Origin of the sequence: Paenibacillus sp. 1_12, assembly GCF_900114475.1 — a bacterium.
Lineage (GTDB): Bacteria > Bacillota > Bacilli > Paenibacillales > NBRC-103111 > Paenibacillus_S.
The window spans coordinates 1-57,671 of sequence record NZ_FOTE01000007.1 but is presented as its reverse complement, the minus strand read 5'-3'; the positions used below and the strand labels follow the sequence as shown (position 1 = coordinate 57,671).

The following is a 57,671-nucleotide window of genomic DNA, read 5'->3' as shown; positions in this document are numbered from 1 at the left end:
CACAAGTTCCTCCCCCTTCCATCATGTTATTTTCGATGAAAATGCATTTTTATAATTGGATTAAGCCAAACAAATCGTAGTACTACAGCCTTCGAAGGTTGCCGCTTTTTGCTCCATAATATTGTAATTTTTATTTTTTTAATTTTCTTTGCAGCTTTTGAGGTTCTTATTAATTTGGTCTTAATTATCCATTTTTTTCTTCGAGATGTTGTTGTACGATTAGTTTTACGATTAGTTTTACGATTAGTTTTACGATTCCTTTTAATAAGCTTGGATTTACGAGAACGACGAGTTCCTTTTTTATGGACAGTTTGTTCAACAAACGGATGATGATACATTTCCTCAGAATAGTTGGAGACTGGAAGTTTCATGCCCAAGATATCTTGGCTAGAACCTACCACTACTTGCTCTGAAGTAGTATCCAGACTTGGATGGTCCACAAATAATGGCAGGGCTACTGTTCGTTCATCACCTACAACAGAATCAAGATCTTGATCCTGAAGCACTCTCGTCTGTTCTTTCAATTCTGTAGACTCAATTACGGCATTAATTTGGTTATCGGCAATCTCCCCAGCCTGAGAATCTTTAAGATTAACGTGATTTTCAAATGCTGATTTCGTCTCCTGCATTGTTGTCTGTTCTTTCAATTCTATAGACTCAGTTACGTCATCAGTCTTGTTATTTGCAATCTTTTCAGCCTGTGAATCCTTATTTGAATGTGCCACTTGTTTACGGAGATTATAGCTAACATTTTTAATATGAGGCATCGCTACTTTAATTACCTCATGCCCTTGAACAAGGTCAATGTGATTCTCAAATAGACGGCTTAGTATCCCATTTACGCTCTCAGGATCACCTTGATTGATTTGAACCCTCCGAAAGCTCATTTTATCCAAGATGTCCTTAAAGCTTGTTGCATCTAAATAAAGCGACTTCTTATTGTAGTGATTAGTTGCACCTATAGGTTCACTACTTTCAACAGTAATACTTTTTATGTTCTTCGTTTGGTAATATAAATACTCCTCTTCAGTTTGTAACACAAGATGATCGTCTTTAACGGAAACGAGCCATCCCTTTTTAGATTCGGGCCCTTCCCTATTAATACACACCACTTTTTCGACCAGCCACTTGAGGCCATCAGAATTTATAGATTGCATCTAATATCCCCTTTCTAGCATCATAGATTGGATAGTTTATCCCATGTATATGCACCTGGTCATGGTCATGCATAGTGAAACTGCCCCTGACAAGATAAATTTTACAGCAAACTAGATACATCAATTGGATTAAAAAATAGCCGCGAATGGCGACTATTTTATGGTTAGTATTAATTCAATTCTATTATTAGTATCTTGTTGTTCTCGTATTTGGCTTAAATAATTATTTTTTTGCATCCTTGTTCCCATCTTTTGCATCTTTGTTTCCATCTTTGTTGTTATCCTGATCATTTTTCTTTAAACCATAGCTAATGTTACGGATATGAAACGGTAATATATGAACTACTTCATTGCCTACAACCATTCTAACTAGATCTACGGTAGCTTCAATCAACACGCCTTCGGTTTTCTCGGGACCCCCGCGGTTGATTTGAACCCAACGATATTTCATGTTGTCCATGACCGAATTGAGATCTTCCGCATCAATAAACTTAGGTAACACAGATTGCTCTTCAGGAAGGACCACACCTGTCAGATCCGAAACATCACGAGCGTCCAGGGTTATGCTTTTAATATGATCCATCTTGTAGTAAAGCATCCCTTCATTCTCGACGTCTATTACGATATGGTCATCCTTGGCGGAGATCAGCTTACCCTTTTTGGACTCAGGTCCTCCTCTGTCGATACGAACAATTCTTCCTGTTAATAAAATCACACTTTCTTTATCCATAGAACTCAATCCCTCATCTCTTTGATTATTGGATTACACCACAATTATATTAAGTTCTATGCCTTTATGAATGGTACATGTACCCAGTAGTTGTGTTTTTCCGCCACTGTCCCCTTTAATTAATAGAGAAATATGTAATTATTATAATTTCGATTTATCTGCATGAGTTCTCAGCAAGCATAAAATAGAAGGCTTTCCCCAGTTTTTTTGGAGGAAAGCCCTATTTAATATCGTTACACTAACAACCCACTTTTTTTCACTTACTTTTATTCCCTTTAGACCCATCCTTGTCTTTCGATCCTTTAGAGCCTTTAGACCCTTTAGAGCCTTTAGACCCTTTAGAGCCTTTAGACCCTTTAGAGCCTTTAGAGCCTTTAGAGCCTTTAGAGCCTTTCGGCCCCTTCGGACCTCCTATCAGACCCTTCGGACCTTTAGATCCTTTAGATCCTTTAGATCCTTTAGATCCTTTAGATCCTTTAGAGCCTTTAGAGCCTTTAGAGCCTTTAGAACCTTTAGAGCCTTTAGAGCCTTTAGAGCCTTTAGAGCCTTTAGAGCCCTTCGAGCCTTTCGAACCCTTAGAGCTTTTGGAATCCTTAGAGTCTTTACTTAATTCAGGTTCCTTAGGATTTTGATTTAAATACTTCTCTAACTCAGTGCCTATAGTTTCATTAATCAGTTCTTGTATTTCGTACTCTGTTAAGGCTACCAACAAAACCACCTCACTTATTATTTTCCCCATCTATACTGGGAGTAAAATATTTTATGCGAACATACTATTGTTGCTCTGGGCAAAGTCACGAAATAATGAAACTCCGCATATTGTATATAAGTTGTAAAAACTTAAGCTCGTGTTTTGCCACGTTAAAGCCCGCAGTATAACAGTTCAACATATATTATTTATAAAAAGGTAGATGATATAGTGGATTTACCCAGAGAGATTCCTATTTATCAAATTTTCATAAATAAAAATGAATATAAAACTCTTCGAGATCACATGTGGAGCGAAGAACCCGTCTCCGCAAAACTAAAATTCAACCAAAAGCAATATGCCGTTGGAGTATCATACCGTGGATACCACATTCGGAAGCTTAAGAAAAAATCATTCCGACTCACAATTCCTACACCCCAATTATTTTTGGGTGCAAGAGAATATCATTTAAATGCCGAATATTTAGATCCATCTATGATACGAAGCAAGCTTTCCTTTGATTTCTTTGAAGATATTGGAAATCTTGCACCTGCCGCGGAACACATTTTATTAAAACTTAACGGCTCTACTTTAGGAGTCTATTTACAACTTGAGTCAGTAGATGACCTTTTCCTTAAAAGAAGAGGATTGCAGGCTGGGCACATTTTTTATGCAAGTAATGATGATGCAAACTTTTCGTTAATTACACCGGAAAATAAAATAAAACATTCTCTCGAAGCAGGCTACAGCCTGAAAGTCGGCCTCAAAGAGGATTATCAATATATACGAGAGCTTATTTATAAAATAAATACAGTCCCTCAGTCTGATTTTAAAAATGAAATCTCCAAGCTTATAGATGTAAATAAATTTTTACTTTGGCTGGTTGGAGTTGTATGCACGCAGAATTATGATGGCTTTATCCAAAACTATGCGCTTTATCGAAGTGGAGCATCAGGCTTATTCGAGATTATTCCTTGGGATTACGACGCAACCTGGGGAAGAGATATACATGGTCAAATAATGGAGTATGATTATGTTCCAATCCAAGGCTATAACACCTTAATCTCTCGTCTAATAGATATTCCTGAGTTTCGTCTAATGTACAAATCTCTCCTTGAGGTCGTATTGGAAACCAAATTTAATGCTAGCTACTTAGAACCACGCATATTGTCCCTGCATAGCAGGATTCGTCCCTATATCCTTTTAGATCCTTATAAAAGTAAGGATATTTCAAGTTTTGACAAGGAAACCGAATATATTATTCAATTCATAAACAACCGTCGAGATTATCTGAAGAATCATTTAGTAGCTTTGAATTGAATAGACCTCCAGCGTAATTTATCAGGAACAACAAAGAAACCTCCACTCATGTGGAGGTTATAAAATATGTCCAGGAGGCGTTGAGTTACAAATTCAAACTGCTGTTCTGAATAATCGATATACGGAAGCAGTCTCGTTTTGGGGATTAGTCTTGATTCGCCCATTCCTCATTGTTGGTTAAAAACATCTCAATCTCACTCGAAATTAATGTTATGAACCTACTGGTCCTGCGCAGTGATTTCATTTTAACCAACGGGAATCACTGTCCAGGACGATATGTCCTTCGCCTAGCTCAATTTCGTAAAAACCTGCCATATCTTGTGCCCGGAATTCAATCCTATTGTTGCTGCCTATAACAATGATATTCCTCATGTCACTCCCCTTCTCTGCTGGAAGGGAGAATACCTTTGAATAAGCATACGTTTCTCTTAGCGTGGTATGTATAGCATTGATCTGCTTGTCATTTTTAGATTTCCCCATTAAATTCATGATCAGTGATCCATGTCGGGTTAGCTTTTGTTGAGTCATTTTGAAAAAATCCAGCGTTGTTAAATGATAAGGAGTCCCCTTTTTGGTGAAGGCATCGAGAATAATATAATCAAATGTATGGTTGTCTTCATTACTAAGAAGCTGACGTCCATCTCCAACTGCAACATTATTATTGAAATAGCCAAAAAACAACTTACTTAACTCCACTACCTTCTCGTCAATTTCCGCTACTGTAAAATTTTTCTCTGAGAAATGGCCAGCTATCGTCCCTATCCCGTGACCGATGACAAATACGTTAATGAATGAGGGATTATTGGACTCCATCAAATGTATTATTGCCCGCGGATATTCCAGCACGATACGTTTCGGATCATTCAAGTCTATTGCGCCTTGTACAGCTGCATCTGAAAACTGTAAAAATCGGAATTTCCCTTTCTCTCCATATAACTGAGTAGCCTCGTACACGGATATCTCTTGATTCAAGCTGAGCTCCTTGGCTAATAAATGCAAGTTATTTATCTCCTTTAATACAGTCCCAATATTTAATCGATTTTTAATATTATCATACAATGATTGAATTCGCACAGCATTTCTAATAACAAACAAAAAAATGTAGTGACAGATAAGGATCTGCACTACATTTTTATTTTAGCGTTGTTCTTCAGTGAAAATTTGGAAAGTAATACCGAACTTGTCCTTTAAGCTCCCGTATGAAGGACTAAAATGAGTTTCTTGCAGCTCCATGATGACCTGACCATCCTGCTTTAAGGCCTCATAAATCTTTTTTGATTTTTCTTTATCTTTTATTACGATACAGATCGTAACTTGATCTCCTGTTTGATGAGGTTGGCCTGGAAACGTATCCGACAACATCAGATCGGTTTCTCCAACCTTTAACATAGCGTGCCCCACACGATCTTTGAGGTCTGCTGATAAAGGAAAGTCCGGGTTTTCCGGCATTTGTTCGAAAGTTTGCATAAAGAGAAGCTTGGCATCTAGGGCTTGCTCGTAAAATTGGATAGCTTCCTTTGAATTACCATCCATCACTAAATAGGGGACTAATCGCATGGTCATTAATAAACAGCTCCTTGTTTTTAATTTTATCATTCCATTATGCCCAAAATTTAATAATAGGTACAAGTATCCTCAGATTAAAGTTTACAGTCAGCTGCCTTAGTCGTCAATCGCCTGATAAGCTGATGTCCAAAAATCGAGAAAAACACCAGGAGGAGCAGGTGAATCCATAAGACGCTGAGTCATCACAATCCCGATCATCTCTTCCTTCGGGTCTGTATAACCGGAAGTACCCATACCGCCGTTCCAGCCGAATCTTCCAGGACTATCGTATAGCTCGTTTCGTTGGAGGTTGATGGCAACACCAAAGCCCCAGCCGCTGTGATCACCGAAAAAGATACGGGCGCTCGCCTTTTGTTCTGCCGTCAGATGATCCGTCGTCATGAGCTCGATAGACGGTCTTGACAGAATTCGCTCTCCACCATGTCTTCCTTTGTTCAACATCATCTGACAAAAAGCCAGATAGTCATCCGCAGTTGATACGAGCCCTCCACCTCCGGACGGAAAGACGGGCGGGCTGCTCCAACGGCTAACCAAGGGTTCGTCATGAACGTTGACTGCTCCGGTTTCCTGATTAATCCTATAGCTTGTTGACAGTCTGTCCAGCTTGTCAGCGGGAACGTGAAACCCGGTATCCTTCATCCCAAGCGGCTCAAAGATGCGTTCACGTAAAAACTGCTCCAACGGCCGGTCTGCGGCTCGCGCAATCAGCACACCCAAGATGTCGGAGCCCGTGTGATACATAAATGACTCCCCCGGTTGATGGATCAGCGGCAGACTGCCAAGGCGTTTCATCCATTCGTCTGGCGAACACTCAGGAGGATTCGGACCGGGTGCAAGACCAGCCTCGTCCATCGCCTTCTGAATTGGATATCGGCCGGGTAGTGCCATAACCGCTCCGATCCCCAGCCGAAAGGTTAACAGATCACGCAGAGTAATCGGACGCTTCGCAGGTACCGTGTCATCGAGAGGCCCGTCGAGCTGCATAAGAACGTTGCGGTCAGCCAGTTCGGGCAGCAATCGATCTATAGGTTCGTCCAACCTCAATCTGCATTCCTCCACCAGGATCATCGCTGCCGCGGCAGTAATAGGCTTCGTCATGGAGGCGATGCGGAAGATGGTGTCCCGGCGCATCTGTTCGCTGCTGTCAAATGACTTCTTCCCGATGGCATCGGCATGGACTTCACCCCGACGACTGACGAGTGTGACCATACCAGATAGCTCTCCACGTTCAACATAGCCAGCCATGATGTCATGCATGCGACCCAGCCGCTCTTTCGACAAATTCCCAACGCTCATCTTTTCACACTCCTCAACATCATTCCACAACACTCAACATTTCATAAGCAGTTCGGCTCGATTCATATAGGATGTCGAGTTACCCTATTATAACATGCGACTTATGTTCGGATTTCTTACCGATTGCGGTATTTGAACAGGTTTACCGGGAGGGAGGGATGCTTGCCTCTTTACCAGCTGTGCAACAAAAAACCGGAAGAATGTATTTCTTCCGGTTGATTTTCAAAATCCGAATCCTGTATGTTTGAACTGCACAGCAATTTGGGTTCTATTCCTAAAACGTGGGCAGATTATCCAAATTATTGGCTTGTACTCCATCAGGCTCGCTTCGCAAAATATCACGACCATAGCGTTGAAACACATCTACATGAGCAAGAGCTCCTGCCTTCGCTTCATTCAGAGCAGATACATAATCGAGCTCTCGCCCTGCTGAGGTCTGAATCGCAATAATATCACCATCCGCATTTTTACGAACAGCCACAATGGACTCTTTACCATCGGTTGATGCTTGACTGATCTGATCCTGCGCGGCCTGAATCTCACCTTGCTGCCTATATTCCTGATAAATTTGTTCATAATTGGGCTTGCCTGAATCTTGGTTCATTATGATCACCTCGACTGTTAGGATACGCTATAACTGCCATTATTATTAAATAAACCCTTTTCCAAAAAAACGGAAAAGGGTCTACGGATGATTTGAGTATGTTATAAGTGCCACCAGCCTTTATCGGATCAATAATTTCGATCATAGTTAGTTATGCTAACTCGTTATCCAACAATTTGTAAAGCCTTTTCCAGAGCACCTGTTGCACCGAAGCCATCATGATAGTCGATTTTCTTTCCCTTTTTCTCTGCAAGTTCCCGGACAGCCCACATTGAAGTATGCTTAATTGCACCTTTTAAAATAATGATAACGTCAGCTTTATTTATAATACGTAAAAAGTAGCTTTCCACCGAGCCACCGCCCGTTTTACCATTATGATGTTCAACCATGACGCCCCGCTTTTCACCCATTTTTTTGAATGTATCCGTTTGACTTCCTCCGATAATCGCAACTATTTTCATAACTGATTCCCCCATAAAATGTAATCTTGCAAGTACGTTTCGACTATCTGTTATACTTATTTTAACTCAATATCATTAAATGTCAATCGGTATAGTAGGATTTAATATTTTGAACAACTGCTGCCTATGGTTACAAGCTTTATTAAAAAGTTATCGTTTCAGTGCTTCGAACCAAATGAACCTGGGTAATAATACTCAACTGGGGAAGATACTCCAGAAAGTAATAGTTACATAACAAAAAAAATAGATGGAGTGATGATGATGAAGTCTTTTAAAATGAAATTGTCCATGTTAGTAATTGGTGCAGCTTTAATGCTTCCTACAGTGGTAGGTGCGGCAGAGGCAACAACAACAACCGATCCTATGAACACACCGAATGTAAGCACTGCACCATCCGCGACGACCTCACAAATCATTGGTGAAACGAATATTAGAGGCATTTATGTACCTGGGATTTTCACTTTTAACGCTGATACCCGAATTGCTTATGTTCTGAATGGTATAGGTCTTGTTGTGGTCGACAAATCAACGGCTCTGCCAATTGGTTCATATTACATAAACTAACAGACATCGATTTGGCAGGGGTTAGATCGTATGAGACTCACCGTTCTTTCATACAAAAATATGCGTGTAAAAGATGACTCCTAAAAGATTTTAGGGGTCATTTTTTCCTATAAAATCTTTTGTTGGTATAGGAGAAACTTAGCTAGTTGAAATATGCTATAATCCTAATTATATCCAGCAGATGGAGGTTTGATCATGAAAAAGCTAATTCTTGGGTTAACGATCGGTATGATAATTGGTTCTGTCACAACTGCGGTTGCTGCTACACAAGGCGAAGTCACTGCTGTTTTTGCGAATTTCATATTTAAAATTAATGGACAAGAAAAAAAGGTGGACACGACACCGCTGGTTTATGATGGCACCTCCTATTTGCCAGTTCGCGCTATGGCTGACCTATTAGGTTATGAAGTCAAATATACGACCGAGAGCCGGACTATTGCATTGAATCAGCCAGTAACCAAAAGTGAGCCTGTCGACACATCCAAATGGGTAGCTTTGGGCGAATTAACGTTAGTTCCTGGCATCAAAGTGACGATTTCACCGGGAACCTCTCAAATTAACTTGGAGTATGGTAAACAAAACTTCGTTTTCAATCTGCCCAATAATGCGGAAGATGAGAAGATGGCAATCAGCAATCCTGGTAATATCAATATGCTAATCAAAGACGGAACAACTTATTTGAATCGTGTTGATTTGGAACGCGTAGGATTGCCACATTGATACGAACATAAAATAATAATACATCCACAACCAATACGCTGATGCGCCCAAGCACTTTGGGCGTTATTAGTATGTGTAACCACATGACCAGCTAGCCTCTATATATAAAGAAACCTTGAAGGCATAAGCCAATCAAGGTCCTAATTCATTACTATGATTTCGATTTCATCAGTTGAAGCGCACATTTCAAAGATTCCTTACGCAGCAGAATACTTGTAGTATGAGGATTTTCAACGAAAAAGGAGTCGCATTTCATGAGATTGTACAATGCAGCTTTTGCAGCTTCACAAGCCATGGCTTCACACTGCAGCACATACAGGCAAATGCTGTAACAAACGTCTTCGTGCTTCTTCAATACTAATAAGCGCTCCTTGATTTCCAACACCAAAATCATTCCCGACATATTTTTTTCATTTGCTTATATCTTATAACCCATTATAAAGGACCTTAGATGATCTCGTTAGTACTATCTTTTTCTAGTACCCCCTTAAAGCTCACCTTATGTTGCTGCACCAGAACGGTTAGAAATCAAGCAGTCAGTTAGCTTTTCCTCACCTGCTGTTTATTTTCGATCCATTTTTTGATCAATTTGTAAGCGACTAATGCCGAAACCACCCCCGAAACGTAAAATGTTGCTAAGTTTTTCAGATAACGTTCTGTCATTTGATCCTCAGTACCGAAGTAATGGTATCCCAGCATGCCTTCCAGCAGTGCTCCGCCAAAAAAGAACGCACAAACCGCCACCCCTGCAATCAAATATGGACGCAGCCTGTTATTCAACAGCACGTTTCCGTTGTATTCGTTTCTAGCTGTGACGGACATCCGGAGTATGCCCCAGACACTGCCCACTGTAACGAGAAACGGAATCACGAAGGACATCCAACCATAATAAGTTTGACGAATCTGCTCGATATACGCAGTCGAACCTCCCTGAGTGGGAAAACTATAAACCCTGAACCATTCACTGATCTTGAGCAGCTTCAGAGGAAATGATATATGTTGAAAATAATTATTTGTCGTTTGGCTGAAAAACCACCAATCCCTAATATCCGTAACACCGAATGCAAAATAATGCAGGGAAACCGCCTCTTTGAGTAATCCGAAAAGTCCAAACGGAAGCAGCAGGAAAATGACGCTGTATGCAATCTGAGAGATAAAGCTGCCCCCGACCAAACCAAGCCACAGCGAAAAGCTGAACACTGCACTCAAAATCAATATTTGTTGGAGATAATAAATCCAAAAAAGGCCATTTGTCAAATAGTCATTCAAAATTGTGGAATGAACTACTATGAGCTGAATGATTAATCCTACTGTAGAGGCTCCGATGATGTGAACGATGCCGAGCATCCACTTGGATAAAAAGATATGCTCCCGCTTCACAGGCATCGCGTACATGTATTCCAGGCTCTGATTCGAACGGCTGAATCCAATCAGGAAGGCGGGTAAACCTATGCATATTAGCAGCTGAAGCGTCGAAACCATACTTAGATCGGCATTGAAGTTATATTGGAACTTGTAGTTGTTTTTCAATGAGGACTCGAGGTTCAATATGACATTGTTGGCATGGCTGAATATTTGAAATCCGCTTAGCACAGCTGCCAGCCAGAGTGCCCAGAGTATGTATTTCGACTGTTTGTAATGCTGAAACCACAATCCTTTATGAAACATAGTCATTTCCCCCCAGCCTGCTAATAAAAAGATCCTCAATCGTTACAGGAAGCTCCTCAAGCAGCAGCGGCTGATTGTCCTGTAATATGCAGATTGTATGGGCCACATTACTCTTAATGAGTAAGGTTGTTACTCGCCCGACCTGTGATAACACTTCCACATGCTCCATATCGATTAAAGAGTGAATCACCATATCCTCGAAAGCAACCTGCACTTTTTTGAAAGACTGTTTCACATCTTCTATACGGATCATAGAGTCGATCCTCGTGTCTTTCATCATCATGACGACATCGGTTATTTTCTCAAGCTCTTGCAAATGGTGCGAGGAAATGATCAAGGCGATCTGACGCTCCGATACTTCCTCAATAAGCAGCTGCATAACCTGCTTTTTCACAATAACATCCAATCCGTTGGTCGGTTCATCGAGAATAATCAGCTTTGCTTGTGTCGATAAGGCCAAGATGATAAACAATAAAGCTTTCATTCCTTTGGAAAACGAGCGTAGTGTCCGGTTAGTCGGAAGCTGGAAGCGATCAAGCCAATTATAAAAAACCTCCTGATCAAACTGCTTATACATGCTCCTATGCAGCAGAACCAGCTCCTTGATACTATAACCATTGAACATACTCATGGAATCGGGTACATAATACATCGATTGTTTAGTATGCGGATAGATGCTTAAATTGACATTGTTTAATAACACCTCTCCGTGGTCCGGGTCCAATATACCTGCTACAATCCGCAGCAGTGTTGTTTTACCGACTCCATTCCGACCCACAAGCCCTGTAATGGAACCGCTTTTGAGTTCAAAATTGACATCTTCAATGATGGTTTTTCCATCTATAGCTTTACTTAGATTCCGGACGATCAACAAGTCCCTCACCTCCTAATTCATTCATATAGCTGTCAATCCATTGCACCAGCGTATCACGGCTTACTCCGATGTAGGAGGACTCTACAACAAGCAGGTGCAAGGATTGCCGAATTTCGTTTATCCTCTGTTCGTTGCCTTGTACAGGTAATGCTTCCGTGACAAATGTGCCTTTGCCTCTTCGAGTCTCAATGATTTGCTGTCGTTCAAGCTCTTGATAAGCTTTACTGACCGTGTTCGGGTTAACGATAAGCATGGAAGCAAGCTCTCGAACAGACAGCAGCTTATCATGGGGTCTGAGCACTTTTTTCAGGATTAGCTCCTTAATTTGTTGGACGATCTGCTCCCATATTGGGGTAGTGCTTCGCTCATCAATATGTATGTGCAAGGCTCTCTTCCTTTCTCTGCTGTAGCACACTAGCGAACTATGTGTACCACTACATGTAATACACTTAATACAATAACCGTCTCCTTTTCTTTTGTCAATACATAAATGTAGTTGGCTTGCTTATCATCTATTCGAAAGCCTGCGTTTAAGATCCGTCAAAGTATCCAATAAAAAGAGGCAGAAGACCCTATAGTTAGGGTCCCTGCCTCTTACATTAATCAAACCTTTATTTTGTTGGATAAGAAAAATTTGGGTACCGGACAACAGGCCATTTTTCCTTGCGCAGACTATCCAATAGCTCTGAGTTGACATGCAGATTATCACGGACCAAATCCCGTGGAGTCAGCGCCATCCACTGATTTAGTGATATATCGACAAAACGGTCACTTTTGAACATCTCTAGAAACCACAACGTTTGGTTGCCTGTATTCTGAATATAATGCCCAAAAGCAAACGGCACATAGCCAACATCCCCAGCCCGATAATCAAAGGTACGGGCCACACCATTGCCTGCAAATACCGTCATTCGGCCCTGTCCGGTAAGATAATATTGCCATTCATCATTATTTGGATGCCAATGAAGCTCCCGCATCGCTCCCGGCTCGAGCTCAACAAGTGCAGCTGCAATTGTTTTTGAAATCGGAAAGTTCGTGGAATCCACGATTCTTACGCTTCCGCCAGGTGTTTTGATCGGCGGTTGGGCCAGCAGCTCGTGCTTGAAGCTTTGCGGTATGGTTCCGTTAGGAGATTGAACGGCTTGACTTTCCAAGGAACCGGGAACCTGATCCTGATAAATATAGACCTGCTTCGAAGGAATATGGGCAAAGGCACTTTCAGATACACCAAAATTGGCTGATAGCACCTCCTTGGGAGTGTGTGCGAACCAATCGGAAATGGATAACGTATTCAGATCTGAAAAGCTGCCATCGTCAAAAACAAGCAAAAATTCACAGCCTTCCTCCAGCCCTTGAATGGAATGCGGAAGGCCTGCGGGAAAATACCATAGATCACCAGGCCCGACATCTGCGATAAAGTTCCGTCCTTCCTGATCTACCGAAGTAATACGCGCCCGACCTAACAGCATATACGACCATTCCGCCTGTTGATGCCAATGCAGTTCACGCACACCACCTGGGGTTAGCCTCATATTCACTCCAGCAAGAGTCTTTGCGATTGGTAAATCCCTGACCGTGATTTCCCGCGACCACCCTCCATGATTTAGCTGCATATGGGTGTCGGAGAATGAGAATTTGAGGTTTGGCAGCAGACCGGAATCCGTGACAGGCGGTACTAGCATATTCGGATTTTCTATGTCCCTCATCACATCACGAGGGCCTGGATCGGTAGCACCTGCTCCATCACTGCGAATGGGCTGTGGTATGCTTGCCTGCGCCGCTTGCTTCACTGATAAATTATCCATGTCATTGACTCCTCTACACAAAAATGCTGAAATCATTCAGCTCTGACATCAGATCAGTTTATGAACGAGCAAAACCCGTTATGTCAGGTAAGGAGAAATTTAAGAATCGGATAATAACTCCATTTCAGGAATCCGGATTATGAATATGCTGCCTTGATCCATAGTGCTTGTGACCGCGAGCTCACCTCCATGATTATGAACAATACGGGATGCAATGGACAGTCCAAGACCTGTTCCCCCAGACTCGCGTGAGCGCGCCTTGTCCACCCTGTAAAATCGCTCAAATACATGAGGAATATCTTGCGCCGGGATCCCGCAGCCTTTATCTGTAATTGTAATTTCGATTCCCCTTTTTGCGTAGGACCGTGACTGCACAATAACAGATCCCTCCATATCCGAAAATTTAACGGCATTGTCAAGAAGGATATATAACAATTGACTAATCTGATCGGCATCCCCTTTATACGAGAGACCTTCTTTCAAGCCGTCAACATGAGCCTTAATCACGATTTGTTTCGCTTGTGCGGCAAGCTGCATACGATCAATAGCATTGACAATCGTTTGACGAAGGTCGAATAGCTCTAACTGACTTAGCGGAATAGCGGAATCATTTCGTGCCAACAGCAGCAAATTTTCTGTAAGCCGAATCATCCGATGGATTTCATCCTTCATATGTCCCATAACCACTTGATGAATGGATGGCAGCTGCTGCTTTTGTTCTTCCAATATTTCCATAGATGCTTGAAGTACGCTAAGCGGCGTTCGCAGCTCATGGGAGGCATCGGCAGTAAAGGCTTTTTGCCGCTCATAAGAACGAGTTATTGGAATCATTGCCCGGCCCGATAATATATATCCTATAATCGAGGCTACAACCAACAGTAGGATGGATACGCCCCCCAGCAGCCACCGCATTTCAGCCAATAGGTGTTTTTGATTGCTGACATCCTCTGCCATATAGAGCTTAATCCCGCGTATATTCTCCATATCCATACTTATAACAGCATAGCTCCGGCTATCCATTTCCATATGCTTTAGGAAATATGGCTTATTGTTTGTAGCTGGAATCTTGATTTCGCTCATAAAACCTTCCGTAACTAGTGGATTGCGTCCTAAGGATTGTGAAAGAATTTGTCCATTCTGATCTGAAACAACAGCAGCTTGATTGCTTTGTAAAAACTCCCATTCCATGCGATGAGGACGATTGTCCCTGATCTCTCTATTGGCATTATTTCCCTCGATTCGGTTCATTATCCTTCTCTGCCATTCCGTCTGTGCTTTTGCCGAAGCTGCTTCGAGACGAATATGTTCATCACGAGCAAGCACACCTGACAGCATCAAATAAAAGGAAACGGCCATAATAATCAGAATAGACCCGATAATGGCACTATATATAAAAAATAGAGTTTTGCGTGTTTCTCTAATCATGCTGAGCAGCCCCTGAATCCCAAAAACGGTAGCCTCGTCCATGAACACTTTGAATTACTTTGTGGATATATGGATCGTCGATCTTCTTACGAAGCAGCTTTACGGTGGCATCTACCGCATTTAATGTCACCTCAGCTTCGGTACCCCACACATAATTCAAAATTCGCTCTCTGGACAAAACCTCGTCGGGATTGCGCATCATGTAAGACAGGAGTTGAAATTCCCTTTTCGTTAAATAGATTAAGGAGCCCTCACGTTCCACCTCTTGTGTTTGCAAATTCAGCTTCAGACTTTTGGAAGCGCAGCCTTCCTCGTACCCGCTTGTCTGTTTTCTCCGATCCAGAGCAGTCATACGGGCAAATAACTCCTCAAAAGCAAACGGCTTTACCAAATAATCATCAGCCCCATCCACCAAGCCCTTAACCCGATCCTCTACAGCATCGCGTGCAGTCAGCATCAATATGGCCGTGCTGTCCTTCTGTTTTCTCCGCTCCTTACATAGCTCAAGTCCTGTCTTTCCCGGAATCATCCAATCCAAAATATAGAGATCGTACGCCTCTGCTATAAAAAAACTCTCAGCTTCCTCCGAGTTCTTAGCCCAATCCACTTGATGCCCTTCATGCTTCAGCTTATATTCAATCAAAAACCCGAGCTTAACGTCGTCCTCCACCAGTAATATTCTCATGTTTGCCCTTCTTTCACGCTCCTATAGTTCCACTTTAAGCATAGCAAAATTCCATGAAAAAATAATGAAGAAATGAAACGACAGGTCCGGCATGCTTACAGCCAACTTTCATGATTTTTTCATTGACTTCCCTTATGATCGATAGATAAGAGCGTGTATAAAAGGTATTTCGCTAAGAAGCTATATACCTCCGCTGTCCATTTGAACATCCTCTATAAGTTATACGAAAGGAAAATGAACTATGGCTGTTATTGGAAAGAAGCTTATAGCCTTATGCTCTACAGCAATTGGTATTGTATATGCTGCCGGATATTTCGTTACGGAACCGCAAAGCCTTCAGGCCATGACTCCGACGGAGGCCCTCATGAGCCCAACTGTAAGCTCTGGCGAGCAAACTCGGCCAATAGGTCGTCAAGAAAGGCATTCAAGATCAAAATCATCCATGCCCGAAGCAGCACAGCCTTCCCGAAGCGAACCTGCACAAGCAGAATCAGCAGGCAAGCCTGCACAACCACCCACAGGTTCAGCAAAGCCATCTACAGCACAGCCAAAATATAAGGATGGAAGCTACAACGGCTCAGGCACCAACCGTTTCGGTACGGTAGAGGTGGCAGTAACCATTAAACAAGGCAGCATCGCAAACGTAGAAATTACCCGCAGCGCTACGCGGTATCCTGTTACCTATATTGAGAGCTTACCGCAACAAGTTGTTGAAAAACAAAGTGCCAATATTGACACCGTCAGCAGGGCTACCAATAGCTCCAAAGACTTTATTGAAGCTGTTCTTCAAGCATTAAGCAAAGCACAACAGCTCTCATGAAGATAAAAAGCGTCGTACGTTCAATAATTTGTATGGATACCCTGATTACGGTAAAAGTAGTTTCTGCCCATTCCGAGTCATTCATTCATCAGAGCATCGATCAAGTATTTGATGTATTTACCTTTGTGGAATCGACCTGTAGCCGTTTCGATGACAACAGCGAAATGAGAAACCTTAGCCGCCATGTAGGTTCAGCCGTTACAGTGAGTCCATTGCTGTTTGAAGCAATACGCTTCTCCTTAGAGCTTGCAGGGATGACGAATGGCATTTTTGACCCGACTATCGGGAGGCTCATGGAAGAAAAAGGATTTTCCCGTCATTATTTGAATGGCCGTACACCTGCCCCTATACCGGACTCGACACACCCTGCAAGCTATACGGATGTTGAGATCGACGAAAATCATAGAACTATCAAGCTGTTAAAGCCACTGGTCCTCGACCTGGGAGCCATAGCAAAAGGAATGGCCATTGATCTGGCCAAACGGATATTGGACAGCTTCGAGGGATTTATTATCGATGCAGGTGGAGACATTTTTGCTGGGGGTGTGAATGAAAACCAGCAGCCTTGGCGAATTGGAATACGTCATCCACTGGAGAAGGAAAGCACTATGGGTACGCTATGCATCAGTGATATGGCAGTCTGCACTTCGGGTACCTACGAACGAATTCATATACACAATGGGATGCATCATCTTATCGATCCCCATAAGCAGGCCACCAGTGAAGATTTATTCAGCTGTACGGTAGTCGCACCTTACGCAATGCTCGCTGATGGCGCTTCTACGGCCGCTTTTCTACTGGGACAAGAGCAAGGAAGGAAATGGCTTGAAGATGCAGAGCTTCAAGGTCTGTGGATTACTTCTTCTTTACAGATAGTTACGACAAACGACATGAAGAGGTATGGGTATGAGTGAAGTCAATTTAAACAATAGGATATTAAGTCGAAAGCATTCTTTTTTGAAAACACCCAAGGGCTATGTTTTGATTATTCTGCTCGTTCTTACAGTTGTTGCTTCTTTAGGCTCGTATTCTTCCCAAGGCATTGCGAATGTCGTGATCGCCGTTTGTACAGCTGCGCTACTGGACTTAGCTATGATGTGCATACTAAAACGGAAAAAGCTGGTGCCTGATGGTGCTATACTCACTGGTCTTATCATTGCATTAGTCTTAAGCCCCACAACCCATTGGTTGATCACGGCTGCTGCAGCGGCTATTGCCATTATTTCCAAGCATGCACTCCGTATGAAGAAAAAGCCGATTTTCAATCCCGCCGCGGCAGGCCTTCTCGCTGTCCTACTGATTTTTTCCAGTGGCCATGAATGGTGGGGCGGCTTGTCCGCACTTCCTGGATGGACGCTTATACTTCTCGTTGCTGGCGGTTATCTGGTAGTTAATAAAGTGAACAAATTTCCGTTACTTTTTGCATTTCTCGGCACATACTTTGCCTTATTTACTGGAATTTCGCTTTACCATACGATTGATGTCAACGATATTTTTCGAATCCCGTTTATTAACGCCGTTCTGTTCCTTTCATTCTTTATGCTGAGCGATCCTCCGACATCACCGAGCAATTATCGTGAGCAGATCCTATTTGGAATGGCAGCTGCGATCATCAGTGTTGGCGTGAACGTTTGGATCGGAGGATTGTCCTTTCTACTTGCAGGGCTGCTGGCGGCTAATCTGGGGAACAGTCTTTATAGAGTTATAAAAGGAGCAGGAGCTCGTTCTTAGATATAACACACCCACTCCCTCTGTAATTTCAATCTAAGCTTAGAACTACAGAAAAACCTGGCCAATGGCCAGGTTTTTTTACACAAAAGAATGTATTAGAAACAAAACAGCAAATCCTAAACCCAACCGCAGATGCCATTTTCGATCCAGCTTCTTGTATCTGAATAAACCTGAAACCGGAACGGGAAGAAGAACTAGCAAAGCTAGTAGACCACTGATGTTGTTGAAATTATACTTAAAGCCGTACATGAATACTCCCACCACATGAAGTACAATGAATCCGATCGCAATAATGGCAATAGGTGTATGCAAGAATCGAATGGATTGCCATAGCTTGATTATCCATTTTTTTACGCTGCTCCAACGATCAACCAGTCGCTTTTGTAAGATAAGCAGAAGTACGTAGTTTGCCAGGACAACGAAAAGCGCAATCCTTGCGTTCGATCCATAATTTTTAAAAGTCATTTCGAATCTTTTGCTGTGCAGCACCGAGTCAGATACGTGGATCATACTCCAAATCCCAGCTATCATAATGATTAGAGAGACAACAGCCGCCGCTAACATCCAAACTCGTTCCTTCTCAGGTATCCACAATTTTTGTCTAGAATATTGCTCGTCTGTTGGTTTCATAAGTAGGCTCCTACTATAACGTTGAAGTTATGTTTGCTACTTATTATATTACCTTCTTACTCTGAAAAAATAATGAAAAGTACATCCGCTTATCTGGATTCTGCTGGATACCAAGGATTCAAATGAATTAACACCTCATCCACATCACTGTGATTCTCGATAATGGCACCTTTTATTTTACGGGAAATGTCATGCCCCTCTTGAATGCTTAACTCCCCTGGAATACTTACTCTGACATCCACAAGAATATAATGACCGTGTTCTCTGGCACGTAGGCGGTCTATTCGTTTAACTTGTGAGATGGATTGGATCAAAGCTGCATATTCATTTAATTTTTCCATACTAACTGTCTTATCCATTAGAATGCCAACCGTTTCCAGTGACATCTCTATAGCCAGCTTTAATACCAGTATCGACACCACAATACCCGCCGCCGGATCTCCATAGGACAAATAAGGAATGTGATAAGTTTCTCCAATGAAGGCCAGACCAATACCCACAACTGCCGCAAGAGATGCATATACATCAGCAAGGTGGTCATACGCGGTTGCAATCAAACCCTTGCTATTCGTCTGTTTACCAACTCGGATCGTGTACACATATAACGCCTGTTTCCATATTAAAGAGAGAAATGCTGCAATCAAAGCGATCACACTTGCTTGTGCAGGCTCTTCAAAAAAAGCAGACACCGCCTCGTAACCAATATAAATAGCAGCTAGTCCCATAATGACAGCCACGATACCGGAAGCCAGAACCTCAGCCTTTCCATGTCCATAAGGATGGTCCTCATCGGCAGGCTGCTTGGATATACGCATAGAGCTTAATGCGGCTATGGTTGCAATGACATCACCCGCGTTGTGCACGCCGTCAGCCAATAATACTGGGCTGTTAAACAATAGACCTACCAGCAGCTTGAGAATAGTCAGCATTACATTACTAATCAAGCTTATCCATACAGCAATCATTGAAGCGTCCTTCTTACCCATCTCCATCATTTATTCCCCCTGCCAGAATTTTTTCCCTAAGGAAACAAAAAACCTTGACCGATTCCGGTCAAGGTTTAAGGACATTTTCGTATTGTTGTTATTCGTAAATTCACAGAAATCACCGCTATGTGTTAAGACGTCCTAACATAGTAACATAAATGAATAGTAAATGTATACATGATTAGGCAAAGAACTAGGAGGAAAATGTGAGTACATACCTTGCTTACATCTATTTGACGGAGCTTTCTGCTGCTACCTTGCCTTTTAGTTTCCTGATCTTTGCAACACATAGCAGGATCAAAGGAATAACCAATCCGTGGAATAGGCTGTAGATTGGATATACCATCGTAGAAAATGTGGAAAATTCACCTGTATTTTTGTAAACGATCATCGATAAAGGAATCACGATTAATCCGAATGGGAGTATGGTGATACGGAAGCTTTTCATTTTGAAGAACTGAGCAAATGCGATATTCGTGACATAAAAACAAAAGGATAATTTCACAAATATCGTCATTATCCAAATCCCACCAACCAAAATCTCAACACGCGAAAAAAATTTGCCAATGGCAATTTCTTTTGCCACATCAAAAACAGCAAAAGTACTTCTTGCTGTAAGGTCCACCCCTAATACAGAAATGGTAATCACAACGATAATAGTACCAAATATAACGTTCATCACCATAAAAAGATTGAAGTACTTCCTGGATTTATTCTGGTTATTAACAAATGGCAATATGATCAAAAATACAACTAATTCGCTCAAAGGAAATCCGAGCAGTGGATAGATTGCTTTAATCGGCGGCATCCATCCATCGGGTAGAATAGGCAATAATTTGGACAAATCGATATTATGTATCAATAAAATACTCGTCAAAAAATAAATCCCTAGTACCCACGGGAAAAATATCTCACTTGTTCTTGCTAAAACTTCAAGCCCCAAGTAGGCACCATAAACTACAGCAACCATAAAAATAATATGAACAAATTGCATTGGTGTTTCTACCAGCACATGTGTTGTAATAAATCCTCCTACGTTTCTAAGCACAAGCGCGGTAAGGAATATAAAATAACTCAAATACAGCAGGGCAACTATTTTGCCGAGCCATTTCCCTAGTATCCGCTCACTATATTGAATGATGCTCTCATGAGGAAACATACGAGCCAGTTGTGTCCAAATTTGAATCAATAGCAGCACTGCAGGAATCATCATAAGTACTGTTATCCATGCATCCTGTTTGGCGATAGTCGCAAGTACAGATGGCATCAACAGAACCGCACTTCCCAACGTATACATGAAAACAGTGATACCAAATTGCGAAGGAGAAATTTTACCATTCTCAATCATGAAGCACCTTCGTTCATCCAATGTTCAATGGGTCTAACAATGGGATTGAGGATTTTGCCAATAATTTCGGCTGGACTGGAAATCGGAAGACGGACGGCCAACCCAATATACAGCATCATGGCAATAACCATGGAAGATGAAAAGATGATCATCTCCTTTTTTTCTTTCCGTTTCACCAGCTGCGAGCCTTGCAGGAAAAATATGGCCCCTCCGACTATCAATACTCCCCAAACGGTAAGCATACCTGGCTCTCCTCCTGATCCTTTCTGCCGACTACTTGAACCCTAATTGAAATACGATTTGTTTCGAATTCCCTCTCTCTTAATATTTGTAATGACTTCAATTTCAACAGGGAGTTGAGAGAAGATATCTTCCCAATTGCTCTTGTTTTGTTTCCAATAATTCGGATTCGCTTTATAAACGTAATCAGCAAAACCAAATATATCCGTTTTCCATTTTTTTGCTTTTTTGATTGCAGCAAGCATCTCCAGTTTCGTTTGATCATTGGTTTTCTGTATTACTTCTATAAAAGCTTCCTTGGTAGACACATCAAAGTTCTCACAAAAGTTCTCTCCAATATTCGCTTCTTGCTTGACACGAATTTCAATGGAAGGTTTACCTTGTTGTACCTTCGCCTTTACACTTGTTTTGGAGTGAATGATCTCAATAGTGACTTTTCCAGCTTGTTCACATGGAATATTGATAACGGTGTTTTTAATTTTGTTCTGTATCCAACTATTTCCTCTTGATTCCGAAGGCTCAAAGAAATGAATCAGTTTTTCATCTTTAAACACCGCCATGTTACTAAGCAATAAATAATTGTTTATTTTGATTTTACTTACGTTTTCTTTACTGTTGCCTTCATTTTTATCCCCAATGATTTCAATACTGCCAGCAACTACTTCCTTTTTACCAGAGCCTATCATCTCGATAGCATCACGAATGCTTACCTTGTAGGAGACACCCAAGCTTTTTTCCACATTACTGACATTTTGATTTATTTTGATACCCGGAATTTTAGCGATTGGGGTATTGATACTCAGCACATCTTCTGCCTTTGCGCCTTTGGCTATTAAGAGAAAAAAATCGGTTCGGATCTCAGGACTACGATCTATATATTCAAATAATTGGTTTATTCCTTTTCGTGCCAATTCCTCCCCAATCACAAGCACCTGATTATGCGCGAAATATAATTTTCTTGAATTTTTATTAATTATTTTCCGCGTCGCTTCTAATATCGTTCGGCCTGTTTCTCTATATGTCACTGTTGTACTAGCGCCACTCCCATTGCTCTTATTCCCGCCGCTTGTCATTTCACTTGAATTTACGATTTGTACAGTAACGGCAATATCCTCTCCCTCACCTTTATCCAGCCCCATAGCAATAACGATGGATAGGTCGTCCAAATACTTGATATCCCAGCATCCCCCTAAAAGTAGGGTCAGCAGCAGGATCATCATGCTCAATCGCAGTTTGCTTTTATTCATCATCTCTAGATCTATCTCCAGATGGTTTCTCCGGCTTCTGATTGGGCCCTTCACGTATTACATTTTCACTTGTATAAGCTGGACGCGTATTCATAGCCCAAATGGGAAATCGAAATAATGCATCCTTTTGTCCATCAGCTATAAACGGTGAAAAAGGTTTTAAGTAGGGAACGCCAAACGAACGCAAACTGCACAAATGCAACACAAAAATCAATAAACCTACGGCAATTCCGTACATCCCCAGCGTGCCGGCTAAAACTAAAAAAACAAAGCGCATCAATCGCAGGGCAATACCGAAGCTGAAGGAAGGTATTACGAAATTAGTGATAGCTGTAAATGAAACCACGATGACCATGGCTGGGGATACGACACCTGCTTCAACCGCAGACTGACCTATGACCAAGGCTCCAACTATCGAGATCGTATTACCTACAGTACTTGGCATCCTGACTCCGGCCTCACGAAGCACTTCAAATACGACCTCCATCAGAAAAGCCTCCAGAACCGGCGGAAAAGGCACACCTTCACGTTGAGCGGCTAAATTCAGCATTAAGGAAGTAGGCAGTGTTTCCTGATGATAGGAGGCGACTGCCACATAAAGAGAGGGTAATAGTAATGCAATAAATAAGGAGCAAAAACGTAGTATCCGCAATAGGGTACCAAAATCGTACCGCTGATAGTAATCTTCAGCCGCTTGTAGGAAGCTGGTTAGCACCACGGGAACAAGTAAAACAAAAGGGGTACCATCGACTAGGATGGCTACCCTCCCTTCAAGTAAACCGGCAGCAATCACATCAGGTCTTTCACTGTTAAAAACCGTCGGAAAAGGCGTCCACACCCCGTCTTGGATCAAGTCTTCAATATATCCCGATTCCAGCACCCCATCGATATCAATACCATCCAGCCGGTTTCTTACTTCTTGAACGATCCCCTCATTGGCAATCCCCTGAATATACATGATGCCTACCGTGGTTAGGGTCACTTCACCAATCGTTTTTTCTTCCAGCCATAATTTCGGGCTTTTAATTTTTCTTCGTATTAATGAAGTGTTGGTGCGAAACGATTCTGTGAAGCCCTCTTTGGGTCCACGAATAACGGTTTGTGTGGAAGGCTCTGTTACACTCCGGCCTTCTCCTCCTTTGGTTGCAGCAGCCAACGCCTTACTGCATCCATCCAGGACGAGAACCGAATCACCAGATAAGACAGCAAGATAAAGCTGCTTCCAATCCGAAATCTCCCTTACATCCCAAAAAGTTAATAATTGATCTTTTACAGTTTGGACTATAGTGTCCGGGTTATTAAGGTCCGGAATCAAAGTCTTATCCAGTATTTGCATCGAGCTTTTTACAACAAAATCAGAAACATTGGCTGGGTCACACAAACCATCTGTGCAGACAACAGCAGCGTGTATACTCCCTGCTACTTGGAATTTCCGAATGATGATATCTGTACTGTTTCCTACAATGGATTGTATGGCTGCTATATTTTTTTGTAGATTTTGATGCAGGGCTTCTTTCTGAAATGGCTGCAGATCTTGATTTTCTAGGATTTCGGCCCGGGATGATTTTTTATATTTTAAAAACTTTGTATACATGGCCTTATCCCCCATTTCATTAGAACCTTAGATTATTATTCCAACTCCTCCTTATTTTATCCTACAACTACTAAATCAGGTCCAATTGCAAAAAGACCCGACATCAAGGTGATGTGGGCCTAATGATCGGATATATTGCAGAGCTAAAGAAATGTTATTGCGCTTGAGCCACTTGAATTTGTTTGCTTCTCAGCTGTCCACAAGCGGCATCTATATCCGTGCCATGCTCATGACGAATACCGCAATTAATGCCTCTCTTCTTCAAGGTATCATAGAAAGCCAGCACCGATTCCTGATCGCTTCTTTGATACTGACTATGTTCATCTACCGGGTTATAAGGAATCAGATTTACATAGTGTCGTCTGTTTCCAAGCAAATCGGCAAGCTCCTCCGCCTCTTCCCTGTGGTCATTGACGTCTTTCAACAGGATATATTCAAAAGTAATTTTGCGGTTCGCTTTGGCCAAATAATAGTCAACGGACTGCATTAATTTTTCAAGTGGAATGGCTTTATTTATTTTCATGATTTGGGTCCGCAGCTCATTGTTAGGCGCATGCAACGAAATCGCCAGATTGACAGGCAGCTTCGTATCAGCAAATTCAACGATTTTATTAGCAAGTCCGCTGGTCGATACTGTGATATGTCTGGCAGCGATGGTTAATCCTTTACGGTCCGTTGCGATTAATAAGAAATCCATCATATTCGTAAAATTATCAAAAGGTTCGCCAATACCCATCACCACAATATGACTTACCATCTCACCTTGCTTTTCTTGATCCAGATGGTGCTGGACGTTCATAATTTGCTCAACAATTTCCCCACTGGTCAAATCGCGTTTTTTGGCGAGCAGGCCGCTTGCACAAAAGCTGCAGCCAATATTACAGCCAACCTGTGTAGTGACGCAAACCGATAAACCATATTTGTGACGCATCAATACCGTTTCAATCAAATTGCCATCGCTCAGCTTAAAAAGGAACTTTTTCGTTCCATCTGCTGATTCCTGCTTAATATGTTGAGTTAAAGTGTGGATCACATAATGATCCTCTAAAAGTTGAATGCAATCCGGATTGACATCCTTCATTTCATTAAAGTCCGTAACACGCTTTTTATATAGCCAATCCCAGACTTGTGATGCTCTAAATTTTTTATGCCCGTGCTCCATAAGCCACGCTGTCAGTTGTTCAAATGTTAATCCGAAAATGGATTGCTTATTCATTCGTTACCCTCTTTTCACAAACTTGAAATCCCTTCTATTTTACTTAAGCTGGCCCCAAGTAGCAATCTGTTTATGAAAGTCTCGGCTAAATTTATTATTTTATGCCTGCGCCGCCTGTGAAGCAGCAGCGTTACGGGCTACCCGCAGAGCCATTAACGCAGCAAACAAGCACACAAAACCAGCGGCAACAAATGGAACCGTATAACTACCCAGCCACTCCCTCATCACTCCTGCGCCATAAGCAGCTGCCGAAGCTCCGATTTGATGGGCTACGACGATCCAGCCAAAGATCATTCCTGCTTTTTCCTTGCCAAATTCCATCGATGCCAGCTTAACAGTAGGCGGTACGGTAGCGATCCAATCCAAGCCATAAAACACAGTGAAAATCATCAATACACCGGGACTTGAATTTAGTGCAAACGGTAAAAAGAGCAGGGAAAGCCCACGCAGCCCATAATAGGTGAATAATAGCTTGCGATTATCATATCGGTCTGACAACCAGCCAGATAGCGTTGTACCGACCAGGTCAAAAAGACCCATCAAAGCAAGCAGTCCTGCTGCCATAACCTCCGGAATCCCATAATCGCCGCATGCTGGAATGAGATGAGTGCCGATTAAACCATTTGTCGAAAATCCACAGAAAAAGAAGGTTCCCGCCAGAAGCCAAAAGGTTTTGTTTTTACAAGCTGAACGAAGCGCCAGCAGTGGAGTCAGAAACAAATTCCCTTTAAAAGGAACCGGCTGTACGAGCTCCTCTGTCCCATAAGGCGCAGCACCCACATCATACGGATGATTTCGCATCCAGATCGCGACGACGACGAGCAGGACTAAGATCACCGCGACCGCGATATAAATTGCGTATCTCCAACCCACTGCAACTGTGATTTGCGCAAGCAAGGGCAGAAATAGCAGCTGACCTGTAGCAGCGCTTGCCGTAAGTAGTCCAACTACCAGACCCTTGCGCTTTACGAACCATTGATTCGTAACTGTTACACCCAACACGTTCGCCATCATTCCAGTGGAAAGCCCGGCAACCAAACCCCACAACAGCTCAAACTGCCATAAAGCAGTCATATAGGGGGTAATCAGGAGACTGCCAGCCAGCACGGCTAGAGAAGCAACTAACACTCTGCGAATGCCGAATTTTTGCAATAATGCAGCCGAGAATGGTCCTACTAGTCCATATAAAAATATACCTATGGAAATCACGCTGGATATGCCGCCGCGACTCCAGCCAAACTCTTTTTCAAAAGGCAGCATCAAAATACTTGGCATGGAACGAATGCCCGCAGATACGAGCAAGGTGACGAAGGTAATAAGGACAACCACCCACCCGTAATGGATCTTTGAAGACTGTGGACCTGTTTTCATTTGCTGCTCGCTCCCGACATTTTCAATTTTAGTTGTACATACAATATTGTTTCAAAAAATTATTTTTCCAGCAGCTCACTGCTCAATACGATTTCCTTAGATAGTAAATCGGCAGCCTCTTTGCCCAGAATAGCATCATACCTGCGATGTAGATTTTTTGACGAGAGACGAATTGCGTCTTCCAGCTCTTTCCCTTTGGGCAGTGGATAAACCAGTACCGTCTTTCCCTGCACCTTGCGTTCCACCAATTGTTTGGCCTCCAATTTATCGATAAAGCGAGTTAGTGTGGAGGGCGTGATATGCAGCTTTTCGGATAATTCCTTTTGTGATATACCCGGATCTCCAATTACAAGACGGATCAAATAACCATACATCGGCGTCAACCCGGTCGGAGCAAACTCTTCTTCAGCCATTTTCGTAATTGCTCTGCTTAATCGGTTCGCCGTAAAAAATAAGCAATCAAACAAAAATTCATCCTTCATGGGTTGCAGCTCCTTCTCTTGTTTTGTATGTACAACAAATATAAAACACATTGCAATTATTGTCAATTACGTTTTTTGAATATCCAGGGAATAGATCCTCGCAGAATAGCAATGGACCCAATTCCCCGTACTTTCTCTATATTTCGTTACTTCAGGAGGGGTTCAGCTCTATTACATTCTAATTAGTCACCGTTTGCTTGGAATCAACAGAAGCGAGATTAAGTCGGGCATCTGTAGGTAAAAAGGCAGCCAGCAATCCAATCAACGGTAAATACGCACACAGCTGAATAACAAAGGAAATGCTCGTGGCGTCAGCTACCGTACCCAACACAGCCGAACCGATGCCGCCAAGACCAAACGCCAACCCAAAAAACAATCCCGATACCGTACCCACCTTACCCGGCAGCAGCTCCTGTGCATACACGACAATGACAGAAAAGCCCGACAATAAAATGAAGCCGATCATCACGCAAAGCACTGCTGACCAAAACAAGCTCACATAAGGAAGCAGCAAGGAGAATGGCGCTGTCCCGAGAATGGAAAACCAGATCATATTACGTCTTCCAAACCGGTCAGCCATCGGCCCGCCAAGAAATGTTCCTACCGCACCCGCCGCCAGCAAAGCAAATATAAATACTTGTGCATATTCCGTAGAAATCTTAAAATGATCAATCAAATAAAAGGCATAAAAGCCTGTCATACTGGCCACATAAACAAATTTGGAAAAAAGCAGTAGAATCAATATACACATCGCATAGGTAATCATGGATTTAGGCAGGTTGTTCCTCATCACTTTGACTGTTTTTTTGACTGTGGACTGCCTTACTATGTAACCTCGATACCATTTGGCTACAAAGATTTGAACTAATATTGCGGCTAAAGCGGCTACTGTAAACCAGATAATCCCGAATTGACCGAGTGGTACAAAGATAAGCGCTGTAAAAACAGGTGCTAACGCCTGACCAATATTCCCGCCCGTCTGAAAAATGGATTGTGCCAAGCCTCTGCGCGGCCCTGCAGCCAAATAAGCGACGCGGGATGCCTCAGGATGCAGTACGGATGATCCGAGTCCGATAAGTATGACCGATATAATCACCTGTGTAAATGAACCTGCAAAAGCCAATACAACCATTCCAAGCAGAGAAAAAACAACACCAGCCGGAAGCAGAAAAGGTTTGGGCTTGGAATCGGTATAAAGACCGATTAGAGGTTGAAACATCGACGCGGTTACATTCAAGGTAAAGGCGATCCAACCAATCTGGGAAAAGCTAAGCTTCAAGGATTCATGTAAAATCGGAAAAATAGCGGGAATAACCGATTGTATGGAGTCATTCAATAAATGGACCAAGCTGATCGCGAATAAAATAGAGAAAACCGTAATTTGCTGATTACCAGCCGCATTCGTTTTTATCATGATATACACACCTTTCATCTTATCATCTGATGTTTAAAAACAGAGAAAGGCCATTACTCCTTTCCCAAATACCTTTCAAGCTCTGAAATGGTACCCTCTAAATTTTGCGAAGTCCAATGCACAGCAGCCTGGACATCCTTTTCCTGAATGGATTGATACAGCCTTTCGTGAAACAGCGTGTGCGGATCGTGTCCGCTTTGATATTTCGCAAGCTTCTGGCTGGCGTCCAACAGAACCGTCGAGAACGTGCGATACAAATCGATGACAACACTGTTCTTGCTTGCGACAGCCACTGATAAATGAAAATCGATATCGGAAAGCAAGTAGGCTTCGGTATCCCCTCTGTCCAAAGCGGCGGATCGATTGTCCAAATGACCTCTCATTTTCTCAAGATCCTCTTCATCACGACGGGCTGCAGCCAATCTGGATATTTCGAGCTCCAGCATTTTTCTAACCTCGTACACCTCCAATATTTCTGCTCGCCGTAACCGATGTTCAAGCGGCTCCTGAATAACGGAATTGGACGTCAAATACGTTCCAAACCCTTGCTTTTTCTCCAGTAAGCCTGCATGAACGAGCACTCTGACGGCTTCACGAATGGTGGAACGACCTACACCGAACTGCTCCATGAGCTCAGGCTCCGTTGGTATTTTATCCCCATGCCGGATGTCCCCGCTGGATATTTTCTTTTGCAGTTGAATGACAACGTCGTCAACCAGCTTGGGACGATTCAATGATTGAAAAGATACCTTCGTATTCATCTGATCATCTCCTTTTGTAGCATATTATCATAAATGTCTAAATCTTATCAAGAAAAAAATAATAAATACCTCTCGCAATATCACATTTGCCGATCAAATATACAAAAAAGGATACCCTCACGGGTATCCTGATCAATCTACTTCAATTCCCATCTCCGGGGGATACTTATCTATTTTTACGAATAGATTCCAAATCTTTATTGATTCCTTCTTGTGCTTTTCTTACTGCGGTATTGACATCCGTACCGTTTAGTGCGATGTCATCTGTAGCTTTCGTCAGCCATTTACCGATATCATTGTCGAATTCGCTAGGTGTGCTAACCTTTCTCGGCTTCACCTTGAAGACGTTAGCAATCTTCTTCCCCTTAAGTACTTCGATATCCGCACCATATTCTTTTTCCAATTCAGGCTTATCAATAGACGCCACACGTCCGTTGCGTACCGCAGTACGCTGCACCTCATCACTCAACGCTGTAGTGATCACTTGGAACGCTTCATCTTTATGCAGGCTTTTGCTCGAAATAAGCAGTGAATGGATGCTGCCCCCTACGGAAGGCTCGTCATAATATGGCGGAGGCGCTAAGTCCCAGTTCAATTCCTTTCCCTGCTGGCGCAGCTCTTCGAGTGGTCCGATCATATTGGCTAAATAGGAAACCCGCATTGCAAGTGTCCGGTCTTTCATGAAGCTGTCTTTATCATAACTGTATTTTTTATCGGGACCAATAAATCCCGGAATATCGTATGATTGCTTCAGCGTCGTAAATACTTGGGTCCACCCTGCGGACTGCAGCGCACCTTTACCGGTCTGCGGATCAATCAGCGATAACGGTAAACTACGTGCAACCTGGGTCGGTCCGCCCAGATCGATTCCTACATAGTTCACTCCATTATCCGAACGCGTCAATTGCCTCCCGAGGTCAAGGGCTTTCTCCCAAGTGAATCCTGCATCTGGAGGATAAGCGATACCAAACTTATCGAAAATATCTTTATTGTAATAAAGAATCGATAGATTAAACGAGAACGGCAGAGCCACAAGCTCGCCCTTGCTGGAATAGGATCGAATCGATTCGGTAAGAACCGGCTTAATTCGGTTCAGATCGAAGTGGTGCTTCTCTATTAATGTTTTTAAGTCCTCTACCGCTCCAAGTGTAGTGAAACGGTAGTAAGATCCGTCGCTTGTATAAATGATATCCGGCACTGTCCCGGAAGTGAACAGCTCCTCCGGTGTCGTTGTAGCTGGAGGCTCGATGCGCTTCAAAGTGATGTGGGGATATAGCTTTTTGACCGGTTGGACAAAAAAATTGTCGAACTCCGTATTGGTCAGCGTATTGCCGTATGTATAAAAAGTTAACGTGACTGGCTTCTTATCCTGTCCCTGTGAGTCTGAGGCTCCAGTTGTTTCTTGTTTAGCCTCCAGCCCTTCACGCGGCGCGCAACCTCCTAGCGGTAGCGCAAGCAAAGTCAAAGAAATGATTAAATTAATAATTGCCTTCATCATAGAGCCTCCCTGTGTATGTTTTCTACGTCCATTGTAAAAATGTCTGCTGTCGGCTGCCCTGCTTAATGCACCGCCACCAATAATCAGACCATCTGTCGGCCATTTTATCTCCAGTAATACACATGTGTTACCTATCCTCCCTATGATTGAATGTCTGGCACCAATTTTTTCTACACAAAAAAGGAGACATCCTTATATGAAGGAAGTCTCCGGTGGACCGGTGCACGAAATGTATGACTGTTTAAATAATAACATAGATATCCGATCTGTCAACTATGAATTATTTAACTGAAGGAAAGGAGGATCAGAAAGTCAATTAACTGCTTGCTTACAGATTAATCATGCTTCCACGAAGTAGGCTGCCCGGATCTTGGACAATTCGGAAACGTATCGCCTTGTTTTAGCTCAATGCGTTCTCCATCCTTATCTTTGTAGTGCCCAGCTTCGGTAACCTTTTCGCCTGATCGATGTTGATGTTCTGCGTGTCTCCACGAGGTTGGCTGCTGTGTTTGGGGACAAGCTGGGAATCTTTCTCCCTTTAGAAGCTCCTTGGTCTCTCCTACAGCACAAACATACTTACCTGTTTCTTCTACAACTTCATTGGTTTGATGCAAATCATGTATCGTTTTCATTCCGATCATCCTCTCCATCGTTGTTTGTACATTAGATTCAGAAACACTCTTGTCTCTGTTTAGTACTTACCCCTAATGTCGGCTTATTAAACCCTTAACACCTTCATTCGTGGTGCAGGTTCCTTAATTTCATTTGGTTTGATATAGTAGAATCAGTCTATGTATGATCTGAATTCATATATTAACATGTAATTTTCGAACATAATTTCAGCGGATAGGAGTGTTAATGTGATAAAAAGTAATATTCTATTCATGGTAAGCCTCTTAATCAGTTTATGTATTCCAGCAGCAGCCTATGAAGCAGTTACTACTCTTGATCATCCTTCGATGACACCTCCTAATCTTGAAAAAACGCACGCGGAACAAACCCATCTTGCCTATGAGCACACTCTGGCTATTGAAGCTGCTGCTCCTCTATTCGAACGGATCACCAGTATCATTCAAGATATAGAGCCTCAGGATCAAAACCCCGAGCTATTCAACGGCTGCGAAGTTACAAGTCTATCCATGCTGTTAACTGCTGCGGGTAGTCCGGTAGGGAAATTGGAATTGGCCAGCCGTCTTGATAAGGACAGCTCGCCTTTATTGAGAGAAGATGATCATATCGTATCCTGGGGTGATCCCGATAAAGGATTTGTTGGAGATGTCGAAGGCGTGGAAATCGGCTATGGTGTGTATCATGCACCGATTGCTAAACTGTTGAATGAGATTTTGCCGGGGCAAGCAGTTGACCTGACCGGACAAGCCTTTGAACGAATTGTGGATGTCCTGAATGATCATAAACCGATCATCGTGTGGACGAATGAGCATTTTTCAACGGAAACGGAATGGGTGACCTGGGACAGCGACAGCGGTCCGATCCGAGCAACCTGGAATGAGCACGTAGTCCTGCTGGTTGGCATTGATACGGATTATGTGTATTTGAACGATCCTTCTGACGGAACAGCGGCAAAAGTGGTTAACAAAGACGATTTTATAGAATCTTGGTTGGAAATGGGCAGCCAGGCTGTTACATATAGCCGTTCAGCCTGACCTGCCTAGCTTGTCTTACCCTTGAATAATGGCGACGATCAGCAATAACCAACCTGCAATGAACGCCAATCCACCAATGGGAGTGATCGCTCCCAGCTTTTTAATCCCCGTAATACTAAGTACATACAGACTGCCACTAAATAATATAATGCCTACGAATAACAACCAGCCTGCGGTATGAACGAGCTGGCTTTTCAATATGCCATTAGAGATAATTCCCAATAGAATCAATGCAAGGCCATGAGCAATCTGATACTGAACAGCCGTTTGATACACTGCTGCCATGTCTGCTGTAATTTTTTTCTTGAGCGCATGAGCGCCAAATGCTCCTAAAATGATGGATATAAGCATGTTGAAGCTGCCGAGCAGCAATAGTGTTTGCATGATTTTCCTCCTAAACCTTATGTAGCTTACATTAGCAAAGAGTTAACCTGCCTTTTAGCCCTTCCATTCGGAAGCTAATATACCCATAAAATAAGTATCGTAATACTGACCGTCACTAAAGGCGTGATTTCTTAACTGACCTTCAATAATAAAACCTGTTTTTTGATATAAACCAATAGCACGTTCATTAATTCCTCTTGTCGTTAAATAGATTTTATTCAGCCGAAGCTGCTTGAAGCCGATATCGATCATCTTTTTCATTGCCATTCCTGCATAACCGTGTCCGCGATATTCTGGTGCAATCAATATGCCGATGCTTGCCCTACCGTGCTCATATTCAATGTTTTGCAAAAATGTCCAACCTATCAGCTCTAATTCTTCATTTTCAATCGCTAGCACCAAGTCACCATTTTTGCGTTTTTTTTCTACGTGATGTACCGTTTCTTCGTAGGTTCTAGGCACTCGTCCTACCAAAGCAATGGAATCCGCATCATTTAACCAGTGGTGAAGCTCCTTCATATCTTCAGACTCGAAAGCTCGAAGATTGACTTTACTGCCGTTCACTTGCACTCCTCCAATTGATGATGAAACAAATCAGGCTCGTTCACTACAGCTTGATGTTGATTCACTATTTTAAAATGATCATGTTAAATTGTAACACATTTTTCCTCTTAGAAGCGGCATTTTATGTACTTGTCAACGTATCAACGATCATCTTCGCACGAGGCATTTAAACAGACCCTTCTTGCTGTCAAGTTGTTTATCCTATAGCAGCCTATGAAGGCTCAGTATTTAACCTGTAAAGCTGTCTATTCATTTGCAAAATGATTTCCTTTTCACCTTGAATGGTAACTGCAGTAGGAAACATGCCTGGCTTTTTATTAACTGGGAACCAAGGTCTATTCTTATCTATAACAATAAATAAACCATGCTCATCGCCAATTGCAGAAAATTGCTTTCCATCTCCTCTCCAAAGAGACAGATTAAAGCTTTCACAAATGATCTTAGTGACTTCAGAAACATCATCCACCGGAAGTCCAATCTCACTCACATAGAGAATATTGTTCTGCTGAAATGTCTGATTGTTCTCCTGAGTTGTCGTATGATGGGCAATAAATTCTATTAAATTCCCATCGGGATCATAAAAATAACACGCGGATGCAGGCCAATCCATAAATTCAAATTGATCCTTTCCCTCTTTTTTTATCAGATCAATTCCCTTATGCTGAAGCCATTGTTGGGATGCAGTGAATTGATTAGACGGGATCGAAAATGCGATATGGTAAAAAGCCTCAGACTTATCATCCTGGTTAAAAATAATTGTGGTTTGGCCTGCTTGAAGAACAATACATTGGTCTGAATAATCCTTTATTTCAAAATTCATAAGATCACCATAAAACTCTTTAATCATCGCTAAACGTTTCGTTTTTACTTCGATTTTCAGTATTTTCATCCTTCACACCTCTTCATTGTTATATTCATCTTGACCACATTCTACGTCTTCACACATAATAGATCAATACTATTGGTTCTATTATAATAATAGTATTACACTATAGTAAAAGGATGATTTCTATGGAGATTCGTCAGCTGCAATATTTTCTCAAGCTCTGTAATGAACTGCATTTTTCTGAAGCGGCCTTTAAGCTCGGGATTTCTCAACCTACATTAAGTCAACAAATACGGGTATTGGAAGATGAAGTAGGGATTCCTCTGTTTGATCGAATGGGTAAGAAAACCGTGAAGACTGAAGCCGGAAATATTCTAGAGCACTACGCCTTACAGATGGTTCAGAATCTAGAAAATGCAAAAAATGCCATCGCTGATCTGTCAAATTTACATTCCGGCCAATTGCGTGTAGCCGTACTGCCATCTGATCTTGACTATCGTTTGACACCGTTACTCATCGATTTTCATAAGGAATTCCCCAATACGAAAATTCAAGTGATTCCGTCGATTGATATTTTAAATAAAGTGTTGAACAATGAAGTTGATTTGGGGGTAGGCTTAGCTATTAAACCTGACAACCGTTTAAATCGTATCCCATTTTATACCGAAACGTATAGTTTGTATGTGAGTAATGAACACGAGTTGGCGAAACAGGAAATGATTTCTCCAAAAGAACTGATACATATACCGTTAGTTATGTATCCTAAGGGCTATTATGGACGCGATTTAATTGATGCTTGGGGCAAAGAGCAAGACCTCGCTATAGAAACCACGATGGAAACAGGATCAGTTACTTCTCTCTTTCAGCTTGTCAAAGAAGGAGTCGGGGCAACGATACAACCAAATCAATTAATTGAAAGCTTTCCATCGTTAGGTCTGCGTGCAATTCCTATCCAGTATTCACCTTCACGGGATTTAGAAATATTTTATCGTAATGACAAATATTTAAGTTTAGCTGCTAACACATTCATAAAAAAGCTTGCAGCGTTTTTTTAGCTTGGCCCCGTTTCAGGGGTCTCATTCATCATTAACTGATTATCATCTTTATTTCAAATGGATAAAGCGCCTTTATTATTAATTATTGCTTAGCCATCCACTACGGTTAGTTTGGATGCTTGCAATCCCGGTCGGTTTCTACCTTCCCAGTTCACAAGTACAATACCTGCACAAATGAAGGCTCCACCAACTACCACATACCACTGAACTTGTTCTCCCAGCAGAAGCCAACTGGACAGCAGACCGAACAATGGAACGAGAAACAGGAATGCGCTCGTTTTAGCAGGATCGCCATTGCGCAGCAGGTAATACCATAACGAAAACTGAACGATAGAACCCATCACGGCCAGCCATAGTACAACAGTTACGGATGTAGGGGTTAAGTTAAAATACGGATGCTCTGTGAGTGCACTAATGATGAACAAGGCAACTCCGCCCGTAATCATTTGATAAGCAGCTAAGACATTCATATCAAATGCAGGCCCCCATCGTTTCACCAGCAATGTAGATACTGCAAAGAAGAATGCACCCGCGAAGCTAATGAACGTTCCTGGCTGAATATCCATATGAAGACCAAAGGTGCAAACAACACCGATAAACCCAACGGCTACACCGATCCATTGACGACCACGATACACAGCCCCAGTAAATAGTGACCCCAGTATAATGACTAGCAACGGATTCGTACATGTAATAATCGAGGATTCGCCTGAGGAGATCCACCGCATACTGTAATAAGCACAGCCCATCACACCCGCTGATTGTAACAATCCGATCATAGCTACCTGCAGCCACTGCTTACCTCCTCGCGGCTGTGGTTTTCTGGAAACGATAAGTGCAAGCATTCCTCCCGCCAATACGAAACGAATACCCATAAGAAAAAAGGGTGTGGCATACTCCATGCCAAGCTTTCCTACAGGAAAGGCAACACCCATAAAAAAAGTCGTCATTACTACAAGTCCGATATATTTGATTTTGTTCATGATCCCCAGCCTCCATAAAGTTTTTCATAATTTATCAAGCTTGAATTGGGTTTAAAATGATTGTAATAGAGGATTGAATATATGTATAATGATTGTTAGAGATACTGGACATCATAATTTATGATACCAGAATCGTAACGGAAGCATTACTAAGGTTTCGAAGGAGGTTTGTAATGATGGAGAGCGCAGATTTACGCGTATTTCAGATGGTAGCCCGGGAAGGCTCGATTACCAAAGCGGCACAGAGGTTGGGCTATGTCCAATCCAATGTGACCGCCCGTATTCAGCAGCTAGAGTCGGAGCTTTCGACGGTGTTGTTTTTTCGCCATAACCGAGGGATGACGCTCTCTTCGAGCGGCAAGACCTTACTCACGTATACGGACAAAATTGTTGGTTTGCTGGATGAAGCAGCACTGGCACTCACCTCTTCAAGTGATCCGAGCGGTCCACTTGTGATTGGCTCCACACAGACTGCAGCAGCAGTCAGATTGCCAAAACTGCTAGCCTCGTATTATAAACAATATCCAGAAGTACTGCTGTCACTTACGACTGGACATTCACAATATTTGATGGAAAAGGTGCTTCATTATGAGCTCGATGGAGCCTTTATAGGCTGCCAGTGTGATCATCCTGACTTGCAGTCTATGCCAGCCTTTGACGAGGAGCTCGTTATTGTCTCAGCAGCCGCCATCGTCCAATTGGATAAAGCGGTATCTAAACCCATACTTGTCTACAGCACGGGATGCTCCTATCGTGAAGTGTTGAATCAGTGGCTGCTATCCATTGGTAAGACACAGCCGATTATTATGGAATTTGGCACATTAGAGGCAATTATTGGCGGTGTGTCGGCCGGTCTCGGTATCTCATTGCTTCCTAAATCAGTCATTCACAAGCACGAAATGGAAGGCTCTGTGCGATCTCATGCCATTCCTGAATCGTACCGACATATGAAAACGGAGTTCATTACTCGAAAAGACTCGTTTGTCAGCAGCGCTTTAAATGCGTTTATGTGTACATTGCCCCATGCTCAGCGTTTATCAGAAACGAATCCATGAAAGGTGAAAGGTTCTGGTCTTACGAAACGAAAAATATGGTCATTACAGTTCTCTTTTCATCCATTTAATTTATTTTAACGAGCATTGTGCATTCTTATCAAAGAAATAAGCCGTTCCTGTTCCCTCCAATAATGCTGGGCGTCCTCGATCCCAATTTGCTGAAATTGTATGGAATCTCCAGGTTTTTTTTGAGCCAGATAGGGAATATCAACGCTGATAACGACACCAATTTGCGTATAGCCTCCTGTCACCTGGCAATCTGACATCAGCACAATGGGTTGACCATCGCCTGGCACCTGTATAGAACCGATTGTGACTGTATCCGAAATGATATCCGCACCGGACTTATGTACCAACTGCGTGCCCTTTAGCCTGTATCCCATACGATCCGATTCATTAAGAATCGTATAGGATTCCGATACAAAGATGTCCATCGATGTCTCGATGAAACGATTGGCTTGTGGACCGCGTATAAACCGGATGGGACGTTCCGTCACAAAATCAGGTCTGCAAGATACAGGTAAGCTTCTACCTGTATACAAAGCCCGATCCACTTGAAGCTCATTCGTACCTATATCCAGTAGATCACCCTCCCTTAAGCTTCGACCTTCCAACCCACCATAACCGCCGCGAACAAAGGTAGATCGGCTTCCCATGACGAGAGGCACATTGATTCCTCCATTTATCGCCACGTAGGATCGGCAGCCATGCTTGGCATGACCAAATTGGAGAATATCCCCTTCTGCAACCAGGATCGTTTTCCACATTCCAATTGCAGCACCATTAAGTCTGGGAGCGAGGTCTCCTCCTGTAATTGCAATTACACCGTCCTTTAGAAATTTCAAGTGGGGACCGATTAGCGTCACCTCCAATGCTGCCTCATTCTCCCGGTTGCCCACAAGCAGATTGGCCAGTCGGAGTGAGAACCTATCCATGGCGCCACTCGTATTCACACCATACATCCGAAAATCCGTTCTTCCCAGATCCTGAACAGTAGATAGCAATCCTGGCTTCAAGACTTCTATATCTGCCATTGTTCAATCCACTCTTTTCCTGTGTATTCATTCCAGCATTCCGCTTCGGAATCCGTAATGGCTACAAACTTTACATAATCCCCTGCTCTCAATAAACTGGGTGGATCCAAGTAAGGATTAAACGTATCCAGAGGCGTCCTTCCAATAATATGCCAACCGCCCGGTGAAGAGACAGGATAAATACTGGTTTGTCGGTTCACAATAGCAATCGAGCCTTTTTCCACCTTCAATCGAGGATTAGTACGCCGCGGCAGCATCAGCCTGCTATCGATATCACCGCAATAGGGAAAGCTCGCAATGAATCCGAGCATGTAAATTAAATATGTGCCCGCGGAATGGATGCGAACGACCTCTTCCGGACTCAGTCCTGCTCTATCAGCTACATAATCCAAATCCGGCCCGCAGCCTCCACCATACACAACGGGGACATGTATGGTTTTACCCTTGTGTCTCACTGAAGCGTGTTCCGTCATATCGATTTGTTGTAGCTCTTGCACCAATTGCTGATAACGAATAAGGACAGGATCATAATGGATCGAAATACTGCAAAAAGATGCAGCAACCTGTTGTATTCCTTTTATCCTTGCTGCCACAATAACTTGTATATACTGATGAATATGAAGATTCAGCTCCATTGACACCTCCTGCTTGAATTGCAGCAGAAGAACCTGATCACCAAGCGGTGTATAGGTTGGACCTGGGTTTGAAAACAACATGAGATGCAGGCCCCCTGTAGAATGTATTCGGTTGTATAAGCGAACAAGTACCCCTGGAGCAGCCGTCCGGGGGTACTTGTTCCTGTTCTTGAAGACTGATTCAGCATTTCAGTTATGAGCTTATGTGAAAATTTTATGATAACCTTGAGGCTGAGAGCTTGAATTTTTTTCCGGGCTGTCATCCCCGGTTAACCAATTGCGTATCATCGTCAGCAGATGGGCACTGTTGACAGGTTTCGTAATATAGTCGGAGGCTCCTGCTTCCAGGCATTGCTCCCGATCACCTTTCATGGCCTTAGCCGTGAGAGCAATAATAGGCAGATCCTTGAATGCAGGTTTTTCACGAATGGCCCGTGTGGTTTCATAACCATCCATAACAGGCATCATAATATCCATCAGCACGATCTGAATATCAGGATTTTGCTCCAAAATATCAATGGCATCATTACCATTTTCGGCCGCATATACCTTCATACTGTGACGCTCCAATATCGTGGTCAAGGCGAAAATATTGCGGATGTCATCATCGACAACAAGTACTTTTTTGTATTCGATCATCGCGTCCGACTGTAAATGCTTCACGAGTGTTTCCCGCGGCCCTTCTGGAAGGTTTTCCGACTTGCGATGCAGAAATAGACTGGTCTCATCCAATATTTGGATCGGTGACTTGATTTCTTTCACAACGGCCGTTTTTATCAAATCTTCCAAGTCACTTGTTTCTTCCGGCGTCTGTTTTCTACTTGCGTTGATAACGATTGGCAAATATTTGTTTTTGGAGCTCTTTTGCATTTCACGAACCAACTGAACGAATTTCATATCCGTCAAATCATTGTCTACAAGCACACAATCAAAGCTTTTTGTTTTAAATTGATTGAGCGCCTTGCGGGACGTGTCAACTGCCGTAATCTTGACATCCTTGTTATCAATCATATTTACAAATTCTTTACGCCTCTGCTCATCACGAACCACGATTAACAGCTGACGAACTGTTTTGTCAGCAAATTCGCTCAGCTTATCCAAGGCATTGTCCAGATCTTCTCTCGAAACCGGCTTACAGATGTAATCAAACACACCTTTTTGCATCAGTTGAATGACATCCTCCTCAACCGAAATCACGCAGACCGGAATGTCTCGGACACTCATATCGTTCTTGAGATGCTCGATGACCAACCAGCCGTCTGTATCCTTAAGATGTAAATCAAGAGTAATGGCGACTGGTTTATACTTGTTAACAAGCTCAAGCACATTTGAGCCTTTGTTGGTGATGATGGCTTTAATTCCTTTTTTGTGAAGCACATCCAGCAAGATTTCATTGAACTTCTGGTCATCCTCAATGATGACAAATACACGATCTCCAGGCTGGATATCATCCCGATCATCAATCATAACTTCCTCTATGTTGTTCTGGTAGCTGAGGTTCCGTTTGGGCGGGGTCACATCTATGACTTCCGGTATATATTTTGTTTTGATTTCGGGCTCCATTACATCGATGTCCAACGGCAGATAAAGATTAAAGGTACTACCCTTGCCTGCAATACTGAACAAGGTCAGCTCACCACCCAGCATCGTAGCAATTTCCCGTGAAATAGCCAACCCTAAGCCGGTACCCCCATATTCCCGATTTGTACTGCCATCCGCCTGCTGGAACGCTTCAAAAATAATTTGCTGCTTTTCCTTAGGAATTCCGATGCCCGTATCGCTTACTGAGAAGCACAGCACAACCTTGGCACGATTCAACAAATCATGATCAGGACTCCAGTCATTCAACGCTCTGCGGATCAGCAGCATAACTTGTCCTTGTTCTGTGAATTTGAATGCATTGGACAATAGATTTTTTAAAATTTGCTGAAGCCGTTTGGAGTCGGTCATGATCGTTTTAGGTACATTGGGCTCGATCTTGATCAAATAATCCAGCTTTTTGTTATCGATCATGTGGCGGAACGTACGGTCTAATCCTTCCGTAATTTCTTTAATGGCCGTTTCGTTAAATTCAGGTGTAACCGTACCAGACTCGATCTTGGACAAGTCCAATATATCATTAATCAGATTAAGCAGATCAAATCCGGAATCCTGAATCGTTTTGGCGAATTTCACTTGAATATCGGTCAGGTTCTCATCCGGATTATCTACAAGCTGTTCGGCTAACAGCAGCAGCGAATTAAGCGGAGTCCTTAGCTCATGCGACATGTTGGCCAAAAATTCTGATTTGTATTTGGAGGTCAGCACCAACTGCTCAGCCTTTTCCTCTAGGAAGCGTTTGGCTACCTCAACCTCATTGTTTTTGCTCTCCACTTCTGCCTTTTGAATAACGAGCAGCTTGGCTTTATCCTCCAGCTCTTCGTTCGTCGTTTGCAGCTCATTTTGCTGCTTCTGAAGCTCTTCGGTCAGAGATTGCGACTGCATCAGCAGCTCCTCCGTCCGTTGGTTCGCCTGCATCGTATTAATCACGATTCCTATGGATTCTGTCAACTGATCAAGGAACGCCAGATCGATTTCACTGAAGGAACGGAATGAAGCCAATTCGAGAACAGCAAGCACCTGTTCCTCGAAAATAATCGGCAGTAGCACGATATTAAGCGGCGTAGCTTCTCCCAAGCCCGAAGAAATCATCACATAATCGGATGGCACATTGGTCAGCAGGATTCGTTGATTCTCGATCAGGCATTGTCCGACAAGCCCCTCGCCAGCACGAAATTCATTCGATAAATGTTTGCGCTGGTGATAGGCGTAGCTCGCAAACAGCTTTAATACAGGAACACCGCTCGCAGGCTCGTTAATATAAAAGACGCCATGCTGCATGGATACCAATGGGGCCAACTCACTTAAGATCATCCGACATACGGCAAACAAGTCACGCTGACCTTGCAGCAACCGGGAAAACTTCGCAAGGTTCGTCTTTAGCCAGTCCTGCTCTGTGTTAATACGGGTCGTTTCCTTCAAGTTGCGAATCATTTCATTCATGTTATCTTTTAGAGTAGCTAGTTCACCGGCTGTAGCGACATCAATGGTACGGGAAAGATCTCCCTTGGTAACGGCTGTAGCTACATTGGTAATGGCTCGAACCTGTGTAGTCAGTGTACTCGCCATGTAGTTAACGTTATCCGTTAAATCACGCCACGTTCCGGCTGCGCCTGGAACATTGGCTTGTCCGCCCAGTTTACCTTCCGCACCCACCTCGCGGGCTACTGTCGTAACCTGATCGGCGAACGTAGCAAGCGTATCAATCATATTATTAATCGTATCCGTCAATTCTGCGATCTCGCCCTTGGCTTCGACTGTCAGCTTCTGCTTCATGTTGCCATTCGCAACGGCTGTTACGACCTTCGCGATGCCTCGAACCTGATCCGTTAAGTTCGTCGCCATAATATTAACGTTGTCTGTCAAATCCTTCCATATCCCACCTACACCGCGCACCTGTGATTGACCGCCAAGCTTGCCGTCCGTACCCACCTCACGTGCCACCCGTGTAACCTCAGAGGCAAATGAATTCAGCTGATCCACCATCGTATTGATCGTATTTTTCAGCTCCAGCAATTCACCTTTTACATCTACGGTAATTTTTTTCGATAAATCACCATTCGCAACTGCTGTCGTAACGCCTGCAATATTACGCATCTGAATGGTCAGGTTGCTCGCCATGTAGTTAACGGTGTCCGTTAAGTCTTTCCAAGTTCCACCTACGCCCTTAACCTGCGCCTGACTGCCGAGCTTCCCTTCCGTACCCACCTCGCGGGCAACACGTGTAACCTCGGAGGCAAATGTCGAGAGCTGGTCCACCATCGTATTGATCGTGTTTTTCAACTCGAGTATTTCCCCTTGTACGTCTGCGGTAATTTTCTTCGACAGATCGCCGTTAGCAACAGCTGTTGTTACGACAGCGATATTCCGCACCTGATTCGTCAAATTCGAAGCCATATAGTTAACGCTCTCTGTCAAATCACGCCAGGTTCCGGCAACCCCTGTTACCTGAGCTTGTCCGCCCAGCATACCGAGTGTACCTACTTCACGAGCCACACGCGTAACCTCAGAAGCAAATGTGGAGAGCTGCTCTACCATCGTATTGATCGTATTTTTCAATTCCAAAATCTCACCGCGCGCATTAACCGTAATCTGCTTGGATAGGTCACCCTTCGCAACTGCCGTTGTCACTTCCGCAATATTACGTACCTGATCGGTCAGCGTTCCAGCCATAAAGTTAACGTTATCCGTTAAATCCTTCCATGTACCCGATACATCTTTAACGTCCGCTTGTCCGCCCAGCTTACCTTCCGTTGAAACCTCACGTGCTACCCGAGTAACCTCAGAGGCAAATGTGGAGAGCTGCTCTACCATCGTATTGATCGTGTTTTTCAGCTCCAAAATCTCGCCGCGCGCATTAACTGTAATTTGCTTCGATAGATCTCCCTTGGCTACCGCCGTCGTGACTTCTGCGATGTTCCGCACCTGATCAGTCAACGTACCCGCCATGTAGTTAACGTTATCCGTTAAATCCTTCCATGTGCCCGATACATCCTTAACATCGGCTTGTCCACCCAGCTTTCCTTCCGTAGAAACTTCGCGCGCTACCCGTGTAACCTCAGAAGCAAAATTACTGAGCTGATCCACCATGATATTAATCGTGCTTTTCAGCTGCAATATTTCACCCTTGGCATCAACCGTAATGGTTTTTGACAGATCGCCTTTGGCCACCGCTGTGGTGACTTCCGCAATATTACGAACCTGATTCGTCAGATTACTCGCCATGTAGTTAACGCTTTCTGTCAAATCCCTCCAAGTACCATCAACGCCGCTTACTTCCGCTTGACCACCCAATATGCCTTCCGTTCCTACCTCACGCGCCATCCGTGTAACCTCGGAAGCAAACGTAGACAATTGGTCCACCATGGTATTGATTGTATTTTTCAGCTCAAGGATTTCACCCTGTACATCTGCTGTTATTTTCTTGGATAAATCTCCATTGGCAACTGCTGTCGTGACGACTGCAATATTACGAACCTGATTGGTTAAGTTGGAGGCCATGTAGTTAACGCTTTCAGTTAAATCTCTCCATGTACCGGATACACCCTTAACATCGGCTTGTCCACCCAGCTTTCCTTCCGTACCTACCTCACGGGCAACCCGTGTAACCTCGGAAGAAAAAGTCGATAGTTGATCCACCATCGTATTGATCGTGTTTTTGAGTTCCATGATCTCGCCTTTGGCATTAACCGTAATTTGCTTGGACAAGTCACCGTTGGCTACCGCAGTGGTTACTGCAGCTATATTACGCACCTGATCCGTTAAATTGCTAGCCATATTATTAACGCCATAGGTAAGATCCTTCCAAGTACCAGACACACCCTTCACATCCGCTTGCCCACCCAGCTTACCATCCGTACCTACCTCGCGCGCTACCCTTGTGACCTCAGAGGCAAACGTACTGAGCTGGTTTACCATCATATTAATGTTAGTAGCCGTCCTTTGAAATTCCCCTGTAAGGGCGCGGCCTTCAAACTCCAGCTCCACCTTTTGCGACAGGTCTCCCTGTGCAACCGCGTTAATAACTCGCACCATCTCACTGGTTGGTTGTATCAGATCAATAACAAGACCGTTAAGCGACTCGACTACTGTGTCCCAGGAACCGCCCGTATTTTTGTGCGAGAATCTTCGCGAAAGCTGCCCTTCTTTACCTACAACCTTAGCTACATTTTGAACCTCGGTGACAAGGTTCTCCTGCATATCCATGATATCGTTAAATGTGTCTGCAATCTTGCCTGCAACGCCCGTATGATCATAAGGCAATCGATAAGAAAAGTTACCTTTTTTCAGTGCCATTAACGCATTAAGAAGCTCTCCAGTATCCAATACATCCTTGACTGATTCTCCATTCCATTCCTGCTCCGGCATTGTAAAGGTCCTTTCTATCATAAATTTAAAATCGGGTGAATACAATTGCTGGTCAGCTCAGTTCGATATGAAACTACCTCTGTATTCAGATCAATATGTGAGGGAATAAACGCACTAATACTATATATTTTACACATATTTAAGCATAGTTTCAAACTTCACAAGTCCTGAAATGTATGAAATGACACAATAAAAAGGAGCCCTTAGAGGCCCCTTTTTAAGCTGAAAGTTGTGTGATTATCCGTCTTGGATCGATAGACCTATAAGAAAAGTTTAAGCCTTATTCCGCTTTAGCACTCGTATAGTCGTGGATAAGATCCATCTTCTGCTTCCAAGCCTTGGCGCTCAGATCAACCAGATAAACCTCTGGATTCAGCTTACGCAAATATTCCGGCCAGAACTGTGTCAGCTGCGCTCGATGGTATTCGCGAATTTGATCCAATTTCGGAAGTTCATATACTTGTTTGCCTGTTTGGAAAATCGGTTTGAGCAGTGAAACAGCTTCATAATTGTCGACGTATTTGAATAAATAAGGATGCAGCTTGTCATATAGCTTAAGCCTTTGGCCTTCCAATATTTCCGTTTCCCCCATAAGGGTCACACAATCGGCTTCTGCTTTGCCCGTTTCCTTGCTTAGAAGTCGATAAACTTCCTTAATACCCGGAGTCGATACCTTTTCAGGATTTCCCGAAATTTTGATTACAGGCACATAAGCTCCTGCTTTTTCACGCGCAACAAGCTTATACACACCTCCCAGAGAAGGCTGATCAGCAGCAGTAATCAGCTGTGTGCCTACCCCCCAGCTATCGATCCGGGCTCCCTGCGCCTTTAGATTGAAAATAATGTTCTCATCAAGATCATTCGAAGCCACTATTTTCACGTATGGCAAACCTGCTTCATCGAACATCGCTCTTGCCGATTTCGAAAGATAAGCGAGATCACCGCTGTCCAGGCGAATCGCAGTCATCCTTTTTCCTTGCTGCTCCATGGATTTGGCAACCTTGATTGCATTCGGTACCCCATATCTCAATGTATCGTACGTATCCACTAACAAAGTAACCTGATTCGGCAGCGCAGCGGCGTATTGGCGAAAAGCTTCTTCCTCTGTCTCATGTTCCTGCACCCATGCGTGAGCATGCGTACCCTTCGAAGGTATTCCGAACAGCATACCTGCTCGCATATTCGATGTCGCATCAAACCCGGCAATGTAAGCAGCCCGCGCTCCCCATATGGCAGCATCGGCTTCCTGAGCCCTGCGAGTCCCAAATTCCATTAATATATCATCGGGAGCGACCTGACGAATACGCGAAGCTTTGGTTGCAATCAAGGTCTGGAAGTTCATGAAATTTAATATCGCAGTCTCTACGAGCTGTGCTTCAAAAATGTTCCCTTCCACACGGATCAAGGGTTCATTGGCGAATACAATCGTCCCTTCAGGAACTGCGCTAATATTGCCAGTGAAACGGAATCCACGCAGCTTTTCCAGGAAGGCTGGTTCGTATTCTTCCTCTTGCTCCTGTAAATAACCGAGAGTATCCTCATCAAAATGCAAATGGTTAATATAGTTAACGATTCGCTCGAGTCCAGCAAATACAGCATAGCCATTACCAAATGGAAGTTTACGGAAGAAAGCCTCGAATACAGCTTTGTGGGTATCCGTTCCATTCTTCCAATGCGCATACATCATATTAATCTGATATTTGTCCGTGTGCAGCGTCAAATTATCATATGTCATTTACAACCTCTCCTTCCACCAATCATCGTACACGGTGACAGCGGCATTGCGCTTGTGTTCGGTCCTTTGATAGCGTCTTTCAATGATATCCTTGGCGGCATCTGACAGCACCCCGCCTTCCAGATACGTGTCGATTTCTTCATAGGTAACACCAAGCGCGACTTCATCCGGCAGTCCCGGCTTCAAATCCTCAAGATCAGCAGTCGGCTTCTTCAAATAGAGAACCTCAGGACATCCCAATTGCTTGAGTAATTCCTTGCCCTGACGCTTATTCAATCCATAAATAGGGGCTGCATCACAAGCACCATCACCATGCTTGGTGAAAAAGCCACTGATCGCCTCAGCTGCATGATCGGTTCCCAGTACCAGCATCCGATAATGAGCAGCAAGATCATACTGCACTTTCATCCGTTCTCTGGCTTTAATGTTCCCTTTAAGAAAATCGCTCAGCTTCTCACCGGTCGCCTGCTCAAATTGAGCTGTTGAGGCATCCACGGCAGGCTGAATATTCACTGTAATGTTTTTTGAAGGTTGAATGAACGATAAAGCCATCTGTGCGTCAGCTTCATCCAGCTGCACACCATATGGCAACCTGACCGTAATGAATCGGTATTCGTTTGCAGCAATGCCCGATGGGTCCGTTAGCTCCTGATTCAGTTCATCAATTGCGATTTGCGCCAGCTTACCAGTAAGTGTCGAATCCTGCCCTCCTGAAATACCGAGCACATAACCCTCTGCTTTGGTAGATAACAAATAGCTTTTCAAGAAATCGACCCTGCGGCGAATTTCCTTAACAGCATCAATCTCGGGAAGAGCATGCAGCACTTCTTGAATGTGTTGTTGTACAGTTGGTTTGGTCATTATCTTCAACCCCTTATTTTATACAATAGTTGCTCCAAGCGTATGTTGAAAATGCCCCAGCGCCCACTCATGTCCTGCCGGATTAAAGCTTGCAACCGCATCACGGTGTACGACAATATCAAAGCCAAGGTTGTAAGCATCGACAGCCGTATGCAATACACAAATATCGGTGCAGACCCCAATCAAATGAAGCTCCTTAATGCCTCTTGCCCGCAGCTGAAGCTCTAAATCGGTTCCGGTAAACGCACTATAACGAGTTTTGTCCATCCAATAGATCTGGTCGCGATGGGCTTGAAATACTTCATCCAGTTTACCATATAATGCCCTTCCTTCCGTACCCCTAATATTATGAGGCGGAAATAAGCGATGCTCCGGATGATAAATATCAAGCTCATCATGCAAATCTACAGCCATGACGACAAAATCCTGTTGATTCACAAAAGTGCCTGTAAGCTCAGCAATCCGCTGTTCAATCTGGATTCCAGGTTCACCGCAAGGCAGTTTCCCAACAACAAAATCAACCGTGTAATCAATGACAATAAGAGCTTTCATCGTAATCATCCTTCCACGAGCGATTCTCAATAACATCATTATGACATTATTGGATTTTAAAAAGAAATCCGCAGCAGCTAAGAGGCTATATGCGGGTCATAAGTGATTACATCATTTGGTTAACATTTTCTAATTGACACTTTCATTATGACATATTAAAATAATTTGTCAATCGGCATTTTCTTTAGCTTCCGCCCATTAATCGAAGCAACGCCTCCGGGAGCTGAAATTGCTGGTTGCTCACACGTATCTGGTTCATATCCCCTTCGGTATCGTGAACCTGATCCTCTTTAATTTCAGTAATTTCCTTATGCAGCCGCTCCATCTGCAAATCAAGCGCAGTCGCAGAGTCCGCGGCCGTCTTTAATTCCTGCAGCAGCCGAGTTGGAACCGCCTGGTTATATTTATAAAAAATTTTGTGCTCCAGACTTGCCCAGAAATCCATTGCTATCGTCCTAATTTGAACCTCGACACACACCTGCTCCTGCCGGTCTGACATGTATACCGGTATTTCAATCAGTAAATGCAGGCTGCGATACCCATTGGGCTTAGGATTGCGTATATAATCCTTCACTTCAAGCAGCGTAAGATCACTCTGACTTTGCAGCATATCGCTTATTCGATATATATCATTAATAAATGAGCAGGTTATGCGCATTCCAGCAATGTCACGAATGTTGTCTTTGATGCTGGGCAATGAGATTCCAAAGCCCTTTTTATACATTTTTCTCATGATGCTCTCCGGTGATTTCAACCGGGATTTTGTATGTTCAATGGGATTATAATCATGCAAAAATTGAAATTCCTCTTTTAAAATTTCTAGCTTCGTATCAAACGCGTCCAGCGCAAATTTGTAGGCCATCATAAAACGCGTAATCTCATTTTTTAAAATTTTGAACTGTTCCATCTGATTCGTAGACAAAGTTAATCTTCCTTCCTTAAGCCTAGTAGGAGAGCTATTTAAGCTGAGCCATAATAAGTTCTTAAGAAAGCTTACACAACTACGAGTGACAAAGCAACATTTGCTTTATGAGATCAGCACAGGAACACCAAATCACTCTAGATTTAACTTCCACGACGAGTATTAATATCGCATAATGGCTATTTGAATTCGATCGGACCGACATTCATTTTAAATGTCTCGTCAGGGGAACCTCCTTAATCCAATTGCTTTTGTATGACGATAAGACATGTACTGTCCGGCAGGCTTACAGGCTCCCGCTGTTCGTTACATATCTGGATTTTCGGACTAAGTGCCTCTGTATACCCCTCCTGCAGCAAATATCTGCTTACTACGATATGCGCCTGCGGGCCCAACACGGAGTGAATAAAGCTTTCGTAGCCTGATGGTGTTAAATAACCGAATTGCTCCTGCACCTCATGCACATAAGCCTCCTCGCCCCACGTATACGTATACAAAAACTCCATCGCATCATTAATCGGCATTAGTACCTCATTGTCACCCAGTCGTTCGAATTGAATCGTTCTCCCGGTAAAATCCTTTGCGTACCGTTCCAGCCACTGCATCCCATCCACATCCAGAAACGTAATAATCCGCTGCTGCTCGGTAGGCTCGCTCATAATGCCATCACGGATGATGATTCTTCCACCGGACGGAATCACGTCAAATGCACTCCGAAGCGCAGCCGCTACGGTAGCATGATTATATGATTTACCTTCATACTCCAAATACGAAAACAATTCATGCAAAATCGAAGAAAAAATGACCGTATCAATGGACCCAGGCTCCACGTATTCCTTCAAATTAAGAGCGTCACCCTTCATTACCATCCATTTACGATTTTCCAGCTGCCTTTTACGTTCAAGCGCTTCAATCACATTTTGCGAAATATCGATGCCAATGGCCTGTTTATCTGGAAGCGTATCCTCGATCAGATCCAGCATGACACCACCGCCTGGACCAATATCGACAACCCTTTTGCCCACTATATAATCTAGAATGATCTTTTTATAATCGGCAGTTTGGTTCATCATCGTTAAATATTCCTCTTCATTATGAAAGCGGTCGTACGCGTCACGGCGCAGCTCAAAGAGATCGAACAACATGAGTACCGCTTTCTCATATAACGGTGATTTTTCGGCCTCTACACAAAACTGGATCAGCTTATCGGCTGCCGCGGAAAACTCCATATGAAAATAGACCGTGTCCTGATGTGGACCTGCCTGCTTAAGCTGTGGGAATAGATGTCCTCTTGCCGGAAAACGTGCTGAAGCAATATCTTCAAAGGTACACTCACGCAAATACTTTTCAATAATCCGTTTCTTGTAGACATTAATTTTCTTTTGACCTCGATAATCATAATACATATCGTTCATCATCCGCTCGAAGCTGATATGATCAGCCTGCTGTGATGAATCCGAGCTGAGAATAATGAGAAACAGCTTGGCAAATTCCTCAAAAGAAAATTCATGAAGTGCCGCTTCAACGAACCACAATGTTTTGCTGTCTATCGCTTGAAAAGCCTCTATAACCGTTGGCTGACTTGATAGTTGATCAAATTCCTGATCAAAATTCTCACCTCTGGAAATCGAGCTGGCACGCAGCCGTTTCAGACGGTTTTTTAGTGAAAATCCATTGTCCTCCACCTGATGTATGATCAGTTCAATGACCTCAGTGACCTGCTGCGCTATCTCTGTCCACAGCTCCATCGAGACCGCCTCAAGTATGCATTGGTTTAACGCTAATAAAATATCTCTTAGCTCATTGGCCGCGAGCAGTCTATTCTGCACAAGCTCTATCAACGGACGATGTACCGCAAATGGAACCTCCCCACGCAAATACTGCCCAATCAGCCCATGAGTCTGAATCAACGTGCAAGTAACGTGGCGCCTTGCCTCACTCTGCTTCGGATTCGAATGCCATTGGTAAATTTCACTCGACCCGATGTTGTGCGCCATTAGATGAACACCCTGCTTTTGCCACTGCATTCTCTGGCGTAGCGTCCCGCCTTTGGCAACCTCGGACCAGATCAACACCTCTTCAACTATCTCTTGAATCCAAAAAGAAATGTGAAGTCGATTAAGCGCTTCTAATGACTTTTCCACATAATCGAGCACCGGATTCGCGCGCTCCAAATCATGAAGCGATTGAACACGTTCGAGATTGACCATCCTTTCTTCCGCAGATACGATATACTGCAGCCACGGATGCTCAGTCAGGGTCACGCTGTCATCCAGTTTGTAAGCTTGAATGGTTTCAAGTGAACGCTGCATGTGTTTCTCTCCTTCTCTATCTAGGAGTCTGCCGACGAAACCAAACCGGAGATTATTTATTCACAACAATCCATCCGTCGGACAGACTCCTAGTTCTCTATACCTTCAACAATTTTAGAAAGTCGGCCCTATTCGCCAAATTCCAAAATCATTCTGCTTCAATATTTCTGATTTCGTCAGTTTACCTGAGCACACCTCGATAATTTCCTCGAAAATCCGGTCTCCCACCTGTTCTATCGTTTCTGTACCATCAATAATTGTACCCGCGTTCATATCGATATTATCGTTCATTTTTTCGAAAATGGCACTATTGGTCGCTATCTTGATTACAGGCACGATTGGAGAGCCTGTTGGTGTGCCTCTGCCGGTTGTGAACAGCACAATCTGCGAGCCCCCTGCCGCCATTCCAGACAGCTGCTCAATATCATGACCGGGTGTATCCATCCACACGAGACCTTTTTTTGTCGGTTTTTCCGCATAATCAATCAATTCCTGCAGAGGCCTCGAACCGGATTTGTTCGATGCACCCAACGATTTTTCCTCCAACGAGCTAAGCCCGCCTTTAATATTACCTGGACTTGGATTGCCTGTACGGATATCGATATTCATCGAGAAGGCTCGTTTTTCCATCGCTTCAATAACCTGATACACACGTTTTGCTACATGATCATTGACCGCTCGCGCAGCAAGCAGATGCTCTGCTCCGATCAGTTCCGTCGTTTCTGCCAGAATCGAGGTTCCACCGTGATCAACGATCTTATCACTGCAAAAGCCTACTGCCGGATTGGCGGATAAACCCGAACAGGCGTCAGATCCCCCGCATTCCGTACCCACGATCAGCTCGCCAAAGTCACATTCCACCCTCCGCTCGCGGGAAGCCTCCTGCACCATTTTCGCGGCAATTCTGGCTACTTCTGCTATAGTGAACAGTGTACCACCGTGATCCTGGATCGAGACGACCTCTACAGGCTTTCCGGTCTTGCGAAGCTCAGATGCTACACTCCGTGCTTGATGAGTTTCACAGCCAAGACCTAGCACAATGACCCCGTACACATTGGGATTAGCCGCAGTTCCTACATAAGTGCGGAAGGTCTGGTCATAATCTGTCCCCACCTGTGCGCAGCCGTGCTGATGAATAAAAGTAACCGTTCCATTTACAAGCTCAGTCACACGCTGAGCCGTTTGGGTAGCGCATACAATTGTAGGTAAAATCAATACGTGGTTGCGCGCTCCCACACTGCCATCCGGTCTGCGATATCCCCAAAAGGTCCGTTGATGTGTATTAGTTGACATGAGTCAAATCCCCTCTTCCGCGTTTGCCTTCTAAATTATGAACGTGTACATGCTCGCCAATACCGATTGCTCTAACAGCCGTTCCAATAACCTCTCCGTATTTAATTATATCTTCGCCAACTTCAATAGGAACGACAGCAAACTTATGACCAAATTCTATCGCCTCAGCAAGAACAACCTTAAACTTGATACCTTGACAAACCACATCCAGTTCAGCTCCAGCGGGTATTTCAGCAAGCGCAACCGCGACCTTATCCTGCGGCTTCATCATGACAGTGTGATAAGCAGTCATTGTTTCCCTCCTGTTATTAAAAACGAACATATGATAACGATTACATATCCACTATATCACTCTTCTTTTCCGTGTATCAACCATATATATGAAATTGCAAATGATTATATAGACAAAAAAAGAGCCCTTCTCAAAAGGCTCTTTCACAATCATATCCCATAATTGCTTTGGGTTCCTTGCCTAATCTCGGCTAAAACCAACAATCGCAGCCAAGAAGCGCAATATGTAAATAAACAAATTAATAAAGTTCAAGTAAATGTTCAAGGCCGCCATGGGCACTGCCTCAGGGCTTACTCCACCTTTATACTGGGATACATCGTACAATACCCAGCCGCTGAAAATAACGATGCCTAGCACCGACCATACCAAATTCATCGTCGATCCCATCGGTATAAACATTGAAAACAGACTCATTACAATTAATCCGATTGTAGCCGCGAACAAAAATCCGCCCAGGAAGCTAAAATCCCTTTGAGAGCGATAAGCATACAAGGCAAGCCCTCCGAATATTCCCGCGGTTGCCAGGAAAGCAGCAGACACTAGATTGGCTCCTATGATCCCACCGTAATTCGCAATGACCGGATATAGCGTTACTCCCGTAACAGCGGTAAAGATGTACAGAAATGGATATCCGATCATTTTCCCCCGAAATCGCATAATAAACACAGATACGAGCATGACCAATTCAATCACAACGAACAAGCCGATAAGTGAAGGCGGGATCAACATAGCACCTGCAAGCGTCCCTACAAAGGAAACCAGCAAGGATACCGCAAAAATCTGCATGACATGTCCAAAGCTGCCTGTGTGGGATTCTGTTAAAGTCCTATCCATCATTGTATTCACTCCTCATCATATTAATTTAGCGCCTTAAATTTAACTCTCAAATCATACAGCGGTAAAATCAATCTCTTGAAAGCGGACAACCTCATTTTTCCAAACGTTTTCTACATAGTCCACATGGGCCGGATGGGTATTATACGCATCGTAGGCTGCTTGATTCTCAAATTCCATCGAAAAACCATAGTCATAATCGTTTTTGCTGCTCACTTGACGGAATGCTTGAAAATGGTGAACCCCTGGAATAATTTCAAGTACTGCTTTGCTTTTTGTTAAAAATTGGTCCGCCTGTTCCGAACCAACCTCAACCTTTAAATTAAAAATAACCATATGCTGAATACTTGGTGCTGCCATGACTTTACCTCCATTCTTTCTATTCATTTCCAATACTTTTATTATCATACCAGAAATACAGCTTATCGTTCTACAACAAACTCTCTGCAGCAAACGTTTATTGAGTACAATCGAATTGACTGATCCATTTTGGATCATTTTTCATGCATACCCACAAACTTTAACTCAAAATATTGGTACATATGTGATGTATGATAGCAATGAAATTTGTTTTATGATACATTATGTATCAATAGGTAAACGGAGGTAGAAGCCATTTATGAATAATCGGCAGAAGGGTTTACTCGGAATCATCGTAATAGGGCTTAGTATCAACTTCTGGATGATATGGTGGCTTCAGCCTTATCCGAATGCTGTGACGAATTCCTTTCCCTTGTTCGCCAAATCGAGCTCTCCTGCAAATCAAATCCCGAACGATGGCTCCAGCTATACTTTTCAGCTTAAACATATGAGCTATGCGCAGAAGTAAGCAACGATACTTAGATACTTCAGCGACACCATCCCGGCTACAGAACCCGACTTGAAATCAGGATACTCGATTTGCAGCACTTCAGAGAAATAACATGCAAACTTTTCATAATCATCAATTCCAGGATTGTTCGCCACGTTCAAATCATGGTATGATAGCTAGCACAATCATATCATGTCCGACAAGGATTAAGGAGCAGCCCAACATGAGTGTTCACGAAGCTATTACTTCCCATACCCAAAAAATGCATGCTCACCTAGAGGTCTTCCAAGTACTGGACCTTAAGCGTGAACAAGCCATAGATCAAGCAGTCGCCCAATACATAGCAGGTGAGGCTTTTTCTGTAGATGAGATCAACCGGTGTGCTGCCGCTATTAATGAGCATGCCAAACACGGAATCTCGCCAACTCGAACTTATATAACGACAGAAATGCTTGTTGAATATGCGCAGCGAAGCAATCGTTAGTCTGCTTTATTTATTGCAATCTTTCTTTACTGCTCAACCATCAATCCCAAAGGCTTTGAATACCATATCGTAATAATCCGCGGCATGCGGAACAAATTCGTGACTTGTAAAGCTGCGGCTCACATATTGCAGTTTCCCGGATTCATCAGGCTCGACACCAACTGCTTCAATGGTATCTTGGCTGCTCAATCCGCGGACGAGCCGCAGCACATCATGAACAAATACCCGATATAGTCCTGTCACCTCATCCTCCTGTAGTATGTACGAATTCAGAGCCTGATTGGTTTGCAACCCATATACATGACAAAACTCCCTGTCAATTAAATGAGGTCCAAGGGACTTATCACTACGATAAATACCACAGGATACCAACTGTTCAAACGGGACATCCAGACCTAACTCCTCCTTCAATTCCCGATTTCCCTCTTCGATACGTTCACCTGCCTGCAGATGACCTGCACAAGAAATATCCAGCATTCCCGGGAACGTATCTTTGTCAGGATGTCGTCTTTGGAATAGCAGCGCTGGTAAGTTCTCTGAGTCTGTTAATATCCAGCATTGGAATGTCTGATGCCACAAGCCTTCTGTATGTACCTCATGTCGTGAAGCTGTTCCAAGCCAATTCATGCTGTCATCATAAATATCAAAACGTTCCTCGATCAAGCCCATCCCCCATCTCTTTTTCATTTCGCCCCTAATAATCCATATTTCCAACGAATAGTGTATATAATGTGATTCAATTGAGAAAGAATAGGTTAATCATACAGGAAAACCATCTAAAAAACGATAACGATGCGTGACTTCGCAATTACCTCGTTATCATAATAGGAGGCTAACTTAGAATGCGTTCACTAAACGAGCAATTCGCCAGTGCCAATGAGGGCATGTTTTATACTTTTGAAGAAAATGGTACATCCAAATTTATTGAGGTCAATAACGCATTCACCAAGCTTCTCGGTATTCCAAAATCCCGAATATTGAGCATGGAGCTTAATGATATTTTTGCGCCGGAATCTTTAAAAAAAATGCCCCAAAAGAAATTGCGTCTGAATCAAAAAGGGTATTTGTACGCCGAAGAAACTCTTTGTGGACATAATGGAGATAAGCTCACTGTCGAAATTCACAGCACAAAAATTCGTTGGGAGCAAAAGGATCTATACTTCCATGTCGTCAAAGAGATTTCCGAGAAAAAATGGCTTACCAGCCAAATACGCAACAAGCCTGTAATTGCCTCTGGCTTACTGACAGAGGAACTGGACATAACCGAAATAACCAACCATTATGAGCCACTGCCTTTTATTGAGCCAACTCAAGGGTTTGGCGGCAGCTCCCTACTTTCCTTTATTGAACCAACCGATTGTTTGAAAGTCAAGCGCTGTGTATCCAAAGTATTGGAATACCATCAAGAGAAACAGGTTACTTTTCAAACGGGGAGTCCCTATTCGACAGACAGTATCAAGCTGCGTGCATTCTTTAAGCCTATATTCAACGGAAACGATGAGTTGATTAAAATAGCTTTTGTACTTTGCAGAGCTGAAAATGTGGAACAAGTCAGCGAAATGCCAATTTCACCATTATTGCTAGCATGTTTATAGAATTTTCGAAATTAACTTGCAATTTGAACTGATAGATGGTATTATTATTTACTGTATCAATGAATGTACCCCCATCTAGTTTTCCTCGGTTCACTTATTGTTTTCTCTACTCATAAAATCATTCAAATTCCAACAACCCTAAGAATTTGTAACTGTGTTAACTGATTCACACTGGCGCGGTCTTGGAGCCGCAAGGATGAAAGAGAGGTAGGGCTTTCATTGTTTTAGAACACCTTGTTTTTATGTTTGACTGTAGGTTACATCACCTATTGATACACACCTGAAGAGCTCTTATATGAAATATGGCAAACCTTGGCTGCGAGTTAGCTGCAATGGAGCTCTTCTGATTTTACATAATATTGAAACCTCATTTGTTTATTAATATATATCATAACTTGTCTGCTATTGACGATTTATGCAAAAAGCGATACATTATAAAAGGTAATTTTTCACATTCCTGCATAAGAGGTGGATCATGAATCAAGAAATCCCTTTAAACAACCCCACGAATCGTTATCAGGATTCGTATGGGCCCCAGGCTCCCGTAGTACCGGTCAAAGATTGGATTATTGCTTTAATTATTTCAGCTATACCCATTGTAAACATTGTCATGTGGTTTATATGGGCATTTGGCGGTAATACGAACCCGAACAAACAAAGTTTTTTTAAAGCATATTTACTGTTACTCGCTATTGTTGTCGTTATCTACGCTGTGGTTTTTGTTATTATTCTTGTGACCATTGGTACGGCAGGATTAAACTCAGGAGTTTTCGACAGTATTTAAGTGCATACGCAAAAAAACAGACTGTTGACAAAGTGAACTGCACCCCGTCAAGTAGACACAACAAATAATAAAAATCGGTTAAGCGGTCTTGGTCCTGAATTCTAATGGACTGAGGCCGTTTAGTTTTG

At 43.1% G+C, this 57,671-nt stretch carries 58 protein-coding genes; 13 read left to right on the top strand and 45 right to left on the bottom strand.

Going from position 1 to position 57,671, the window contains the following annotated elements; all coding sequences use genetic code 11:
- Positions 1-26: 26 nt before the first annotated feature.
- The 3 genes from BM210_RS16880 to BM210_RS16870 all read right to left on the bottom strand — a co-directional run bounded on the left by BM210_RS16880 (position 27) and on the right by BM210_RS16870 (position 2,596).
- A complete protein-coding gene (locus tag BM210_RS16880) occupies positions 27-1,157 on the bottom strand; it encodes a hypothetical protein (RefSeq protein WP_091170444.1) in 1,131 nt (376 codons plus the stop codon).
- A gap of 223 nt (positions 1,158-1,380) precedes the next feature.
- Positions 1,381-1,887, bottom strand: coding sequence for a hypothetical protein (locus tag BM210_RS16875; protein WP_091170442.1), 507 nt, complete (start codon positions 1,885-1,887; stop codon positions 1,381-1,383).
- A gap of 256 nt (positions 1,888-2,143) precedes the next feature.
- Positions 2,144-2,596, bottom strand: coding sequence for a hypothetical protein (locus tag BM210_RS16870; protein WP_177237852.1), 453 nt, complete (start codon positions 2,594-2,596; stop codon positions 2,144-2,146).
- Positions 2,597-2,806: 210 nt separating this feature from the next.
- On the opposite strand from BM210_RS16870, the gene BM210_RS16865 reads away from it, so the two are divergent.
- Positions 2,807-3,895: a CotH kinase family protein gene (locus BM210_RS16865; RefSeq protein WP_256223688.1), complete on the top strand. Its 1,089-nt coding sequence runs from the start codon at positions 2,807-2,809 to the stop codon at positions 3,893-3,895.
- A gap of 240 nt (positions 3,896-4,135) precedes the next feature.
- Here BM210_RS16865 and BM210_RS16860 read toward each other — a convergent pair whose 3' ends face one another.
- The 5 genes from BM210_RS16860 to BM210_RS16840 form a co-directional block, all read right to left on the bottom strand.
- Positions 4,136-4,894 (bottom strand): spermidine synthase, encoded by a 759-nt coding sequence (locus BM210_RS16860; protein ID WP_091170437.1) that lies wholly within the window; start codon positions 4,892-4,894, stop codon positions 4,136-4,138.
- 138 nt (positions 4,895-5,032) lie between these two features.
- Complete coding sequence (locus tag BM210_RS16855) at positions 5,033-5,458, bottom strand: VOC family protein (RefSeq protein WP_091170434.1); 426 nt, start codon at positions 5,456-5,458, stop codon at positions 5,033-5,035.
- Between the two features lie 99 nt (positions 5,459-5,557).
- The gene (locus tag BM210_RS16850; protein WP_091170432.1) at positions 5,558-6,757 is read right to left on the bottom strand and encodes a serine hydrolase domain-containing protein; all 1,200 of its coding nucleotides are present in this window, start codon (positions 6,755-6,757) and stop codon (positions 5,558-5,560) included.
- Positions 6,758-7,031: 274 nt separating this feature from the next.
- Entirely contained in the window at positions 7,032-7,361 is a 330-nt protein-coding gene (locus tag BM210_RS16845) for a DUF3892 domain-containing protein (protein ID WP_091170429.1), read from the bottom strand.
- Positions 7,362-7,525: 164 nt separating this feature from the next.
- Positions 7,526-7,822: a DUF2325 domain-containing protein gene (locus tag BM210_RS16840; RefSeq protein WP_091170426.1), complete on the bottom strand. Its 297-nt coding sequence runs from the start codon at positions 7,820-7,822 to the stop codon at positions 7,526-7,528.
- Positions 7,823-8,098: 276 nt separating this feature from the next.
- On the opposite strand from BM210_RS16840, the gene BM210_RS16835 reads away from it, so the two are divergent.
- Together BM210_RS16835 and BM210_RS16830 are read left to right on the top strand one after the other, a co-directional pair.
- A complete protein-coding gene (locus BM210_RS16835) occupies positions 8,099-8,386 on the top strand; it encodes a hypothetical protein (RefSeq protein ID WP_143101062.1) in 288 nt (95 codons plus the stop codon).
- A 195-nt stretch (positions 8,387-8,581) separates the two neighbouring features.
- On the top strand, positions 8,582-9,106 hold the full coding sequence (locus tag BM210_RS16830) for a stalk domain-containing protein (RefSeq protein ID WP_091170423.1): 525 nt from the start codon (positions 8,582-8,584) through the stop codon (positions 9,104-9,106).
- Between the two features lie 151 nt (positions 9,107-9,257).
- Here the strand turns inward: BM210_RS16830 and BM210_RS16825 are convergent, their stop codons facing one another.
- The 7 genes from BM210_RS16825 to BM210_RS16795 all read right to left on the bottom strand — a co-directional run bounded on the left by BM210_RS16825 (position 9,258) and on the right by BM210_RS16795 (position 15,563).
- A complete protein-coding gene (locus tag BM210_RS16825; protein WP_143101061.1) occupies positions 9,258-9,461 on the bottom strand; it encodes a hypothetical protein in 204 nt (67 codons plus the stop codon).
- A 185-nt stretch (positions 9,462-9,646) separates the two neighbouring features.
- The gene (locus BM210_RS16820; RefSeq protein WP_177237851.1) at positions 9,647-10,774 is read right to left on the bottom strand and encodes an ABC-2 transporter permease; all 1,128 of its coding nucleotides are present in this window, start codon (positions 10,772-10,774) and stop codon (positions 9,647-9,649) included.
- Positions 10,764-11,657 (bottom strand): ABC transporter ATP-binding protein, encoded by an 894-nt coding sequence (locus tag BM210_RS16815; protein WP_256223687.1) that lies wholly within the window; start codon positions 11,655-11,657, stop codon positions 10,764-10,766. Before BM210_RS16815 ends, BM210_RS16820 begins: the two co-directional genes overlap by 11 nt.
- Entirely contained in the window at positions 11,623-12,033 is a 411-nt protein-coding gene (locus tag BM210_RS16810) for a GntR family transcriptional regulator (RefSeq protein WP_091170413.1), read from the bottom strand. Before BM210_RS16810 ends, BM210_RS16815 begins: the two co-directional genes overlap by 35 nt.
- Before the next feature lie 226 nt (positions 12,034-12,259).
- Entirely contained in the window at positions 12,260-13,453 is a 1,194-nt protein-coding gene (locus BM210_RS16805; protein ID WP_091170410.1) for an oxalate decarboxylase family bicupin, read from the bottom strand.
- A 99-nt stretch (positions 13,454-13,552) separates the two neighbouring features.
- On the bottom strand, positions 13,553-14,878 hold the full coding sequence (locus BM210_RS16800; protein WP_177237850.1) for a sensor histidine kinase: 1,326 nt from the start codon (positions 14,876-14,878) through the stop codon (positions 13,553-13,555).
- The gene (locus BM210_RS16795; RefSeq protein ID WP_091170406.1) at positions 14,871-15,563 is read right to left on the bottom strand and encodes a response regulator transcription factor; all 693 of its coding nucleotides are present in this window, start codon (positions 15,561-15,563) and stop codon (positions 14,871-14,873) included. Before BM210_RS16795 ends, BM210_RS16800 begins: the two co-directional genes overlap by 8 nt.
- A 241-nt stretch (positions 15,564-15,804) precedes the next feature.
- Between BM210_RS16795 and BM210_RS16790 the strand changes: the two genes are divergently transcribed.
- Genes BM210_RS16790 through BM210_RS16780 form a run of 3 tightly spaced genes read left to right on the top strand, consistent with a single transcriptional unit; the run spans position 15,805 to position 18,114 of the window.
- A complete protein-coding gene (locus BM210_RS16790; protein ID WP_091170404.1) occupies positions 15,805-16,383 on the top strand; it encodes an FMN-binding protein in 579 nt (192 codons plus the stop codon).
- Positions 16,380-17,297: an FAD:protein FMN transferase gene (locus BM210_RS16785; protein WP_091170401.1), complete on the top strand. Its 918-nt coding sequence runs from the start codon at positions 16,380-16,382 to the stop codon at positions 17,295-17,297. The genes BM210_RS16790 and BM210_RS16785 overlap by 4 nt, the downstream gene beginning before the upstream one ends.
- The gene (locus BM210_RS16780; RefSeq protein ID WP_177237849.1) at positions 17,290-18,114 is read left to right on the top strand and encodes an RnfABCDGE type electron transport complex subunit D; all 825 of its coding nucleotides are present in this window, start codon (positions 17,290-17,292) and stop codon (positions 18,112-18,114) included. Before BM210_RS16785 ends, BM210_RS16780 begins: the two co-directional genes overlap by 8 nt.
- Before the next feature lie 78 nt (positions 18,115-18,192).
- On the opposite strand, the gene BM210_RS16775 is transcribed toward BM210_RS16780, so the two are convergent.
- The 13 genes from BM210_RS16775 to BM210_RS16715 form a co-directional block, all read right to left on the bottom strand.
- Positions 18,193-18,744: a hypothetical protein gene (locus tag BM210_RS16775; protein WP_091170397.1), complete on the bottom strand. Its 552-nt coding sequence runs from the start codon at positions 18,742-18,744 to the stop codon at positions 18,193-18,195.
- Between the two features lie 89 nt (positions 18,745-18,833).
- Complete coding sequence (locus tag BM210_RS16770; RefSeq protein WP_371263498.1) at positions 18,834-19,730, bottom strand: cation diffusion facilitator family transporter; 897 nt, start codon at positions 19,728-19,730, stop codon at positions 18,834-18,836.
- Between the two features lie 229 nt (positions 19,731-19,959).
- A complete protein-coding gene (locus BM210_RS16765) occupies positions 19,960-21,078 on the bottom strand; it encodes a GerAB/ArcD/ProY family transporter (protein ID WP_091170392.1) in 1,119 nt (372 codons plus the stop codon).
- Positions 21,075-21,320: a hypothetical protein gene (locus BM210_RS16760; protein WP_091170389.1), complete on the bottom strand. Its 246-nt coding sequence runs from the start codon at positions 21,318-21,320 to the stop codon at positions 21,075-21,077. Before BM210_RS16760 ends, BM210_RS16765 begins: the two co-directional genes overlap by 4 nt.
- 42 nt (positions 21,321-21,362) lie before the next feature.
- Entirely contained in the window at positions 21,363-22,568 is a 1,206-nt protein-coding gene (locus tag BM210_RS16755; protein ID WP_091170388.1) for a Ger(x)C family spore germination protein, read from the bottom strand.
- The gene (locus BM210_RS16750) at positions 22,558-24,159 is read right to left on the bottom strand and encodes a spore germination protein (RefSeq protein ID WP_091171024.1); all 1,602 of its coding nucleotides are present in this window, start codon (positions 24,157-24,159) and stop codon (positions 22,558-22,560) included. Before BM210_RS16750 ends, BM210_RS16755 begins: the two co-directional genes overlap by 11 nt.
- A gap of 154 nt (positions 24,160-24,313) precedes the next feature.
- Complete coding sequence (gene rlmN, locus BM210_RS16745) at positions 24,314-25,375, bottom strand: dual-specificity RNA methyltransferase RlmN (protein ID WP_091170386.1); 1,062 nt, start codon at positions 25,373-25,375, stop codon at positions 24,314-24,316.
- Positions 25,376-25,474: 99 nt separating this feature from the next.
- Entirely contained in the window at positions 25,475-26,746 is a 1,272-nt protein-coding gene (locus BM210_RS16740; protein ID WP_091170384.1) for an MFS transporter, read from the bottom strand.
- A gap of 59 nt (positions 26,747-26,805) precedes the next feature.
- Positions 26,806-27,228 carry a MarR family winged helix-turn-helix transcriptional regulator gene (locus BM210_RS16735; RefSeq protein ID WP_091170381.1) on the bottom strand — a complete coding sequence of 141 codons (423 nt, stop codon included), beginning with the start codon at positions 27,226-27,228 and terminating at the stop codon, positions 26,806-26,808.
- 178 nt (positions 27,229-27,406) lie between these two features.
- Positions 27,407-28,642: an MFS transporter gene (locus BM210_RS16730; protein WP_091170379.1), complete on the bottom strand. Its 1,236-nt coding sequence runs from the start codon at positions 28,640-28,642 to the stop codon at positions 27,407-27,409.
- A 53-nt stretch (positions 28,643-28,695) separates the two neighbouring features.
- Entirely contained in the window at positions 28,696-29,403 is a 708-nt protein-coding gene (locus BM210_RS16725; RefSeq protein WP_091170377.1) for a FadR/GntR family transcriptional regulator, read from the bottom strand.
- A 166-nt stretch (positions 29,404-29,569) separates the two neighbouring features.
- Positions 29,570-30,901: an ABC transporter substrate-binding protein gene (locus BM210_RS16720; protein WP_091170374.1), complete on the bottom strand. Its 1,332-nt coding sequence runs from the start codon at positions 30,899-30,901 to the stop codon at positions 29,570-29,572.
- 335 nt (positions 30,902-31,236) lie between these two features.
- Positions 31,237-31,533 (bottom strand): hypothetical protein, encoded by a 297-nt coding sequence (locus BM210_RS16715; RefSeq protein ID WP_091170371.1) that lies wholly within the window; start codon positions 31,531-31,533, stop codon positions 31,237-31,239.
- A 228-nt stretch (positions 31,534-31,761) separates the two neighbouring features.
- On the opposite strand from BM210_RS16715, the gene BM210_RS16710 reads away from it, so the two are divergent.
- The gene (locus tag BM210_RS16710) at positions 31,762-32,565 is read left to right on the top strand and encodes a C39 family peptidase (protein WP_091170369.1); all 804 of its coding nucleotides are present in this window, start codon (positions 31,762-31,764) and stop codon (positions 32,563-32,565) included.
- A gap of 15 nt (positions 32,566-32,580) precedes the next feature.
- On the opposite strand, the gene BM210_RS16705 is transcribed toward BM210_RS16710, so the two are convergent.
- The 3 genes from BM210_RS16705 to BM210_RS16695 all read right to left on the bottom strand — a co-directional run bounded on the left by BM210_RS16705 (position 32,581) and on the right by BM210_RS16695 (position 34,402).
- Positions 32,581-32,949, bottom strand: a complete 369-nt coding sequence (locus BM210_RS16705) for a DUF423 domain-containing protein (RefSeq protein ID WP_091170366.1) — start codon at positions 32,947-32,949, stop codon at positions 32,581-32,583.
- 54 nt (positions 32,950-33,003) lie between these two features.
- Complete coding sequence (locus BM210_RS16700; protein ID WP_091170364.1) at positions 33,004-33,513, bottom strand: GNAT family N-acetyltransferase; 510 nt, start codon at positions 33,511-33,513, stop codon at positions 33,004-33,006.
- A 211-nt stretch (positions 33,514-33,724) separates the two neighbouring features.
- On the bottom strand, positions 33,725-34,402 hold the full coding sequence (locus BM210_RS16695) for a VOC family protein (RefSeq protein WP_091170362.1): 678 nt from the start codon (positions 34,400-34,402) through the stop codon (positions 33,725-33,727).
- Positions 34,403-34,524: 122 nt separating this feature from the next.
- Here BM210_RS16695 and BM210_RS16690 point away from each other — a divergent pair, with 122 nt between their 5' ends.
- The gene (locus tag BM210_RS16690; protein ID WP_091170359.1) at positions 34,525-35,394 is read left to right on the top strand and encodes a LysR family transcriptional regulator; all 870 of its coding nucleotides are present in this window, start codon (positions 34,525-34,527) and stop codon (positions 35,392-35,394) included.
- 89 nt (positions 35,395-35,483) lie between these two features.
- Here BM210_RS16690 and BM210_RS16685 read toward each other — a convergent pair whose 3' ends face one another.
- Positions 35,484-36,377, bottom strand: a complete 894-nt coding sequence (locus tag BM210_RS16685; RefSeq protein WP_091170357.1) for a DMT family transporter — start codon at positions 36,375-36,377, stop codon at positions 35,484-35,486.
- A 176-nt stretch (positions 36,378-36,553) separates the two neighbouring features.
- Here BM210_RS16685 and BM210_RS16680 point away from each other — a divergent pair, with 176 nt between their 5' ends.
- On the top strand, positions 36,554-37,432 hold the full coding sequence (locus BM210_RS16680; RefSeq protein ID WP_091171022.1) for a LysR family transcriptional regulator: 879 nt from the start codon (positions 36,554-36,556) through the stop codon (positions 37,430-37,432).
- 74 nt (positions 37,433-37,506) lie between these two features.
- On the opposite strand, the gene BM210_RS16675 is transcribed toward BM210_RS16680, so the two are convergent.
- From BM210_RS16675 to BM210_RS16620, 12 genes are all read right to left on the bottom strand, one after another.
- A complete protein-coding gene (locus BM210_RS16675; RefSeq protein ID WP_091170354.1) occupies positions 37,507-38,466 on the bottom strand; it encodes a 5-oxoprolinase subunit C family protein in 960 nt (319 codons plus the stop codon).
- Positions 38,454-39,182, bottom strand: coding sequence for a 5-oxoprolinase subunit PxpB (pxpB, locus tag BM210_RS16670; protein ID WP_091170352.1), 729 nt, complete (start codon positions 39,180-39,182; stop codon positions 38,454-38,456). The genes BM210_RS16675 and pxpB overlap by 13 nt, the downstream gene beginning before the upstream one ends.
- Before the next feature lie 120 nt (positions 39,183-39,302).
- Positions 39,303-45,068 (bottom strand): HAMP domain-containing protein, encoded by a 5,766-nt coding sequence (locus BM210_RS16665; protein ID WP_091170350.1) that lies wholly within the window; start codon positions 45,066-45,068, stop codon positions 39,303-39,305.
- Between the two features lie 280 nt (positions 45,069-45,348).
- On the bottom strand, positions 45,349-46,803 hold the full coding sequence (locus BM210_RS16660; protein ID WP_091170348.1) for a nicotinate phosphoribosyltransferase: 1,455 nt from the start codon (positions 46,801-46,803) through the stop codon (positions 45,349-45,351).
- A complete protein-coding gene (gene nadE, locus BM210_RS16655; RefSeq protein WP_091170346.1) occupies positions 46,804-47,664 on the bottom strand; it encodes an ammonia-dependent NAD(+) synthetase in 861 nt (286 codons plus the stop codon). It abuts the gene before it with no gap.
- A gap of 18 nt (positions 47,665-47,682) precedes the next feature.
- Entirely contained in the window at positions 47,683-48,216 is a 534-nt protein-coding gene (locus tag BM210_RS16650) for a cysteine hydrolase family protein (protein WP_091170344.1), read from the bottom strand.
- 184 nt (positions 48,217-48,400) lie between these two features.
- Positions 48,401-49,123, bottom strand: coding sequence for a GTP pyrophosphokinase (locus tag BM210_RS16645; RefSeq protein ID WP_091171020.1), 723 nt, complete (start codon positions 49,121-49,123; stop codon positions 48,401-48,403).
- 251 nt (positions 49,124-49,374) lie between these two features.
- The gene (locus tag BM210_RS16640) at positions 49,375-51,450 is read right to left on the bottom strand and encodes a class I SAM-dependent methyltransferase (protein WP_091170341.1); all 2,076 of its coding nucleotides are present in this window, start codon (positions 51,448-51,450) and stop codon (positions 49,375-49,377) included.
- Between the two features lie 114 nt (positions 51,451-51,564).
- Positions 51,565-52,743: a UxaA family hydrolase gene (locus tag BM210_RS16635; RefSeq protein WP_091170338.1), complete on the bottom strand. Its 1,179-nt coding sequence runs from the start codon at positions 52,741-52,743 to the stop codon at positions 51,565-51,567.
- Entirely contained in the window at positions 52,733-53,035 is a 303-nt protein-coding gene (locus tag BM210_RS16630; protein ID WP_091170336.1) for a UxaA family hydrolase, read from the bottom strand. The genes BM210_RS16635 and BM210_RS16630 overlap by 11 nt, the downstream gene beginning before the upstream one ends.
- 180 nt (positions 53,036-53,215) lie before the next feature.
- A complete protein-coding gene (locus BM210_RS16625) occupies positions 53,216-53,872 on the bottom strand; it encodes a Bax inhibitor-1/YccA family protein (RefSeq protein WP_177237848.1) in 657 nt (218 codons plus the stop codon).
- A 51-nt stretch (positions 53,873-53,923) separates the two neighbouring features.
- Positions 53,924-54,229: a Dabb family protein gene (locus tag BM210_RS16620; protein WP_091170334.1), complete on the bottom strand. Its 306-nt coding sequence runs from the start codon at positions 54,227-54,229 to the stop codon at positions 53,924-53,926.
- Between the two features lie 259 nt (positions 54,230-54,488).
- Here BM210_RS16620 and BM210_RS16615 point away from each other — a divergent pair, with 259 nt between their 5' ends.
- Entirely contained in the window at positions 54,489-54,698 is a 210-nt protein-coding gene (locus BM210_RS16615) for a hypothetical protein (RefSeq protein WP_091170333.1), read from the top strand.
- Positions 54,699-54,903: 205 nt separating this feature from the next.
- Positions 54,904-55,164 carry a DUF2533 family protein gene (locus tag BM210_RS16610; protein WP_091170330.1) on the top strand — a complete coding sequence of 87 codons (261 nt, stop codon included), beginning with the start codon at positions 54,904-54,906 and terminating at the stop codon, positions 55,162-55,164.
- A 33-nt stretch (positions 55,165-55,197) separates the two neighbouring features.
- Here BM210_RS16610 and BM210_RS16605 read toward each other — a convergent pair whose 3' ends face one another.
- Positions 55,198-55,851, bottom strand: a complete 654-nt coding sequence (locus BM210_RS16605; RefSeq protein WP_256223680.1) for an NUDIX hydrolase — start codon at positions 55,849-55,851, stop codon at positions 55,198-55,200.
- Positions 55,852-56,006: 155 nt separating this feature from the next.
- Between BM210_RS16605 and BM210_RS16600 the strand changes: the two genes are divergently transcribed.
- Together BM210_RS16600 and BM210_RS16595 are read left to right on the top strand one after the other, a co-directional pair.
- A complete protein-coding gene (locus tag BM210_RS16600) occupies positions 56,007-56,759 on the top strand; it encodes a PAS domain S-box protein (RefSeq protein ID WP_091170326.1) in 753 nt (250 codons plus the stop codon).
- Positions 56,760-57,234: 475 nt separating this feature from the next.
- Positions 57,235-57,543, top strand: coding sequence for a hypothetical protein (locus tag BM210_RS16595; RefSeq protein ID WP_091170325.1), 309 nt, complete (start codon positions 57,235-57,237; stop codon positions 57,541-57,543).
- Positions 57,544-57,671 lie beyond the last annotated feature (128 nt).

Coding starts and splice junctions, on each gene's coding strand:
- BM210_RS16775 (WP_091170397.1), bottom strand. CDS start 18,744: ATGAAACCAACAGACGAGCAATATTCTAGACAAAAATTGTGGATACCT.
- BM210_RS16780 (WP_177237849.1), top strand. CDS start 17,290: ATGAGTGAAGTCAATTTAAACAATAGGATATTAAGTCGAAAGCATTCT.
- BM210_RS16615 (WP_091170333.1), top strand. CDS start 54,489: ATGAATAATCGGCAGAAGGGTTTACTCGGAATCATCGTAATAGGGCTT.
- BM210_RS16835 (WP_143101062.1), top strand. CDS start 8,099: ATGAAATTGTCCATGTTAGTAATTGGTGCAGCTTTAATGCTTCCTACA.
- BM210_RS16610 (WP_091170330.1), top strand. CDS start 54,904: ATGAGTGTTCACGAAGCTATTACTTCCCATACCCAAAAAATGCATGCT.
- BM210_RS16665 (WP_091170350.1), bottom strand. CDS start 45,068: ATGCCGGAGCAGGAATGGAATGGAGAATCAGTCAAGGATGTATTGGAT.
- BM210_RS16790 (WP_091170404.1), top strand. CDS start 15,805: ATGGCTGTTATTGGAAAGAAGCTTATAGCCTTATGCTCTACAGCAATT.
- BM210_RS16805 (WP_091170410.1), bottom strand. CDS start 13,453: ATGGATAATTTATCAGTGAAGCAAGCGGCGCAGGCAAGCATACCACAG.
- BM210_RS16705 (WP_091170366.1), bottom strand. CDS start 32,949: ATGCAAACACTATTGCTGCTCGGCAGCTTCAACATGCTTATATCCATC.
- BM210_RS16605 (WP_256223680.1), bottom strand. CDS start 55,851: ATGAAAAAGAGATGGGGGATGGGCTTGATCGAGGAACGTTTTGATATT.
- BM210_RS16650 (WP_091170344.1), bottom strand. CDS start 48,216: ATGAAAGCTCTTATTGTCATTGATTACACGGTTGATTTTGTTGTTGGG.
- BM210_RS16840 (WP_091170426.1), bottom strand. CDS start 7,822: ATGAAAATAGTTGCGATTATCGGAGGAAGTCAAACGGATACATTCAAA.
- BM210_RS16765 (WP_091170392.1), bottom strand. CDS start 21,078: ATGATTGAGAATGGTAAAATTTCTCCTTCGCAATTTGGTATCACTGTT.
- BM210_RS16640 (WP_091170341.1), bottom strand. CDS start 51,450: ATGCAGCGTTCACTTGAAACCATTCAAGCTTACAAACTGGATGACAGC.
- BM210_RS16750 (WP_091171024.1), bottom strand. CDS start 24,159: ATGTATACAAAGTTTTTAAAATATAAAAAATCATCCCGGGCCGAAATC.
- BM210_RS16620 (WP_091170334.1), bottom strand. CDS start 54,229: ATGGCAGCACCAAGTATTCAGCATATGGTTATTTTTAATTTAAAGGTT.
- BM210_RS16630 (WP_091170336.1), bottom strand. CDS start 53,035: ATGACTGCTTATCACACTGTCATGATGAAGCCGCAGGATAAGGTCGCG.
- rlmN (WP_091170386.1), bottom strand. CDS start 25,375: ATGAATAAGCAATCCATTTTCGGATTAACATTTGAACAACTGACAGCG.
- BM210_RS16685 (WP_091170357.1), bottom strand. CDS start 36,377: ATGAACAAAATCAAATATATCGGACTTGTAGTAATGACGACTTTTTTT.
- BM210_RS16600 (WP_091170326.1), top strand. CDS start 56,007: ATGCGTTCACTAAACGAGCAATTCGCCAGTGCCAATGAGGGCATGTTT.
- BM210_RS16625 (WP_177237848.1), bottom strand. CDS start 53,872: ATGATGGATAGGACTTTAACAGAATCCCACACAGGCAGCTTTGGACAT.
- BM210_RS16820 (WP_177237851.1), bottom strand. CDS start 10,774: ATGTTTCATAAAGGATTGTGGTTTCAGCATTACAAACAGTCGAAATAC.
- BM210_RS16760 (WP_091170389.1), bottom strand. CDS start 21,320: ATGCTTACCGTTTGGGGAGTATTGATAGTCGGAGGGGCCATATTTTTC.
- BM210_RS16785 (WP_091170401.1), top strand. CDS start 16,380: ATGAAGATAAAAAGCGTCGTACGTTCAATAATTTGTATGGATACCCTG.
- BM210_RS16755 (WP_091170388.1), bottom strand. CDS start 22,568: ATGATGAATAAAAGCAAACTGCGATTGAGCATGATGATCCTGCTGCTG.
- nadE (WP_091170346.1), bottom strand. CDS start 47,664: ATGACCAAACCAACTGTACAACAACACATTCAAGAAGTGCTGCATGCT.
- BM210_RS16675 (WP_091170354.1), bottom strand. CDS start 38,466: ATGGCAGATATAGAAGTCTTGAAGCCAGGATTGCTATCTACTGTTCAG.
- BM210_RS16645 (WP_091171020.1), bottom strand. CDS start 49,123: ATGGAACAGTTCAAAATTTTAAAAAATGAGATTACGCGTTTTATGATG.
- BM210_RS16770 (WP_371263498.1), bottom strand. CDS start 19,730: ATGGGTAAGAAGGACGCTTCAATGATTGCTGTATGGATAAGCTTGATT.
- BM210_RS16730 (WP_091170379.1), bottom strand. CDS start 28,642: ATGATAAAAACGAATGCGGCTGGTAATCAGCAAATTACGGTTTTCTCT.
- BM210_RS16715 (WP_091170371.1), bottom strand. CDS start 31,533: ATGAAAACGATACATGATTTGCATCAAACCAATGAAGTTGTAGAAGAA.
- BM210_RS16795 (WP_091170406.1), bottom strand. CDS start 15,563: ATGAGAATATTACTGGTGGAGGACGACGTTAAGCTCGGGTTTTTGATT.
- BM210_RS16695 (WP_091170362.1), bottom strand. CDS start 34,402: ATGAAAATACTGAAAATCGAAGTAAAAACGAAACGTTTAGCGATGATT.
- BM210_RS16800 (WP_177237850.1), bottom strand. CDS start 14,878: ATGATTAGAGAAACACGCAAAACTCTATTTTTTATATATAGTGCCATT.
- BM210_RS16850 (WP_091170432.1), bottom strand. CDS start 6,757: ATGAGCGTTGGGAATTTGTCGAAAGAGCGGCTGGGTCGCATGCATGAC.
- BM210_RS16855 (WP_091170434.1), bottom strand. CDS start 5,458: ATGACCATGCGATTAGTCCCCTATTTAGTGATGGATGGTAATTCAAAG.
- BM210_RS16735 (WP_091170381.1), bottom strand. CDS start 27,228: ATGAAGGATGAATTTTTGTTTGATTGCTTATTTTTTACGGCGAACCGA.
- BM210_RS16595 (WP_091170325.1), top strand. CDS start 57,235: ATGAATCAAGAAATCCCTTTAAACAACCCCACGAATCGTTATCAGGAT.
- BM210_RS16880 (WP_091170444.1), bottom strand. CDS start 1,157: ATGCAATCTATAAATTCTGATGGCCTCAAGTGGCTGGTCGAAAAAGTG.
- BM210_RS16680 (WP_091171022.1), top strand. CDS start 36,554: ATGGAGAGCGCAGATTTACGCGTATTTCAGATGGTAGCCCGGGAAGGC.
- BM210_RS16830 (WP_091170423.1), top strand. CDS start 8,582: ATGAAAAAGCTAATTCTTGGGTTAACGATCGGTATGATAATTGGTTCT.
- BM210_RS16690 (WP_091170359.1), top strand. CDS start 34,525: ATGGAGATTCGTCAGCTGCAATATTTTCTCAAGCTCTGTAATGAACTG.
- BM210_RS16725 (WP_091170377.1), bottom strand. CDS start 29,403: ATGAATACGAAGGTATCTTTTCAATCATTGAATCGTCCCAAGCTGGTT.
- pxpB (WP_091170352.1), bottom strand. CDS start 39,182: ATGTTGTTTTCAAACCCAGGTCCAACCTATACACCGCTTGGTGATCAG.
- BM210_RS16660 (WP_091170348.1), bottom strand. CDS start 46,803: ATGACATATGATAATTTGACGCTGCACACGGACAAATATCAGATTAAT.
- BM210_RS16875 (WP_091170442.1), bottom strand. CDS start 1,887: ATGGATAAAGAAAGTGTGATTTTATTAACAGGAAGAATTGTTCGTATC.
- BM210_RS16845 (WP_091170429.1), bottom strand. CDS start 7,361: ATGAACCAAGATTCAGGCAAGCCCAATTATGAACAAATTTATCAGGAA.
- BM210_RS16720 (WP_091170374.1), bottom strand. CDS start 30,901: ATGATGAAGGCAATTATTAATTTAATCATTTCTTTGACTTTGCTTGCG.
- BM210_RS16635 (WP_091170338.1), bottom strand. CDS start 52,743: ATGTCAACTAATACACATCAACGGACCTTTTGGGGATATCGCAGACCG.
- BM210_RS16740 (WP_091170384.1), bottom strand. CDS start 26,746: ATGAAAACAGGTCCACAGTCTTCAAAGATCCATTACGGGTGGGTGGTT.